General features: G+C 72.3%; 45 protein-coding genes and 1 pseudogene (1 of these 46 cut by a window edge). 21 read left to right on the top strand and 25 right to left on the bottom strand.

The genetic code is table 11. The features are described from left to right. Positions 1–64 precede the first annotated feature (64 nt). The 4 genes from ACFWZ2_RS35080 to ACFWZ2_RS35095 form a co-directional block, all read right to left on the bottom strand. Positions 65–439 carry an RNA polymerase-binding protein RbpA gene (locus ACFWZ2_RS35080; protein ID WP_030360404.1) on the bottom strand — a complete coding sequence of 125 codons (375 nt, stop codon included), beginning with the start codon at positions 437–439 and terminating at the stop codon, positions 65–67. 256 nt (positions 440–695) lie between these two features. Further along, a complete protein-coding gene (locus tag ACFWZ2_RS35085) occupies positions 696–2,045 on the bottom strand; it encodes an MFS transporter (protein WP_384552738.1) in 1,350 nt (449 codons plus the stop codon). 46 nt (positions 2,046–2,091) lie between these two features. Continuing rightward, positions 2,092–2,859, bottom strand: a complete 768-nt coding sequence (locus ACFWZ2_RS35090; protein WP_384552740.1) for a glycerophosphodiester phosphodiesterase — start codon at positions 2,857–2,859, stop codon at positions 2,092–2,094. Beyond that, positions 2,856–3,590, bottom strand: a complete 735-nt coding sequence (locus ACFWZ2_RS35095; RefSeq protein ID WP_384552742.1) for a YitT family protein — start codon at positions 3,588–3,590, stop codon at positions 2,856–2,858. Before ACFWZ2_RS35095 ends, ACFWZ2_RS35090 begins: the two co-directional genes overlap by 4 nt. A 64-nt stretch (positions 3,591–3,654) precedes the next feature. Between ACFWZ2_RS35095 and ACFWZ2_RS35100 the strand changes: the two genes are divergently transcribed. Beyond that, on the top strand, positions 3,655–5,154 hold the full coding sequence (locus tag ACFWZ2_RS35100; RefSeq protein WP_384552743.1) for a PLP-dependent aminotransferase family protein: 1,500 nt from the start codon (positions 3,655–3,657) through the stop codon (positions 5,152–5,154). Between the two features lie 18 nt (positions 5,155–5,172). On the opposite strand, the gene ACFWZ2_RS35105 is transcribed toward ACFWZ2_RS35100, so the two are convergent. Beyond that, positions 5,173–6,750 carry a hypothetical protein gene (locus ACFWZ2_RS35105; RefSeq protein WP_384552745.1) on the bottom strand — a complete coding sequence of 526 codons (1,578 nt, stop codon included), beginning with the start codon at positions 6,748–6,750 and terminating at the stop codon, positions 5,173–5,175. Positions 6,751–6,787: 37 nt separating this feature from the next. Then, the gene (locus ACFWZ2_RS35110; protein ID WP_018534760.1) at positions 6,788–6,982 is read right to left on the bottom strand and encodes a hypothetical protein; all 195 of its coding nucleotides are present in this window, start codon (positions 6,980–6,982) and stop codon (positions 6,788–6,790) included. 275 nt (positions 6,983–7,257) lie between these two features. Between ACFWZ2_RS35110 and ACFWZ2_RS35115 the strand changes: the two genes are divergently transcribed. The 5 genes from ACFWZ2_RS35115 to ACFWZ2_RS35135 all read left to right on the top strand — a co-directional run bounded on the left by ACFWZ2_RS35115 (position 7,258) and on the right by ACFWZ2_RS35135 (position 12,788). Beyond that, positions 7,258–7,650: an ankyrin repeat domain-containing protein gene (locus ACFWZ2_RS35115; protein ID WP_384552747.1), complete on the top strand. Its 393-nt coding sequence runs from the start codon at positions 7,258–7,260 to the stop codon at positions 7,648–7,650. Between the two features lie 301 nt (positions 7,651–7,951). Next, positions 7,952–9,370 carry a HEAT repeat domain-containing protein gene (locus ACFWZ2_RS35120; protein ID WP_384552749.1) on the top strand — a complete coding sequence of 473 codons (1,419 nt, stop codon included), beginning with the start codon at positions 7,952–7,954 and terminating at the stop codon, positions 9,368–9,370. Between the two features lie 157 nt (positions 9,371–9,527). Beyond that, on the top strand, positions 9,528–10,652 hold the full coding sequence (locus tag ACFWZ2_RS35125; RefSeq protein ID WP_384552815.1) for a glycosyltransferase family 4 protein: 1,125 nt from the start codon (positions 9,528–9,530) through the stop codon (positions 10,650–10,652). Continuing rightward, positions 10,649–11,878, top strand: coding sequence for a glycosyltransferase (locus tag ACFWZ2_RS35130; protein ID WP_384552751.1), 1,230 nt, complete (start codon positions 10,649–10,651; stop codon positions 11,876–11,878). The genes ACFWZ2_RS35125 and ACFWZ2_RS35130 overlap by 4 nt, the downstream gene beginning before the upstream one ends. After that, complete coding sequence (locus ACFWZ2_RS35135) at positions 11,865–12,788, top strand: SGNH/GDSL hydrolase family protein (RefSeq protein ID WP_384552753.1); 924 nt, start codon at positions 11,865–11,867, stop codon at positions 12,786–12,788. Before ACFWZ2_RS35130 ends, ACFWZ2_RS35135 begins: the two co-directional genes overlap by 14 nt. 25 nt (positions 12,789–12,813) lie before the next feature. On the opposite strand, the gene ACFWZ2_RS35140 is transcribed toward ACFWZ2_RS35135, so the two are convergent. Genes ACFWZ2_RS35140 through ACFWZ2_RS35160 form a run of 5 tightly spaced genes read right to left on the bottom strand, consistent with a single transcriptional unit; the run spans position 12,814 to position 17,188 of the window. After that, the gene (locus ACFWZ2_RS35140; RefSeq protein ID WP_384552755.1) at positions 12,814–13,683 is read right to left on the bottom strand and encodes a biotin-dependent carboxyltransferase family protein; all 870 of its coding nucleotides are present in this window, start codon (positions 13,681–13,683) and stop codon (positions 12,814–12,816) included. Beyond that, positions 13,680–14,294: an allophanate hydrolase subunit 1 gene (locus tag ACFWZ2_RS35145; protein WP_384552757.1), complete on the bottom strand. Its 615-nt coding sequence runs from the start codon at positions 14,292–14,294 to the stop codon at positions 13,680–13,682. Before ACFWZ2_RS35145 ends, ACFWZ2_RS35140 begins: the two co-directional genes overlap by 4 nt. Further along, the gene (locus ACFWZ2_RS35150; RefSeq protein WP_384552759.1) at positions 14,291–15,073 is read right to left on the bottom strand and encodes a LamB/YcsF family protein; all 783 of its coding nucleotides are present in this window, start codon (positions 15,071–15,073) and stop codon (positions 14,291–14,293) included. Before ACFWZ2_RS35150 ends, ACFWZ2_RS35145 begins: the two co-directional genes overlap by 4 nt. A 43-nt stretch (positions 15,074–15,116) precedes the next feature. After that, complete coding sequence (locus ACFWZ2_RS35155; RefSeq protein ID WP_384552761.1) at positions 15,117–15,890, bottom strand: putative hydro-lyase; 774 nt, start codon at positions 15,888–15,890, stop codon at positions 15,117–15,119. Then, entirely contained in the window at positions 15,887–17,188 is a 1,302-nt protein-coding gene (locus tag ACFWZ2_RS35160; RefSeq protein ID WP_384552763.1) for an MFS transporter, read from the bottom strand. The genes ACFWZ2_RS35155 and ACFWZ2_RS35160 overlap by 4 nt, the downstream gene beginning before the upstream one ends. A gap of 192 nt (positions 17,189–17,380) precedes the next feature. Between ACFWZ2_RS35160 and ACFWZ2_RS35165 the strand changes: the two genes are divergently transcribed. From ACFWZ2_RS35165 to ACFWZ2_RS35180, 4 genes are all read left to right on the top strand, one after another. Further along, positions 17,381–18,085, top strand: a complete 705-nt coding sequence (locus tag ACFWZ2_RS35165) for a GntR family transcriptional regulator (protein ID WP_384552765.1) — start codon at positions 17,381–17,383, stop codon at positions 18,083–18,085. Between the two features lie 58 nt (positions 18,086–18,143). Beyond that, positions 18,144–19,670: a hypothetical protein gene (locus ACFWZ2_RS35170; RefSeq protein WP_384552767.1), complete on the top strand. Its 1,527-nt coding sequence runs from the start codon at positions 18,144–18,146 to the stop codon at positions 19,668–19,670. 79 nt (positions 19,671–19,749) lie between these two features. Next, positions 19,750–20,643, top strand: coding sequence for a hypothetical protein (locus ACFWZ2_RS35175; protein ID WP_384552769.1), 894 nt, complete (start codon positions 19,750–19,752; stop codon positions 20,641–20,643). A gap of 59 nt (positions 20,644–20,702) precedes the next feature. Then, positions 20,703–25,325, top strand: coding sequence for a hypothetical protein (locus tag ACFWZ2_RS35180; protein WP_384552771.1), 4,623 nt, complete (start codon positions 20,703–20,705; stop codon positions 25,323–25,325). Here the strand turns inward: ACFWZ2_RS35180 and ACFWZ2_RS35185 are convergent. The 5 genes from ACFWZ2_RS35185 to ACFWZ2_RS35205 form a co-directional block, all read right to left on the bottom strand. Further along, positions 25,322–26,440, bottom strand: a complete 1,119-nt coding sequence (locus ACFWZ2_RS35185; protein WP_384552773.1) for an aromatic ring-hydroxylating dioxygenase subunit alpha — start codon at positions 26,438–26,440, stop codon at positions 25,322–25,324. The two genes, ACFWZ2_RS35180 and ACFWZ2_RS35185, sit on opposite strands and share 4 nt — an antisense overlap. Positions 26,441–26,451: 11 nt before the next feature. Further along, complete coding sequence (solA, locus tag ACFWZ2_RS35190) at positions 26,452–27,621, bottom strand: N-methyl-L-tryptophan oxidase (RefSeq protein WP_384552775.1); 1,170 nt, start codon at positions 27,619–27,621, stop codon at positions 26,452–26,454. A gap of 87 nt (positions 27,622–27,708) precedes the next feature. Further along, positions 27,709–30,162 carry an FAD-dependent oxidoreductase gene (locus ACFWZ2_RS35195; RefSeq protein ID WP_384552777.1) on the bottom strand — a complete coding sequence of 818 codons (2,454 nt, stop codon included), beginning with the start codon at positions 30,160–30,162 and terminating at the stop codon, positions 27,709–27,711. After that, positions 30,159–31,244, bottom strand: coding sequence for an S-(hydroxymethyl)mycothiol dehydrogenase (locus ACFWZ2_RS35200; protein WP_384552779.1), 1,086 nt, complete (start codon positions 31,242–31,244; stop codon positions 30,159–30,161). Before ACFWZ2_RS35200 ends, ACFWZ2_RS35195 begins: the two co-directional genes overlap by 4 nt. A gap of 257 nt (positions 31,245–31,501) precedes the next feature. Continuing rightward, complete coding sequence (locus tag ACFWZ2_RS35205; RefSeq protein ID WP_384552781.1) at positions 31,502–32,332, bottom strand: IclR family transcriptional regulator; 831 nt, start codon at positions 32,330–32,332, stop codon at positions 31,502–31,504. A 187-nt stretch (positions 32,333–32,519) separates the two neighbouring features. On the opposite strand from ACFWZ2_RS35205, the gene ACFWZ2_RS35210 reads away from it, so the two are divergent. Next, positions 32,520–32,855: a bifunctional 3-phenylpropionate/cinnamic acid dioxygenase ferredoxin subunit gene (locus ACFWZ2_RS35210; RefSeq protein WP_384552783.1), complete on the top strand. Its 336-nt coding sequence runs from the start codon at positions 32,520–32,522 to the stop codon at positions 32,853–32,855. After that, positions 32,852–34,063, top strand: a pseudogene (locus ACFWZ2_RS35215) (NAD(P)/FAD-dependent oxidoreductase); the annotation flags it as partial. The gene ACFWZ2_RS35210 and the pseudogene ACFWZ2_RS35215, both read left to right, overlap by 4 nt. 461 nt (positions 34,064–34,524) lie before the next feature. Here the strand turns inward: ACFWZ2_RS35215 and ACFWZ2_RS35220 are convergent. After that, the gene (locus ACFWZ2_RS35220) at positions 34,525–35,064 is read right to left on the bottom strand and encodes a hypothetical protein (protein WP_384552785.1); all 540 of its coding nucleotides are present in this window, start codon (positions 35,062–35,064) and stop codon (positions 34,525–34,527) included. A gap of 452 nt (positions 35,065–35,516) precedes the next feature. Between ACFWZ2_RS35220 and ACFWZ2_RS35225 the strand changes: the two genes are divergently transcribed. From ACFWZ2_RS35225 to ACFWZ2_RS35245, 5 genes are read left to right on the top strand one after another with little or no spacing between them, the layout of a single operon-like run. Continuing rightward, complete coding sequence (locus ACFWZ2_RS35225; RefSeq protein ID WP_384552786.1) at positions 35,517–38,588, top strand: nitrate- and nitrite sensing domain-containing protein; 3,072 nt, start codon at positions 35,517–35,519, stop codon at positions 38,586–38,588. Continuing rightward, on the top strand, positions 38,585–39,025 hold the full coding sequence (locus ACFWZ2_RS35230; protein WP_384552788.1) for a roadblock/LC7 domain-containing protein: 441 nt from the start codon (positions 38,585–38,587) through the stop codon (positions 39,023–39,025). The genes ACFWZ2_RS35225 and ACFWZ2_RS35230 overlap by 4 nt, the downstream gene beginning before the upstream one ends. 9 nt (positions 39,026–39,034) lie before the next feature. Next, complete coding sequence (locus ACFWZ2_RS35235) at positions 39,035–39,469, top strand: DUF742 domain-containing protein (protein WP_384552790.1); 435 nt, start codon at positions 39,035–39,037, stop codon at positions 39,467–39,469. A gap of 25 nt (positions 39,470–39,494) precedes the next feature. Further along, on the top strand, positions 39,495–43,157 hold the full coding sequence (locus tag ACFWZ2_RS35240) for a hydantoinase B/oxoprolinase family protein (protein WP_384552792.1): 3,663 nt from the start codon (positions 39,495–39,497) through the stop codon (positions 43,155–43,157). Beyond that, a complete protein-coding gene (locus ACFWZ2_RS35245) occupies positions 43,138–43,743 on the top strand; it encodes an ATP/GTP-binding protein (RefSeq protein WP_384552793.1) in 606 nt (201 codons plus the stop codon). Before ACFWZ2_RS35240 ends, ACFWZ2_RS35245 begins: the two co-directional genes overlap by 20 nt. Before the next feature lie 76 nt (positions 43,744–43,819). Here the strand turns inward: ACFWZ2_RS35245 and glpK are convergent, their stop codons facing one another. The 5 genes from glpK to ACFWZ2_RS35270 all read right to left on the bottom strand — a co-directional run bounded on the left by glpK (position 43,820) and on the right by ACFWZ2_RS35270 (position 48,542). Continuing rightward, positions 43,820–45,340, bottom strand: coding sequence for a glycerol kinase GlpK (gene glpK / locus ACFWZ2_RS35250; protein WP_384552795.1), 1,521 nt, complete (start codon positions 45,338–45,340; stop codon positions 43,820–43,822). Between the two features lie 22 nt (positions 45,341–45,362). After that, a complete protein-coding gene (locus ACFWZ2_RS35255; protein WP_384552797.1) occupies positions 45,363–46,118 on the bottom strand; it encodes an MIP/aquaporin family protein in 756 nt (251 codons plus the stop codon). Positions 46,119–46,514: 396 nt separating this feature from the next. Continuing rightward, positions 46,515–47,705, bottom strand: a complete 1,191-nt coding sequence (locus ACFWZ2_RS35260) for a lipid-transfer protein (protein ID WP_384552799.1) — start codon at positions 47,703–47,705, stop codon at positions 46,515–46,517. Next, positions 47,702–48,148 carry a Zn-ribbon domain-containing OB-fold protein gene (locus tag ACFWZ2_RS35265; RefSeq protein ID WP_384552800.1) on the bottom strand — a complete coding sequence of 149 codons (447 nt, stop codon included), beginning with the start codon at positions 48,146–48,148 and terminating at the stop codon, positions 47,702–47,704. Before ACFWZ2_RS35265 ends, ACFWZ2_RS35260 begins: the two co-directional genes overlap by 4 nt. Before the next feature lie 181 nt (positions 48,149–48,329). Then, entirely contained in the window at positions 48,330–48,542 is a 213-nt protein-coding gene (locus ACFWZ2_RS35270; RefSeq protein WP_384552802.1) for a hypothetical protein, read from the bottom strand. An 87-nt stretch (positions 48,543–48,629) separates the two neighbouring features. Between ACFWZ2_RS35270 and ACFWZ2_RS35275 the strand changes: the two genes are divergently transcribed. Further along, positions 48,630–49,472: a class I SAM-dependent methyltransferase gene (locus ACFWZ2_RS35275; RefSeq protein ID WP_384552817.1), complete on the top strand. Its 843-nt coding sequence runs from the start codon at positions 48,630–48,632 to the stop codon at positions 49,470–49,472. A gap of 5 nt (positions 49,473–49,477) precedes the next feature. On the opposite strand, the gene ACFWZ2_RS35280 is transcribed toward ACFWZ2_RS35275, so the two are convergent. Continuing rightward, positions 49,478–50,293: a M15 family metallopeptidase gene (locus tag ACFWZ2_RS35280; RefSeq protein ID WP_384552804.1), complete on the bottom strand. Its 816-nt coding sequence runs from the start codon at positions 50,291–50,293 to the stop codon at positions 49,478–49,480. A gap of 136 nt (positions 50,294–50,429) precedes the next feature. Between ACFWZ2_RS35280 and ACFWZ2_RS35285 the strand changes: the two genes are divergently transcribed. Further along, complete coding sequence (locus ACFWZ2_RS35285; RefSeq protein WP_384552806.1) at positions 50,430–50,960, top strand: NUDIX domain-containing protein; 531 nt, start codon at positions 50,430–50,432, stop codon at positions 50,958–50,960. A 52-nt stretch (positions 50,961–51,012) separates the two neighbouring features. Here the strand turns inward: ACFWZ2_RS35285 and ACFWZ2_RS35290 are convergent, their stop codons facing one another. Further along, a complete protein-coding gene (locus tag ACFWZ2_RS35290) occupies positions 51,013–53,376 on the bottom strand; it encodes a glycoside hydrolase family 31 protein (protein WP_384552808.1) in 2,364 nt (787 codons plus the stop codon). A 215-nt stretch (positions 53,377–53,591) separates the two neighbouring features. Here ACFWZ2_RS35290 and ACFWZ2_RS35295 point away from each other — a divergent pair, with 215 nt between their 5' ends. Both ACFWZ2_RS35295 and ACFWZ2_RS35300 read left to right on the top strand, forming a co-directional pair. Continuing rightward, positions 53,592–55,577, top strand: a complete 1,986-nt coding sequence (locus ACFWZ2_RS35295) for an acetoacetate--CoA ligase (RefSeq protein WP_384552810.1) — start codon at positions 53,592–53,594, stop codon at positions 55,575–55,577. 84 nt (positions 55,578–55,661) lie between these two features. Continuing rightward, positions 55,662–56,555, top strand: a complete 894-nt coding sequence (locus ACFWZ2_RS35300; RefSeq protein WP_384552811.1) for a hypothetical protein — start codon at positions 55,662–55,664, stop codon at positions 56,553–56,555. 84 nt (positions 56,556–56,639) lie between these two features. Here ACFWZ2_RS35300 and ptsP read toward each other — a convergent pair whose 3' ends face one another. After that, on the bottom strand, positions 56,640–57,355 hold the end of the coding sequence (gene ptsP, locus ACFWZ2_RS35305) for a phosphoenolpyruvate--protein phosphotransferase (protein WP_384552812.1). The gene runs 955 nt beyond the window's last position; the window shows 716 of its 1,671 coding nt (coding positions 956–1,671); its start codon lies off the right edge, out of view; the stop codon is at positions 56,640–56,642.

The following is a 57,355-nucleotide window of genomic DNA, read 5'->3' on the forward strand; positions in this document are numbered from 1 at the left end:
GGGGCCACTGCTCAGCAGTGGCCCCGGCCCTCGTAACTTGTGCGGTGGTGCGCCGTGTTCGCCGTCAGGCGGACTTGCGGCTGTCCCGCGGATGCACCGCGATGTTCATGGCACCGGACCGGAGAACCGCCAGGCGCTCCTCCAGGACCTCCTCGAGCTCTTCCCGAGTACGGCGCTCCATGAGCATGTCCCAGTGCGTACGCGCAGGCTTCCCCTTCTTCTCCTCAGGTCCGTCCCCGTCTACCAGGAGTGCCTGGGCCCCGCAGACCTTGCACTCCCACTCCGGCGGGATCTCCGCCTCGACCGAGAACGGCATCTCGAAACGATGTCCGTTCTGGCATGCGTACTCCACGGCCTGGCGCGGGGCCAGGTCGATGCCGCGGTCGGTCTCGTAGCTTGTCACCACGAGGCGCGTGCCGCGAAGAGCTCGCTCACTCATGAATCGTGCCTCCCGGGCTTGTCGCCCACAGGACAGGTGTCGCTGTCGTCGTCATCCGGTCAACGTCCGGTCGGCGGTAAAGATTCCCGTTCAGGGTCATGCGTCGCCGTCGTATGCCGCCCCTTGTTGTACCCACCAGCGCCCGGTTTGTCACATCTGGCAGCAGATGTCACCCAGCGTTTCTGAATCTCCAGCTCGCAGTAACGGTCCGCCTGGCAGGCCAAACGCGTACACTACCGGCCTTTGCCTTCAGTTGCTAAATCCGGTCGGGTACGGGATTGCCCGCGTCGCGCACCGCACGCCGCACCGGCACCCTCAAAAGCAGGACGAAACCGAGCAAAAAGAACGCCACGAGCGACACAATCGCGTCCCGGTAGCTCCCCGTGACCTGATAGGTGAGGCCGAAGATCAACGGTCCGAGCCAGGCCATCCCGCGGTCGCTGATCTCGTACGCGGAGAAGTACTCGGCCTCCTTGCCGCGCGGCACCAGATGCGAGAAGAGCGAACGCGACAGCGCCTGCGTGCCGCCGAGGACCAGGCCGATCCCCGCGGCGAGCACGAAGAACCACGCGGGCGCGCCCGCGGGCAGGAAGTAACCGGCCCCGATCGTCACCGTCCAGGCCACGAGCGAGCCGAGGATGGTGCGCTTGGCGCCGTACGTCCTGGCCAGCCTGCCCATGGCGAGCGCCCCCGCCACCGCGAGCAGCTGCACGAGCAGGACCGCGACGATCAGCGTGGACTGGCCGAGCCCCAGCTCTTCGGAGCCGTAGACGGACGCCTGCGAGATCACCGTCTGGACGCCGTCGTTGTAGACGAGGTACGCCAGCAGGAACGCGAGCGTGTGGGGGTGGCGGCGCATGTCGCGCACCGTCGACCTCAGCTGCTGCCAGCCGCCCCCTGCCGGGGCGTCGGACGGCGCCGTGCGGCGTTCGCGCAGCCGCTTCAGGGGGACGAGCGTGAAGGCGCCCCACCACACGCCCGCCGAAGCCAGACAGATGCGTACGGCGGTCGCCTCCGAGACGCCGAAGGTGTCGTGCGCGAGGAACAGCACCAGATTCGCCACCAGGACGAGGGCGCCCGACGCGTAGCCGAAGGCCCAGCCGCGCGAGGAGACCGTGTCGCGCTCCTCCGGAGGGGCGATCTGCGGGAGATAGGAGTTGTAGAGCACCATCGAGACGGCGAGCGAGGCATTGGCGACGATCAGCAGGAAGCCGCCGAGGAGATAGCGGTCGCCGGACAGGAAGAACATGCCCGCCGTCGCGGCGGCGCCCAGATAGGCGGCCACGGCGAGCAGCGGCTTCTTGCGGCCCGTACGGTCGGCCGCCGCGGCCGCCATCGGCATCACGAAGACCGACACGAGCACCGACGCGGACACGGTGTACGCGAAGAAGGAACCGGCGCGGACCGGGATGCCCAGCGGGTGCACATAGCCGTCGGGGTCGGCGGCGGCCTTGGCGACCTCCGTGAGGTAGGGCCCCAGGAATACGGTCAGGACGCTCGTCGAATAGACCGAGCACGCCCAGTCGTAGAAGTACCAGCCCCGTTGCTCGTACCGTCGTTCGGCTGCCTCGTCGGCCGCCCCTGCCCGCACGGTGTCGGTACTCACCCGTGACCTCGCTGTTCCCCGTGGTGCGTCGCCGCCCTCGGGCGGTTCAGACCCAGGTCCCCCGGTCCTTCAGCACCTCGCGCAGCGTCTCGATGTGATCGGAAACTATGCCATCCACACCGAGGTCGAGGAGAGTTCTCATCCGCTCGGCGTCGTTGACGGTCCACACATGGACCTGCAGCCCGCGCGCGTGGGCCGCACGGACGAAGCGGTGGTCGACGACCCGGATCCCCGCGTGCGTCTCGGGCACCTGTGCGCAGACCGCGGAGCGGCGCAGCGCGGCGGGCACGCCGTACGACAGCAGGCGCAGCGCCGCCACGCCCCGGGTGCCCAGGGAGGTGGCGAGCCGCGGGCCCGCGAGGCGCTGGGCCCTGGCCACGCGCGCCTCGGAGAACGAGCCCACACAGACGCGGTCCCAGGCGCCGGTGCGGCGGAGCAGGTCGAGCAGCGGCAGGAGCGCGGGCTCCGCCTTCACGTCCACGTTCCAGCGCACACCGGGGAACGACTCCAGGAGCTCTTCGAAGAGGGGCACCGGCTCGCTGCCCGCCACGCGCGCGTGGCGCACCTCGCTCCACGGCAGGTCGATGATGCGTCCCGCCTTGTCCGTGACGCGGTCGAGCGTCGCGTCGTGGAAGGCGACGAGCCGGCCGTCGGCCGTGGCGTGCACATCGGTCTCGATGTAGCGGTAGCCGAGGTCGACGGCGCGGCGGAAGGCCGCGGCGGTGTTCTCCAGGCCGTCCGCCGCGCCGCCGCGGTGGGCGAGGGCGAGGGGACCCGGGTGATCGAGGTAGGGGTGGCGTACGCGGGTGGTCACCGCTGAAGTATCGCCTGCTCCGATGGACCGCCGGAGGCCACGACGGATCGCGCGGTGGGCGCGGGGGCGGCGAAGCGGCGCAGGAAGAACTGGGCGAGCGGGCCGATCGACAGCGCGTACAGGACCGTGCCCACGCCGACCGTGCCGCCGAGCAGGAAGCCCGTGACGACGACCGCCACCTCGATCGAGGTCCTGATCAGCCGGATGGAGCGGCTGGTGCGGCGGTGCAGACCCGTCATCAGGCCGTCCCGGGGGCCGGGCCCGAAGGCGGCCGTGATGTAGAGGCCGGTCGCCGCTCCGTTGAGCAGGACTCCCGCCACGAGCAGCGGAACGCGGACGGCGAGGGAGTGGGCGTCGGGCAGGAACGCCAGGGTGGCGTCCATCGCGAGCCCGCAGACGAAGACGTTCGAGACGGTGCCGAGCCCGGGGCGCTGCCGGAGCGGGATCCACAGCAGGAGCACCGCGGCGCCCACCACGATCGACACGGTGCCGATGGACAGTCCGGTCAGCTCGGACAGGCCCTGGTTGAGCACGTTCCACGGCTCGGGCCCGAGACCGGCCGCGACCATCAGCGCGGAACTCGCGCCGTACAGGGCGAGACCCGCGTACAGCTGGAGCAGTCGGCGCGTGAGGCGCGGCTGTGACGTCAGACGTCCTCTGAGACGTGCCGTGAGACGTGGCTTCGTGACGGACAAGGAATGCTCCCCCGTAGTGCTGGTGGCCCGATACATGACACCCTGTGGCTTGGAAGCAGGCCGCAACCATGGCCAATTCGGGGAAGGTGGACTGGGGATCATGGCTCAGTGGACTTCGGCAATGGGCTCGACCCAGCTCGCTCGGCTGCTCGCCTCCCAACAGGCGCGCCCCGGCGGCTCGGGGACCCGCCGTCCCCCTGCGTATCGCGCGCTCGCCGACGGCATCCGGCTGCTCGTCCTCGAAGGGCGCGTGCCCGTCGCCGCCAGGCTCCCCGCCGAGCGCGAGCTGGCCGTCGCGCTGGCCGTCAGCCGGACCACGGTGGCCGCCGCCTACGAGGCGCTGCGCACCGAAGGGTTCCTGGAGTCCCGCAGGGGAGCGGGCAGTTGGACCGCCGTCCCGGCCGGAAACCCGCTCCCCGCGCGCGGGCTCGAACCGCTGCCGCCCGAGGCGCTCGGCTCCATGATCGACCTCGGCTGCGCCGCGCTGCCCGCGCCCGAGCCCTGGCTCACCCGCGCCGTCCAGGGCGCCCTCGAAGCGCTGCCGCCGTACGCCCACACGCACGGCGACTACCCCGCGGGCCTGCCCGCCCTGCGCGAGATGCTCGCCGAGCGCTACACCGCGCGCGGGATCCCCACGATGCCCGAGCAGATCATGGTGACGACCGGCGCGATGGGCGCCATCGACGCGATCTGCCACCTCTTCGCGGGCCGCGGTGAACGCATCGCCGTCGAGTCGCCTTCGTACGCGAACATCCTCCAGCTGATGCGCGAGGCCGGTGCCCGTCTCGTGCCCGTCGCCATGGCCGAAGGGCTGCAGGGCTGGGACCTGGACCGCTGGCGGCAGGTGCTGCGGGACGCGGCGCCCCGGCTCGCGTACCTCGTCGCGGACTTCCACAACCCCACCGGCGCGCTCGCGGACGAGGACCAGCGCAGGCAGCTGGTCGAGGCGGCCCGTTCGGCGGGCACGGTGCTCGTCGTCGACGAGACGATGAGCGAGCTGGGGCTCGACCAGGACCTCGACATGCCGCGCCCCGTCTGCGGGTTCGACCCCGCGGGCTCCACCGTCATCACCGTCGGCTCGGCGAGCAAGGCCTTCTGGGCGGGCATGCGCATCGGCTGGGTGCGGGCCGCGCCCGATGTGATCCGCAGTCTCGTCGCGGCGCGCGCGTACGCCGATCTGGGCACGCCCGTCCTTGAACAGCTCGCCGTGAACTGGCTGCTCAACACCGGCGGTTGGCAGGCGGCCGTGGACATGCGCAGGGAGCAGGCGCGGGAGAACCGCGACGCGCTGGTCGCCGCGGTCCGCCGTGAGCTGCCCGGCTGGGAGTTCGAGGTGCCGCGCGGCGGGCTGACGCTGTGGGTGCGCACCGGGGGTCTCTCGGGGTCGCGGCTCGCCGAGGTGGGCGAGCGCGTGGGGGTGCGGGTTCCCTCAGGGCCGCGCTTCGGCGTGGACGGGGCCTTCGAGGGGTATGTGCGGCTGCCGTTCACCGTGGGCGGTGCGGTGGCCGACGAGGCGGCGGTGCGGCTCGCCGCGGCGGCCCGGCTCGTGGAGACGGGCGCCGGCGCGGGCGCGGAAGTCGCGCATCCGTTCGTCGCCTGACGCCCGTCGGGTGCCGGTTCAGCCCTCGGCGGGCACCGGCTCCGCCTGCTCCTGTTCCTGCTCGTGGGGCTGCGCCTGGTCGGCAGGGGTGATCCGCTCGGGCAGCAGCTCCATGACCGCCTGACGGTGTGCCTCGCTGGTCGCCTCGTCGTACGGATCCGGGGTCGCGGGCACTTGGAGGCGGTGCACCGGGCCCGTGCCGAGCCGGGCGTAGCCGCGGCCGGGCGGGACGTCCGTGGTGGGCGTCGTGTGCGGCGGCGCACCGAGGACCTCCGCCAGCTGGTCGGGCGTGGCGGGCCCGAGCACCACACGCGCGCGCGTGTGCTGGCGTACCGGATCACTCAGTACGTCCAGGCTGTCGAGCTGATCGGCCACGACCACTGTCACATTGGCCGCCCTGCCGTGCCGCAGGGGGACCTGCAGCAGCGACTGGGGGTCCTTGCGGCCGTCCGCGGCGGCCAGATGACCCAGCGCGCCCGGGCGGTCCAGGAGGATCCACAGGGGGCGCTTGGTGTCCTCCGGCGGCGGGTGGCCCGCCTGCCGGGCACGGTTGGCGGAGATGAGCCTGCGCTCGGTCTCGTGCGCCGCCCATTCGAGGCTCGCGAGGGCTCCGGCGAGCCCGCACTCGACGGCCAGGACGCCGTCGCGGCCGGTCAGGCACGCGTAGTCGCCGGTGCCGCTCCCTTCGACGACGAGGACGTCGCCGTACTGAAGGGCCTGCAGCGCGATGGAGCGCAGCAGCGTCGTCGTGCCGCTGCCGGGCTGGCCCGCGACGAGCAGATGGGGCTCGGTGGAGCGGATGCCGGTGCGCCACACGACGGGGGGCACGTCGCGCTGCTCGTCGCCGTCGGCCACCGGCAGGGTGCGCTGTACGCCGGTCCCGTCGGTGAAGCCGAGAACGGTCTCTCCGGGGGCGGTGACGAACCGCTGGGCGGCGATGTCCGTGGGCAGCGGGGGCAGCACGGTGACGGTGAGCTGGTTGCCCTCCTCGTCCCACTCGAAGTGGTACTCCCTGCCGCGGCCCGACTTGGCGTGCAGCAACTGCTCGATCCGCGCGCGGGACTCGGCCTCGCCGTCCGTGAAGTACGCCGGGTAGTGCACCACGAGGCGCGAGATCCGCCCCGTGTCGTCGAAGTCGTACGAGGTGAAGGCCTTGTCCCAGTCGCCGCCGTGCGCGAAGAGCGGGGCGGGGTCCTCGGGGACGGAGAAGTACGGGACGAGCGCTTCGTAGAGGGACTGCAGCCGCTGTGTCTGCGCCTCGTCGGGGCCGGTCGGCGCGGGGGCGGTGCGCTCGCGGCCGGTCCACGCGGCGGCCGCCATCAGGGAGATGACGGCGAGCAGCGGCCCGTAGGGGACGAGCGCCACGACCAGGATCACGGAGGCCACCAGGAACAGCAGCGGTCCGCGACGGTCCTTGGGGGTGTCGGCCCACTTGCGCCGCCCGGCGGCTGCCAGCCGGCGCAGTCCACGAGTGATCGTGATCAGCGGGTGGAGAACATCGGTGGCGCTGTCGGCGGCCGACCGAGCCAGCTCCCGGCTCCGGGCGATGGGTGCGGTGCCGTTGCTCAGAATGCGGGGGAGTGGGCGCCTGGCCACGTCTGTCTCCTGAAGGTGCGTACGAAAGGCAGGGGCGTCAGAACTTGATCCCGCCGAGGAGGCTCGCCAGGCTCGCGCCGCCGGCCTTGATGCTCGGGGCGATGGCGGTGCCCGCGAGGTAGAAGCCGAAGAGCGCGCAGACCAGCGCGTGGGATGCCTTGAGTCCGTCTTTTCGGAAGAAGAGGAAGACGATGATTCCGAGCAGCACGACGCCTGAGATGGACAGGATCATGAGGATTCTCCTGGTTGATGGGGACAGTCACCATGAGTTCTTCCAGGCTCACAGCATGTATCCATACGATAAAAGGTGCAAATGGGCGAATTTTCCGGAATTTCGCCCGAATGGCAGACCTCTGCTGGGCCGCCCGGGCGCGGGTCCGGGCGGTCTCCCGCACCCTTCGTGATCTTTGCCGCGGGAGGGGCGGGTCATGTGCCCGCGAGGGCAGTACCCTGTCGATTCACTCGTACGGCTGCAAAGGCAGCGCATCCCAGAAAGGCGGACGCCCCATGAGCGAAGCCCCCGACCCCGAGGTCGTGGAGCTGGCGACCAAGATCTTCGATCTGGCGCGCCAGGGCGATGCGGCGGCGCTCGCGGCCTACGTGGACGCGGGAGTGCCCGCGAACCTCACCAACGACAGCGGCGACTCGCTCGTGATGCTGGCGGCCTACCACGGGCACGCCGACGCGGTCCGGGCCCTCCTGGAGCGCGGCGGCGACGCCAACAGCGCCAACGACCGGGGCCAGACCCCGCTCGCCGGCGCGGTCTTCAAGGGTGAGGACGCCGTGGTCAGGGCTCTTCTCGACGGCGGCGCCGATCCGGCCGCGGGAATGCCGTCGGCGGTCGACACCGCCCGGATGTTCGGAAAGGCGGAGCTGCTGAAGCTGTTCGGGACCGCCTGAGCGGGGTACCTGACCAGCAACAACGGGGGCGCTGGAAATGTGGTCGCGGCGGACCTGACCGCCGGGTCATCATGACGACGTGATTTACGGACGCGACGGCGGGGCAGATGTTGCCGCACCGCGTGGACCGTGAGCGGCCCGCCCCCGGACCTCCCGTCCGGGAACCCCTGGGCCACCGACGAGAGGCAGAGGAAGATGGTCTTCGACAAGCAAGAGACGGCGGGCGGCCCGACGTGTTGGCGCACGGCCAGGTAATGCGTGATTCCCGGTTGCGTCGACGCTTGATGTGAGGCTGTTTCCCATGTTCGATCCGGTCATAGCGCCCAGCGGTACGCTGCTCGGCCTGTTGCAGCGGGGCCGCGGCGACGGCACGCTGCACGCACTCACCGCACCACGCCCCGAGGCGTTGGCAGCCCTCGACCAGTGCGTGCTGAGCGACCCACGCCACGACTGGCAGGTGGAGAACCGCTCCCTGTACTACGCCAGGCTCTACCTCGACCTGGACGGCGGGCTCGGCGCGATCGAGCGGCACCTCTTCGATGCCGAGGACGTCCTGGACACGGACGACTCGCGCACCGGACTCGCCCTCGCGGTCCTCGGGCACCTCGCCTCCTACGGCAGGCACGACGCCCTCGAACTGCTCAGGCGGTACGCGGCCTACGGCACCAACTGGGCGTGGGCCCTCGACGAGCTGGCGCTGCGGGACGACGACGCGGGCCTGCGCGCCCTCGCCGCCCCCGTGCTCGCCCGATTCCCCGCGGACCCCGAGGGCGAGGCCGAACTGGCCACGGCCGTCCGCGACGCCTACGAACCCAGGCCCTGGCGGCTCTGGGAGGAGGATCCCCGGGCCGATATCGGCGCCCGCGTGCGCGCCGCGCGGGAACAGGGCTCCTTCGACCGCTGGCAGCGCCAGATGCGGCCGTCGGGACCGCGCCCCGGATGGAGCGTCCAGGCCGTCTTCGACTGGGCGCAGGAGGGGCTCGAACGCGGCGTCGTGCTGCATGTGCCCGCCGCCCGCTGCCTGACCGCGGTCGCCGGACCCGACGACCGCGCCGAGATCGTCGAAGCCGCCCGCAACGGCTCCGACGCGGCGCGCGGCACGGCCCTTCGCTACCTCGCCGACGCGCACGACCCCGACGTCCTCGACCTCATCGAGCACGCCGCGGAGAGCCCGTCACAGGTCGTCGTGGACGCCGCGACCGAAGCCTTCGAACGGATGCGGGGCACCGCCGCCGTCGAACGCGCGCGGCGCTGGGCCTACCGCCCCGACGCCCTTGGCGCGGCCGCCGGACGCGTGCTCGCCTGCCGGGGCGACGCCCAGGACGACAAGCTGGTCCTTGCCGCCCTGCGCGAAGCGGTCCGCGGCGAGGGCCCCGACGCGCCCACGCTGTGGACGCTCGTCGACGGCGCGGGGCGGCTCGGCATCGCCTGCGCGGCACCCGTGCTGCGGCACGTCTACCGCGAGACCGCCTCCTCCCACCTCCGTGGCCGCGCCGCCCGCGCGCTCGCCGCCACCGACCCCTCCTTCGCCGCCGGCTTCGCCGTCGAGTGCCTCTGGGACTGCGAGGAGACCACCCGCGAAGTCGCCGCACGGCACGCGGAGACCGGTGACGCCCGCGTCGTCACCCAGCTCAGAAGGCTCGCCGCCGACCCCGCCGAAGAGGACGAGGTACAGACCGCGGTGCGCAGCAGAATCGGGCCCGACGCGCCCGCGCTGTAGCCCGGCAGGGGCCCGGGACACCGCCCCCTCGTGCCGCGCCCGCCCCGCGACGGGCGCGGAGGGGAACGCTCATGGGACGTTCCCCGCCAGGAAAGATCCACGTTGACGCGGCCACGCCCCGCACGACGACAACACCGGTATGCGAGTCAACACCGGTATGCGTGTCGTCATCGTCACCGAATCCTTCCCTCCCGATGTCAACGGCGTGGCGCACTGCGCCCTGCAGACCGCGCGGCAGCTCGCCGCCCGCGGTCACCACCCGCTCGTCGTCGCCCCGGCCACCGCGGCCGGGGACCGGGCCGACGCCTGGGCGCCGTGCCCCGTCGTCTGGGTCCCCTCCGTTCCGCTGCCCGGCTATCCGCAGGTCAGGGTGGCCCTGCCGAGCCGCAGGGTGGCCGCGGCGCTGGTCGAACACCGGGCCCAAGTGGTCCATCTGGCCAGCCCGTTCGTCCTCGGCGCGCGCGGCATGGCGGCCGCGGGACGCCTCGGGATTCCCGCCGTCGCCGTCTACCAGACGGATCTGGGCGGCTACGCACGGGCGTACGTGGGCCTGGGCGAGTCCACCGCCTGGCGGCGCATCCGCGGTGTCCACACGGCCGCCGACCGCACCCTCGCCCCCTCCACCGCCGCGCTGCGCGCCCTGACGGCGCACGGCGTGCCACGGGTGCGGCTGTGGCCGCGGGGCGTCGACACCGTCCGCTTCCGGCCCGCCCTGCGCGACGAGGCGCTGCGGCGCGCGCTGGCCCCGGACGGCGAGCTGATCGTCGGATACGTGGGGCGCGTCGCTCCGGAGAAGCGGGTCGAACTCCTGGCCGGGGTGTGTGCCCTGGAAGGCGTACGCGTGGTCGTCGTCGGCGACGGGCCGAGCGAGGGCGCGGTACGGGCGGCGCTCCCCGGAGCCCGGCTCCTCGGGCGCCGCACCGGCGACGAACTCGCCCGGATCTTCGCCTCGTTGGACCTCTTCGTGCACACCGGACCCCTTGAGACGTTCTGCCAGACGGTCCAGGAGGCCATGGCGAGCGGCGTGCCGGTGATCGCGCCCGCGGCGGGCGGACCGCTGGACCTCGTCGTGCCCGGCAGGACCGGTGTCCTGGTGCCGCCGGGCGACGCGGCCGCGGTGCGCGACGCCGTATGGTCCCTGGCCGCCGACCCCGGCCTGCGGGCCGCGTACGGGGCGGCGGGACGGGCGGCCGTCGCGGGACGCACCTGGGAGGCGGTGGGGGAGCAGCTCGTCGGGCACTACGAAGAGGTGCTCGCGGCGCGGACGGTGGTGGCGGCGTGAGCGGGCTCGCGCGTGGCGGGGTGGGGGTACCGAGGGCGTCGGGGGTGTCGGCGGCGGCGCTGCGGATCGTGCGGATCGCGAACTTCGTGACGCCGTCGTCCGGTGGGCTGCGCACCGCTCTGCGGGAGCTGGGGCGCGGCTACCTCGCGGCCGGGCACGAGCCCGTGCTCATCGTGCCCGGTGAGCGGGGAGCGGTCCACGACAGCGAGCAGGGGCGGATCCTGACCGTGCCGGGCCCGCTGCTGCCCGGCACCGGCGGCTACCGCGTCCTGACCGACCGCCGCAGGGTGGCCCGGCTCCTGGAGCGCCTCGCCCCGGACCGCATCGAGGTCTCCGACCGGACCACGCTGCGCTGGACCGGGGCGTGGGCCAGGCGGGCCCGGATCCCGGCCGTGATGGTCTCCCACGAGACGGCGGACGGCGTCCTCGGCACCTGGGGCCTGCCGCCCGCCGCGGCCCGGCGCGCCGCCGACGCGCTCAACTCCCGTACCGCGCACGCGTACTCGCGGGTGGTGTGCACCACGCACTGGGCCGAGCGCGAGTTCCTGCGCATCGGGGCCCGCAACGTCGTACGCGCCCCGCTCGGTGTCGACCTCGCGGGCCGTCACCCCGGCCTGTACGACCCAGGGGTGCGGGCCCGGCACGCGCGCGTGGACGAGGTGCTGCTGGTGCTGTGCTCACGCCTGTCCGTGGAGAAGCGGCCGGGGGTGGCCCTCGACGCGCTGGAGGACCTGCGCGCGAGCGGGCTGCGGGCGGTGCTCGTCGTCGCGGGCGAAGGGCCGCTCCGGAGTCGCCTCGAACGGCGGGCGCGGGAGCGGCGGTTGCCGGTGACCTTCCTCGGTCATGTCGCGGACCGTGCGGAACTCGGTGCGCTGCAGGCCGCGGCGGACGTCTGCCTGGCCCCCGGTCCGTGCGAGACGTTCGGGCTCGCGGCCCTGGAGTCCCTGGCGTGCGGCACGCCCGTGGTGGCCAGTGCCTCGTCCGCGCTGCCGGAGATCGTCGGCGCGGCCGGAGCCGCGGCGCTCGACACGGGGGAGGGGTTCGCGCTCGCGGTCCGTGCGGTCCTCGCGCGGCAGGAGCGGGCGCGGCGCGCGGCGGCACGCGCGCGTGCGGAGCGTTTCGGCTGGGACGCGGCTGTCGCGGCGTTTCTCGCGGCGCACGAGGCGGGGGCGCTGGGTTCCGTACGGGGAGTGGTGTCCAGGAGGGGTTCCCATGTGGGGAGTTGACGACCTGCCCCGGCAGGAGCAGGAGCAGGAGCAGGAGCAGGAGCAAGGGCAGCGGCAGGGGCAGGGGCCGGGGGGCGTGTCCGGTGACGCGCTGCGGTTCGTCGCGCTGGGCGATTCGCTCACCGAAGGCGTGGGCGACCCCGTCGACGGGGTGTGGCGCGGATGGGCGGCCCTGCTCGCCGAGGGGATCGCGTCGGCCGAGCGGGACGTGGAACTCCACAACCTCGCCGTCAGCGGCGCCCAGACCGCGGACGTGCTGCTGCGGCAGACGCCCGCGGCACTCGCCCTGCGGCCCGACATCGTGTCCGTCGTGATCGGCGTCAACGACACACTGCGCCGTACGTTCGACATCCACGCCGTGGCCGCCCGCCTTGACGAGGTCTACGGGGCCTTTGCCGCCCACGACGCCGTCCTTCTCACGGCCTGTCTGCCCGACCCGGGCACGATGCTCGGCCTGCCCGGCGCCCTGGCCCGGCCGCTGGCCCGCAGACAGGGCGCGGTCAACGCCGTCGTGCACGCACTGTCCGAGCGGCACGGCGCCGTCCATCTGCACGCCGCAGAGGGCGACTTGGCCGCCGACAGGACCCTGTGGAGCGCGGACCGGCTGCACCCCGGCGAGCGCGGGCACCGCGTCTTCGCGGCGGGATTCCACGCGCTCCTCGCGGCCCGGGGGCTCACGCTGGGCAGGGAGCCCGCGCGCGAGGCCGAACTGCCTCCTCCTACGCGTTCCGCGAGCCTGTGGTGGCTGGCCACCGCGGGCACCGGATGGGTGGCGCGCCGGTGCACCGACCTGCTGCCCCAGCTGCTCGCCCTCGCGGCCGAGGAGGTGCGGCACCAGGCGCGGGGCACCAGCGTCCGGCTCGACCGGAGCGCCTCCCACGCGGTGGCGGCCGCGCTGGCCGCGCTGTGAGCCGTGCGGGGCGGCTGCCCGCCGGTCAGCGGCGTGCGGCCGTCACGAAACGCACGGGCGTGCCCGGTACCGCCTGGGCCGCGGCGGCGAGGTCCGTCTCCCGGACGACCGCCACCACCGGGTAGCCCCCGGTGGTCGGATGGTCGGCCAGGAACACCACGGGCCTGCCGTCCGGCGGCACCTGGACGGCGCCGAGCACCATGCCCTCGCTGGGCAGTTCACCCTGGAGCGCACGCTCCAGCGCGAGGCCTTCGGTGCGCAGCCCGATGCGGTTGCTCGCCGAGGACACCCGGTACGCGCGCGTGGTGAGCGTCCGTAGCGCCTCCGGGGTGAACCAGTCGGCGCGCGGTCCCGGCGCCACCCGCAGCACCAGCTCCCGGGGCGGCGCGGGGTGCGGGACGGTGTCCACGCGCGTGTGCGTGCCGCTCGGGCTGCCCAGGGGCAGTACGGTCCCGTCCGCGAGCGGGGGCGGGCCGAGGCCGGAGAGCAGATCGGTGGAGCGGCTGCCGAGCACCGGGTCGACCGCCACACCACCGTCGAACGCGACATAGCAACGTACTCCGGAGAGAGCGGTTCCGACGTCCAGGAGCGCGCCCGCGGGTATGCGCACCGGTGCTCCCCAGGGTGCGGGGCGGCCGTCCACGGTCACCGGGCAGGGCGCGCCGCCGACCGCCACGGTCACAGGACGACGCGGGCGCAGGGAGCAGCCGTTGAGGGTGGTCTCCAGGACGGCGGCGCCTGGCGGGTTGCCGACCAGGCGGTTGACGAGGCGCGCCGCGGGCTGGTCGAGGGCACCGGAACGGGGCACCCCGAGATGGGCGTGCCCGGGGCGCCCGCCGTCCTGCACGGTGGTCAGCGCCCCGGCCCGCACGACGGCGAAGGCACGGTCGGTCATCGCGCCTCCGCCACGAAGCGGACGCGGACACCGGGCGAGAGGAGCGCGGCGGGCACGCGCGCGTGGTCCCACAGCACGGCGTCCGTCGAGCCGATCAGCTGCCAGCCGCCGGGCGACGCACGCGGATAGACGCCCGTGTACGGACCGGCGAGCGCGACGCTGCCCGCGGGGACGGACGTGCGCGGCGTGGCCCGGCGCGGCACTTCGTGGCCGTCCGGCAGCCCGGTGAGATACCCGAAGCCGGGTGCGAACCCGCAGAAGGCGACGCGGTATTCGGCCGCCGAGTGGATCCGCGCGACCTCGGCCTCGGCGACGCCCCAGTGCGCGGCGACCTCGGCGAGGTCCGGGCCGTCGTAGCGCACCGCGATCTCCAGGGCGGCCTCCGCGCGCGCGGGCAGCGGCGGGATCTCCCAGCCGGGCAGCTGCGCGCCCACGCGTGCGGCGTCGTCGAGGCCGTCGAGGAGCACCGTGCGGGCCGCGGGGACGATCTCGCGTACGCGCAGGGAGCCCGTGGCGCGGCGGCGCAGCAGTTCGGCGTGGAGCGCCTGGGCCTCGGCGCCGTCGGCCAGTTCGACGAGCAGGGCCCGGTCGCCGACCGGCAGGGCCCTCATGCGAAGGCCGCCACGCGCACGCCCGCCGACTCCAGTTCGGCCCGCACCCGGCGGGCCAGATCCACCGCCCCCGGGGTGTCGCCGTGCAGGCACAGCGACCGCGCGCGGACCGCGATCTCGTGGCCGCCGTGCGAGGTGACGACGCCGGTGCGGGCCATGCCGACGGACCGTTCGACGACGGTGTCCGCCGCGGTGATGACGGCCCCTTCGGTGCCGCGCGGGACCAACGTGCCCTCTTCGGTGTAGGCGCGGTCCGCGAACGCCTCGGTGACGGAGGGGAGTCCGGCCTTGTCCGCGGCCTCCAGGAGGCGCGATCCCGGCAGCCCGAGGACGGGCAGTGAGGCGTCCGCGAGCAGTACGCCGTCGACGACCGCGCGGGCCTGGTCCTCGTCGTGGACGACGCGGTTGTAGAGCGCGCCGTGCGGCTTGACGTACGACACGCGCGTGCCCGCCGCGCGCGCGAAGACCTCCAAGGCGCCGATCTGGTAGGCCACTTCGGCCGCGAGTTCGGCGGCTGGCACGTCCATCGCCCGCCGCCCGAAGCCCGCCAGGTCGCGGTAGGAGACCTGTGCGCCGATCCGCACGCCGCGCTCGGCGGCGCGGTCGCACACCCGCCGCATGGTGACCGCGTCCCCGGCGTGGAATCCGCAGGCCACATTGGCGCTGGTGACGACGGAGAGCAGCTCCTCGTCGTCGGTGAGGCGCCAGCGGCCGAAGCCTTCGCCGAGGTCGGCATTGAGGTCGATCGAGGCTGTGGTGTCGGCAGAGGCCGTGCTCATCTACGTAGGTCTCCTGTGGTTCTTGTCGCTCGGCGCACTGGGGTCAGGCCACGCGGTACTGCTCGTCCCGGGCGTCGGTGACGAACATCCGGCCCGGCGCGTGCGTGATCGCGAAGGGCGGCCGGGAGGCCATGACGGCCGCCTGCGGGGTCACTCCGCACGCCCAGAACACCGGGATGTCGTCCGGTTCCGCGGTCACCGGGTCGCCGAAGTCGGGGCGGTCGAGATCCTCGATGCCGAGCGCCCCGGGATCGCCGCAGTGCACCGGGCTGCCGTGCACCGCGGGCATCAGGGAACTCTCCTTGATGGCCTCGGCGAGGTGCCGGGGCGGGACGGGGCGCATCGATACCACCATGGGGCCGCGCAGCCGCCCCGCAGGGCGGCACGGGCGGGCCGTCACGTACATCGAGACGTTGCGGTTCTGCTCGATGTGGCGCAGCGGGACACCGGACGACGCGAGCGCCGACTCGAAGGTGAAGCTGCAGCCGATGAGGAACGACACCAGGTCGTCGCGCCAGTGCTCGACGACGTCCGTGGGCTCGTCGGTCAGCTCGCCGTGCTCCCACACGCGGTAGCGCGGCAGATCCGTACGGAGATCGGCGTCCGGCGCGAGCGGGGTGCTCCAGGACCCCGCGTCCGTGACGTCGAGCACCGGGCAGGGCTTCGGGTTGCGCTGGCAGAACAGGAGCATCTCGTACGCCCAGTCGGCAGGGACGGCGATGAGATTGGCCTGGGCGAAGCCCCGCGCCCAGCCCGCGGTGGGGCTCGTCTCGCCCGAACGGAACGCCGCGCGGGCCTGTTTGGGGTCCTGGATCACAGCAGTTCCCTCCCGCGCGTCTCGGGCAGGCCGAACAGGGCGATGACGGCGAGGCCGTAACCGACCGCTCCGAAGACCAGCGCTCCGCCCACGCCCCAGCTGTCGGCCAGGAAGCCCACCATGGTCGGGAAGACGGCGCCGACCGCGCGGCCGGTGTTGTACGTGAAGCCCTGCCCCGTGCCGCGCACCGCGGCCGGATACAGCTCGCTGAGGAAGGAACCGAAGCCGCTGAAGATCGCCGACATGCAGAAGCCGAGCGGGAAACCGAGCACAAGGAGAAGGCTGTTGGCCCCGTCGGGGATGTTCGTGTAGGCGAGGATGCTGGCCGCGGAGAGGAACGCGAAGAGTGCGATGTTGCGCTTGCGGCCGAGCTTGTCGGTGAGATAGCCGCCGGTCAGATAGCCGAGGAAGGCACCGGAGATCAGGAAGGCGAGATAGCCGCCGGTCCCCACGACCGTCAGGCCGCGCTCGCTCTTGAGGTAGGTGGGCACCCAGGTGGCCAGCGTGTAGTAGCCGCCCTGCACACCGGTGGACAGGAGCACGGCGAAGAACGTGACGCGCAGCAGGCCGGGCCGGAAGATGGCCGTGAACGACCCCTTGTCCGCGCTCTTCTGCCGCTCGGCCGCCGCCTCCGGGGCGTCGTGGACGTTGCGGCGCACATAGATCACGAGGAGGGCGGGCAGCGCGCCGGTCCAGAACATCACGCGCCAGGCGATGTCGTCGTCCAGGAACTGGAACACCAGGGTGTAGACGACCGCCGCGAGACCCCAGCCGACGGCCCAGGAGCTCTGGATCGCACCGAGGGTGCGGCCGCGGTTCTTGGCGGTGGCGTACTCCGCGACGAGGATCGCGCCGACCGCCCACTCGCCGCCGAAACCGAGCCCCTGGAGGGCGCGGAAAACCAGCAGCGTCTCGTAGTTGGGCGCGAAGCCGCAGGCGACGGTGAAGACGGCGTACGTGACGACCGTGATCATCAGCGCCTTCACGCGGCCGATCCGGTCGGCGACCACTCCGGCGATGGCGCCGCCGACCGCGGAGACGACCAGGGTGACCGTGGTGAACAGGCCGGTCTGGCCGCTGTCGAGGCCGAAGTACGCGGCCAGCGCGACCATGCTCAGGGGCAGCGTGAAGTAGTCGTAGGAGTCGAGGGCATAGCCCCCGAAGGCGCCGGCGAAGGCGCGTCGGCCGCGCGGTCCGAGGGCGCGCAGCCAGCCGAACGCCCCGCTGTCGTCGGGGGGTTCGCCCTTGTCGAGGCGTATGTCGGCCGGTGCTGCCTGGGGCGGTGGGGTCGTGCTCATGGGCACCTCACAGGGAGGGGACGGAGGGTGCTGGAGCGTGCAGGGAGAGCGTTGGTACGCGGTGCGGAGGAGCACTGGTGCGTGGTGCGGGGAGTGCCGGCTGCGGAGCCGTGCCCGACAAGGTAGAGGATCGTTGAACGATCCTTCAATACCCATGTTGTTTCGTTCCCGTATCTGCGATTGAATCCGGGCATGGCTGACGGGATGGCTGCAGTGAGCGGACTGGCCGACGACCGTGCGCTTCTCGGGCGCACCAGCACTGCCGAGCGCGTCTCGGACATCCTCAGGACCCGCATCGCCGAGGGTTTCTTCCCACCCGGCACCCGGCTCTCCGAGGACAGCATCGGCGGGGCGCTCGGCGTCTCGCGCAACACACTGCGAGAGGCGTTCCGGCTGCTCACGCACGAGCGGCTCCTGGAGCACCAGCTCAATCGGGGCGTCTTCGTGCGGGTCCTCGCGATCGAGGACGTCGAGGACATCTACCGCACCCGGCGCCTCGTGGAGTGCGCGGTCGTCCGGGGTCTCGGTGAGCCGCCGTTCGCCCTCGACGGGGTGGCGGGCGCCGTCGCGGACGGCCTGCGCGCCGCAGGCGACAAGGAGTGGCGGGGCGTCTCCACCGCCAACATCCACTTCCACCGGGAACTCGTCGCGCTCGCCGGAAGCGCCCGCACGGATGAACTGATGCGCAGCGTCTTCGCCGAACTGCGCCTCGCCTTCCACGTGGTGGACGATCCGCGCAGCCTGCACGAGCCCTACCTCGAACGCAACCAGCAGGTCCTGGACACCCTGCGGGCGGGCGACGCCGCACGGGCCGAGCTGCTGCTCGCCGCCTATCTCGACGACTCGCTCGCGGGCCTGGTCGAGGTGTACGGACGGCGCGTCGGCGCGGGCGGCTGACCCGGTCGCTTCTGCGCCGTTTCGACCGTTGTCAGACCGAGGACCTAGTCTGTGCACCGTGACTTCGCCTGCCGTTACGGACACCGCTCCGCCCCAGCTCAGCGCGGGGCCGCGGCCCGCTCTGGGCCCGGCCGCCGACGAGGGCCTGGCGCGCCGCCTGCGCGCCCTCGCCTGCACGGCTCCGCTGCACGACCTCGACGTGCGCAAGGCCAACCTCGCCGGTGAGTACTCGGTGTACGCGATGGCCGAGGTGGCCCTGTCCGCCATCGACCTCGTCACGCTCAACATGGACTTCGACACCGGCGCCGATCATGAGCAGATCGTCGCCAGGCTGCTCCCGCGCGTCGCGGCCCAGGCCCCGCAGCGCCCCGCCGCCGAGCACGAGCGCGTGGCCCGCTGGGTCCTGGAGAACCTGATCAACGTCGGCAGCGTCGACCGCGGCTTCCGCGCGGTGTACGGCACGTTCGCCCCCGACGGCACCTATGTCCGCAGGGACTACGACTTCAAGCTCCTCGAAGAAGTCCCCGGGTACGGCGGCAGCGTCTACCTGCGGACCACCGACGAGGCGGTCAACGTCCTGGTGGGCGCCCTCGACACCGACGTCACCAGCGCCCAGATCGCCGCCGAGGTGAAGCTGGAGGTGCTGATCAGCCGCGGCAGGCTGGCCGACGCCCAGCTCGCCGCCGAGCAGGCGCGCTACCGCACCGTGCAGTACTCGGAGACCCTGCGCAAGGCCCTCGACGCCACCCGGCGCAACGTCCGCGCGGTGGACTGGCTCCAGGCCGTCCCCGACATGATCGCCGAGGCCCTCGACCACGTAGCCGACCGCTACCGCCACGAGAACGCGATCCTGACCAACATCCGCAAGGCGCGTGACGAGTCCGAGGACCCCGAGCAGAAGCGGCGCGCCGCCGAGCTGGTCGACATCGTCAAGGACTGCATCCGCCGCCACACACAGCTCCAGTCCCGCCTCCTGGAGGCGGGCCCCCTGTTCCGCGCCGAGCAGGACCGGCAGGCCTTCGCGGCGCCCACCGCGCGCACGGGCCTGGATCTGTACGGTCAGCTCGTCGCGCCGATCCTGCCGCTCCCCGCCGAGCAGGCGATCCGCGTGACGGATGCTTTCTTCGCGCGCGGCACCGGACTGCGCACCCCCGTGTCCGTACGGGTCGGCGACCTCGTCGACATACTGCTGACGCCGCCCATGGAGCGCGAGCACCTCGGCGCCGAGATGCCCGAGCCCGAGCTGATCGCCACGCCGGACGACAGCCGCTTCAGCGAGGAGCAGCTCGCGAGCGCCATGCAGCTGCTCGACCTGCCCGCCGACGCGCCGCGCCGTCTGTCCGGACTGCTCGCCGAAGCCCGCCTGCGCGACCCCGAACTGCCCTACCTCGTCGCCCTGTTGGCGGTGCACGCCGCAAGCCCGCCGGTCGGCACCGCCTACCGCCAGGGCGAGGAGAAGCTGCTCTTCGCCGTGGACGACGGCACCGACCTCGACGACCAGGAGTTCGGCGGCGCCGACCTCATCGTCGGCACGGCCCTCCTGGATGCCGCCGGAATGGCCGCCGACCGGACGGAGGCCGCCTGATGCCCACCGGACCGCACCCCAGGACGCCGGGCGCCCCCGGGGACGTACGACCGATTCACCGCCGCAAGGAGCACACGCCGTGACCGACCACCCCGCAGAGCACGCCGCGTGGGGCGAGCCGGAGTCCACGACGGCACCCGCCGCCACCGCGCCCGTCACCCCGGCCGACGCCGCCGACGCGGCCCGGCTCGTCGCCTTCGGCCTGCAGCCCAAGCTCCAGCCCGCCCGCGACCAGGAGTACGGCGAACTGCTCCGCCGCTACCGCGAGGACCCGCCCTTCGCGCGGCTCGCCGACGCCGTCGCCGCCGGGCTCGGGCTCGTCGTCCTGGAGGTGTCCCCGCGCGCGGGCATGGCCGTGACCGCCGCCGAGGACTCCGTCTTCGCCGTCCGCATGGGCGACTACGCCCGCCGCGCCGCGACCGACTCCACCGACCGCTTCCTGCACGGCCTCGCGCACCTCGCCGTCGCCGCCATGGCCTTCCCGCGCCCCGAGGACCTCGCCGACGACGGGTACATCGGCCGCGTCACGGTCAACGGGGTCGACGCGTTCGTGCGCCAGGCCTGCCACCGCCTGGAGGAGCGCGCCGAGGAGCAGGGCGAGAACACCGACCCGGCCACCGACGCACCCGGCCTCGAAGCCGCCTGGCGGATCTGGGCGCGGCGCAGCTCCACCGGCGCCACCAAGGACGCCCGCCGCCTCGCGGGATCGACCACCGGCATCGTCGGCAAGGCCGTCGCGTTCCTCACCGACTCCGGGTTCCTGCAGCGCACCGGGGACGACTCCGGGGGCACGTACCGCACCACGGCCCGCTATCAGCTCCAGGTCCGCGACATGGCGGGCGGCGCGGCCATGGCCGAGCTGCTCGAACTCGGCGTCGTGCCGGTCACGGACGGCTCGGCGACGCTGCTGCCCCCCGAAGACCCCGACGACCTGGAGCTGGCGGCCGACGCGGGCCTGCCCTTCCACTCCTGACGCCCCCACCGTCTGAACTTCCTGCCGTTCCGCCCGACTTACGACGAGAGTCCGCCGCCATGTACGAGCTGTCCCGGGTCCGCCTCTACTCCATCGGTCCGGCCGGTGCGCGCTACGCCGACACCGTGCTCGACCTGCGCGGCGTGGGCACGGAGGTGCCCGACCCCGCGCCCACCCAGGCGGAGTTCTTCGAGGACGAGCCGGTGGGGCCGCCGCGCCGCCCCGCACCCGCGGGCGTGCTCTTCCTGGAGAACGGCGGCGGCAAGTCCGTCCTCCTCAAGCTGATCTTCTCGGTGATGCTGCCGGGCCACCGCAACACCCTGGGCGGCGCGAGCTCCGGAGTGCTGCGCAAGTTCCTGCTCGCCGACGACTGCGGGCACGTCGCCCTGGAGTGGCAGCACACCCTCACCGGCGAGTGCGTGGTCGTCGGCAAGGTCAGTGAGTGGCGCGGGCGGCAGGTCTCCAACGACCCGCGGAAGTTCGCCGAGGCCTGGTACTCCTTCCGGCCCGGACCCGGTATGAGCCTGGACTCGCTGCCGGTTGCCGAGTCCACCGCCGTACGGCCCTCCGTGGAAGGCGCGTCGGGCGCGCAGGGGCGGCGGCGCACCATGAAGGGGTTCCGCGACGCCCTGACCGACGCGGTCAAGGCGTACCCCCACCTCGAAGTGCACTGGGAAGAGATCCACGACCGCTGGAACGAACACCTGGGCGACCTGGGCCTCGACCCCGAACTCTTCCGCTACCAGCGGGAGATGAACGCCGATGAAGGTGAAGCCGCCGGTCTCTTCGCGGTCAAGAAGGACTCCGACTTCACCGACCTGCTGCTGCGCGCCGTCACGGACACGCGCGACACGGACGGCCTCGCCGACCTCGTCCACGGCTTCGGCAACAAGCTGGGCCGCCGCGCCGAGCTCATCGCCGAGCGGGACTTCACCGCGGGCTCCGTCGATCTGCTCGGCCGGATCGTCGACGGCGCCGAGACCCGGGCACGCGCGCGTGACGTGCACGCGGGCGCCGAGCGGCGCACCCGCACCCTGGCCCGCAGACTCTCCGCCCGCGGCACCGAGGAGCGGGGCCGCGCCGCCGCACTCGCCGAGCAGGTCACCGCCGCCGCGCACACCGTCACCGCCGCCGAGCAGGCCCGCGGCACCAGCGCGCTGATCTCCGCCGAACTGGCCTACCGGCACGCCTCCTTGGCGCTCACCGTCGCTGAGAAGGCCGCCGCGGCCCAGCGCCGCGAACTCGTCGAGGCACGCACCCTGCACTCCGCCTGGCAGGCCGCCGAGGCCGTCCTGCGGCACCGCGCCGCCGCCGACCGCTCCGCGCGCGTGGCCGCCGCGATCCGCGAGGCCGAGCGAGACGCGGCCCCCGCGCTCGCCGCCCGCGCCAAGGCCGCCTCCGACCTGGTCCGCGCCCTGCACACTGCCGCCGAAGGCGCCGAGAACCTCGCCAACGAAGAGGAGGAGCGCTCCGCGGCCCTCCAGGAGACCGGCGAGGCCGCGCACCGCGACGCCACCGCCGCCGCCACCGAGGCCCAGCGCGCCCGCAGCGAGGCCGGCCACCTGCGCCAGCGCCTGACCGAGGTCGAGCAGGAGACCGCGGAAGCCGTGCGCGCGGGCTGGCTCGACGACACCGCTCCCGACGCCGACCCGGCCCGCGCCGCGCTCGCCGCGAGCGACGCGGAGAAGACCACGGTCGCCGCCTGGGACACCGCCCGCGAGGCCGCCCGCCGGGCCACCGAGCACGCCAAGGAGGCGGCAGGGGCCGAGGCGCGCGCCGAGCTGACCGCGGCCCGCGCGTCGGACGCGGCGACCGCAGCGGAAGCCGCGCACGACGCGGAGCACCGCGCCGCGGAGTCCATCGCCCAGGACGAGCGGCTCGCCGAACTGCTCGGCCTGCCGGGCGGCGAGCAGGACGGCGCGGTGCCCCAGCCCCGGCAGGGCGCGCCTGCGGCGCGTCAAGGCACCCTCTCCGTAGCGGAGTTGGAACGCTCCGCCGACGACCTGCGGGCCCTGCTCGACGACGGGGTCGCCGCCGCCGAGCGGAGCCTGTTCGACCTGCGCACCGCGGCCGCCGACGACTCCCGCATCCTGGGCGCACTCGGCGACGGCGGGCTCCTGCCGCCGGGCCCCGACGTCCTCGCCACCGTCGAGTTCCTCGGCGAGCACGGCATCCCCGCGCTGCCCGGCTGGCGCTATCTGGCCCAGGCCGTCGACCCCGCCGACCACGCGCGCGTACTCGCCGCCCGGCCCGAGCTCGTCGACGGCGTGGTCATCACCGACCCCGACACGCACGCCCGCGCCCGCGACGCCCTCGCCGACGCCGCCCTGCTGCCCCGCTCCGCCGTGGCCGTGGGCACCGCGGCCGCCCTGCTCGCCCCGACGCCGGGCGAACAGACGGCCGACAGCGGTACTTTCGGTGTATTCCTCGTACCGCCGAACCCGGCCATGCACGACGAGCACGCCGCCGACGAGGAGCGGCAGGCGCTGCGCGCGCGGGCCGCCCAGCGGGACGAGGAGATCCGGGCGCTCGCCGTCCGCCTCGCCAAGGACCGTGAGCTCGCCGCACGCCTCGCCTCCTGGCGCTCGGGCTGCCCGAGCGGCCGCCTCGCGGAGCTCGCCACCGCGGCCGAGGAGGCCCGCGCCTTCGCCGAAGAGGCCGAATCCGAGCTCGCCGAGTGCCGCACGGCACGCGCAGAGGCCGACGACGCCGCGGGCGAGGCGGTACGCGTGCGTGACGAGCGGCAGGAGGCCGCCCAGCGCGCCCGGCGCTCCGCCGACGCCCTCGCCGGACTCGCCTTCCGGCTCCGTGAGCGGGCCGGCTGGCAGGTCAAGCTGCGTGAACTGGCCGACGACGCCGTCGAGTCGGAGTCCCGCGCCCAGACCTGCCTGGACCGCGCCCGCGCCGCCGACGAGGACCGCCGCGCCGCCCAGCGCGCCGCTGACGACGCCCGCCGCACCGCGCGTGCGCTGCGCGCCGAGCGCGCCGAGATCGCGGGTGCCCCCGAGGACGTGCCGGAGGATGCGGCGGCGCCCAAGACGTCGCTGCCCGCCCTGCGCGAGGCCTATCGCGCGGCGTCGCAGCTCTACGAGAAGGTCGGCGTCGGCGCCGACCTCCGCGCCGAGCAGGCCCGCGCCGAGAGCGACGAGAGTGCCGCCCTCGCCGAACTGGACCGGCTCAGCAACAAGGTCCGTACCCGCGCGGCGCTGCTCCTCGAAGGCCCCGACGGCTCCGACGGCCCGTCCCGGCAGGCCGCCGCCGCGCGCGCGGAGGCCCAGGTCCAGCTGATCGAGGCCCGCTCCGCCACCGCGAGCGAGCAGCTCGGCCGGCTGCGCGGCGAGGCCGAGCGGCACGCCCCCGAGGACGGCGAGGCGCACACCGAACTCCCCGAGGACCTCGTCCCCACCGACGCCGAGCAGGCCCAGGCCCTGCTGCGCACCGCCACCGGTGAACTGGCCGCGCACACCGAGGCGTTGAGCCGCGCCAAGGAGGCGCACGCCGCGCTCCTGCACACCCACCGCGCCACCGAGGACGCGGCCGGTGGCTTCGACGAGACCGCGGCGCTGCTGCGGGACCTCCTGCGCGAGCACCAGGGCGAGGAGGCCGACGAGGCCGTCGAGCCGTTCCCCGGCACCCTCGAAGAGGCCCGTCAGTCCGCCGCGGAGGCCCGCCGCTCCCTGCGCGGCTGCGCCGCCGACCTGTCCGCCGCCGAGTCCGCGGTCCGCGAGGCCAGCGACATCCTCGTACGCCATGCGAACGCGACCCGGTACGAGCAGGTGCGCACCCCCGCCCGCCAGCAGATCCGCGAGCTGCCCGCGTCCGCGCTGCCCGAGCACGCCAAGAAGTGGGCGGATGCCTTCGCGCCCCGGCTCCGGGTCCTGACCGACGAGTTGGAGCAGCTGGAGCGCAACCGCGACAGCATCGTCGACCGGCTGCGCGGCCTCGTCGAGTCCGCGCTCGCCACCCTGCGCTCCGCCCAGCGCCTGTCCCGGCTGCCGGAGGGCCTGGGGGAGTGGTCGGGCCAGGAGTTCCTGCGCGTCCGCTTCGAGGAGCCCGATCAGGCGACGCTCGTCGAGCGGCTCGGCGAGGTCGTCGACGAGGCCACCCGCGCGGCCGTCAAGAAGAACTCCGACATGCGCAGGGACGGAATGTCCCTGCTGCTGCGCGGCGTTCAGGCCGCCCTCGAGCCGCGCGGCATCGCCGTGGAGATCCTCAAGCCGGACGCCGTGCTGCGCGCCGAGCGCGTCCCCGTCGGACAGATGGGCGACGTGTTCTCGGGTGGTCAGCTGCTCACCGCGGCCATCGCCCTGTACTGCACGATGGCCGCGCTGCGCAGCAACGACCGCGGCAGGGACAAGCACCGGCACGCGGGCACGCTCTTCCTGGACAATCCCATCGGCCGCGCCAACGCGACGTACCTCCTGGAGCTCCAGCGGGCCGTCTCGGACGCGCTCGGTGTGCAGCTGCTCTACACGACCGGCCTGTTCGACACGACGGCACTCGCGGAGTTCCCGCTCGTCATCCGGTTGCGCAATGACGCGGACCTGCGCGCGGGACTGAAGTACATCAGCGTCGAGGAGCACCTGCGCCCCGGCCTGCCGCAGCAGGACCCGGACGGCGAGACGGTGCACGGGGAGATCACGGCGACACGGATGTACAAGCGGCCCGCGCCCACCGCCTAGGCCAGCCGTTTGGTGAGCCAGTCGTGGAAGAGACCGATGTGGTGCTCGGTCGGCACCAGCACCCCGCCCGCGCGGTAGGCGCGTGACGCCATCGCGGGCTGGGTGCGCTCGCAGGCCGCGAAGTCCTGGGCGTTGACCCGGTGGAAGAGCTCCACGGACTTCGACAGATCGGTCCCGGACGCCACGACGTCGCGCGCGTACAGCCAGTCGCACTCGACGACCGTGCGGTCCTCGGCCAGCGGGAACATGCGGTGCAGGATCACATGGTCGGGGACGAGGTTGATGAACACGGTCGGCTTGACGGTGATCGCGTAGTAGCGGCGGTCCTGGTCCTCCGTGACCTCGGGCAGGCGGTCGAATCCGGTGCTGCCGTCGACGGTGAAGCCGCCGACCTCGTCGCCGAACGCGGCGCCGTGCCCGACGTAGTACTGCGCGGCGAAGCCGTCCGCGAACTCCGGCAGGACATCGGTCAGTTCGGGGTGGATGGTCGCGCAGTGGTAACACTCCATGAAGTTCTCGACGATCAGCTTCCAGTTGGCGTGTACGTCGTAGGTGACGCGCTTGCCGAGTGCGAGCCGCTCGGTGCCGTACCGCTCGATGGACGCCGCGTCCCCGAGACGTTCGACCGCTGCGCCGACGACGGTCTCCTCGAAGGAGGGCGGTTCGTCGGCCAGGCACACCCAGGCGTAGCCGAGCCACTCCCGCAGGGCGACCTTCACCAGGCCGTACGCGGTGCGGTCCACGTCCGGCATCTTCACCAGGTTCGGCGCGGCGATCAGCTTGCCGTCCAGGTCGTACGTCCAGGCGTGGTAAGGGCATTGGAGGGCGCGGCGGACCTGCCCCGACTCCTCGGTGCACAGACGGGCGCCGCGATGGCGGCAGACGTTCAGGAAGGCGTGCAACCCGCCGGTGCGCGAGCGGGTGATGAGGACGCTCTCCCTGCCGATCGTCACGGTGCGGAACGCGCCGGGCCCCGCCAGGTCGGCGGAGCGCACCGCGCAGCACCACAGCGCTTCGAAGACGTGCTCCTGCTCCTGCCGGAAGATCTCGGGGTCGGTGTAGTAGCGGCCGGGCAGAGTCGCGATGAGACTCGTCGGGACCGGGGTCGTCGTCACGGTCGTACTCCTCAAGCAGGTGCGGCGGCAGCGGGTGCGGCGGCGAGGCGGCTGGGGTCGAAGAGCCCGATGGGGTGATCCGTGCGGCCGTGCAGTGCCAGGTCGGCGACGATCTCGCCGACCACCGGCACGAACTTGAAGCCGTGCCCCGAGAATCCGGCCGCGACGGTGACCGAACCGGGGTGGGCCGGATGCCGCGCGATGACGAAGTGCTCGTCGGGGCTGTTGGAGTACATGCAGGTGGCGGCCTTGAGGAAGCGGCCGGGGAGCGCCGGGATCAGCCGGCCCACCTGGTCGGCCATCGCGGTCACCTCGTGGTCGTGGACCGTTCGTTCGATGGTCTCCGGCGTGCAGGGGGTGCCCTTGCGGAAGAAGGCGACCTTCGCGCCGAGCCCGGGGCCGTCGATGGCGGGGAAGCCATATACCTGGATGGCGTCGGCGTCCTCCCAGATGTAGATCGGGTGGTTCTCCGGCACGAAGGGGCGCACCCCGCCGGTCGGCTCGAACCAGTACATGACCTGCCGCTCGATGGTGAACGGCACCCCGAGGTCGGTGAGCAGGTCCGGCGCCCAGGCGCCCGGACAGATCACCAACTGACCGGCCGTGTAGGTGTCTTCGGCGGTGTGCACACGCACTCCGTCGCGGTAGGGCTCCCAGCGCGTCATGGGCTCCTCGAAGTGCAGGTCGGCGCCCCGCTGGGTGGCCAGCTGGAGGTGTGCGGCCACGGTGTTCTCCGGCCGGACCAGGCCCGCCCGCGCCTCGTACAGCGCCACCTCGTCGTCGCGCGGCGTCAGCGTGGGGAAGCGGCGCCGGATCTCCTGCGCGTCGAGCATCTCGTGGGGCAGGTCCCAGCGCTCGGCGGAGAGCCGCGAGCCGGACACCGTGCGGCTCTCGGGGCGGCCGAGCATCACGCCGCCGCAGAGCGTGGCGACATCGCGCCCGGTGTCGCGTTCGAGCCGGTCGTACAGCTCGTAGGCGCGCAGCAGCAGCGGTACGTACGCGGGGTCCTCGAAGTAGGACTGCCGGGTGATGCGCGAACCGCCGTGACTGGAGCCGCGGTTGTGCACCGGACCGAACTTCTCCAGGCCGAGCACCCGGGCGCCGCGCGCGGACAGATGGTGGGCGGCGGCGCTCCCCATGCCGCCGAGACCGATGACGATGACGTCGTACGTGGGTGACACGGGGCTCCTCCGGAGGGGCGAACGGCGGACGGAGTACGGCAGTTGGCGGCGGCTAGCGGCTAGCGGCTAGCGGCTAGCGGCTAGCGGCTAGCGGCGGATGCGGGTCATCTTCGGGTCGAACAAGGGCTCGTCGGCGACCGTCGCGGACACCTTCTCCCCGAAGTACTCGATGTGCACGCCCGTTCCGCTGTCCAGGACGGGCAGCCAGGCGTACGCGACACAGCGCCCCAGGGTGTAGCCGTACGCGGCGCTGGTGACGTGTCCGGCGGGGGCGCCGTCCACGTAGACGGGCTCCTTGCCGAGGACGACGGCGGACGGGTCGTCCAGGAGCAGGGGAGTGAGCCGCCGCGTGGGAGCGCCGAGCGCCTCCAGTGCGGCGCGGCCCACGAAATCACCCTTCTCCATGCGGACGGCGAAGCCGACACCCGCTTCGTAGGGGTCGTGTTCGGTGGTCATGTCGTGGCCCCAGGCGCGGTAACCCTTCTCCAGGCGCAGGCTGTTGAACGCGGAGCGCCCGGCCGCGACCGCGCCGTGCTCGCGCCCCGCCTCCCACAACGTGTCCCAGAGCCGCAGCCCCAGGTCGGCACTGGTGTACAGCTCCCAGCCCAGTTCACCGACGTACGACAGCCGCATCGCCGTCACCGGGACATGCCCGATGGCGGTCTCCTTGGCCTTGAAGTAGCCGAACGCCTCGTGCGAGAAGTCGTCACGGGTGAGCGGCTGTACGAGCGCGCGGGCCAGCGGGCCCCAGACGCCGACGCAGCAGGTGCCCGGGGTGATGTCGGCGATGTGCACGTCGCGGGGTGCGTGCCGAAGGAGCCAGTCCAGGTCGGCGGGGGAGTTGGCGCCCACCTGGAAGCGGTCGGGCGCGAGCCGGGCCACGGTCAGGTCGGAGCGGATGCCGCCCGCCTCGTCGAGAAGCAGGGTGTAGGTGACCGAACCGGGCCGCTTGGCGAGGTTGTTGGTGGTCATGCGCTGCAGGAAGGCGAGGGACCCGGGGCCGGTGACTGCGAGGCGGCGCAGCGGCGTCATGTCGTAGAGCGCGACCCTTTCGCGTGTCGCACGGGCCTCGGCCGCCGCGATCGGCGACCAGTGGCGAGCTGCCCAGGCGTCGCGCCCGGGCAGCTCGATGCCCTCGGCCAGCGGGGCGTTGGCCTCGTACCAGTGCGGCCGCTCCCAGCCGCCGCCCTCCAGGAAGACGGCGCCCAGCTCCTGTTGACGGGCGTGGAAGGGACTGACCCGCAGCGGCCTCGGCGACTCCAGGGGCTGCAGCGGATGGATGACGTCGTACACCTCGACGAACTGCCGCGCACCGCGCTCGGCGACGTACGCCGGAGTGCGCTGCGCGTCCTCGAAGCGCGTCAGGTCGCAGTCGTGCACGTCGAGCGAGGGCCGCCCCTCGACCATCCACTCGGCGACCGCCTTGGCGACACCCGCGGAGTGCGTGACCCACACGGCCTCGGCCAGCCAGAAGCCGCGCAGCGCACGGGACTCGCCGAGCACCGGCATCCCGTCGGGCGTGAACGAGAAGACGCCGTTGAACCCCTCGTCGATCTCCGTGCCCTGCAGGGCGGGGATCAGCCAGCGGCAGTCCGCCCAGCTCGGCGCGAAGTCCTCCTCGGTGAAGGGGTACGAGGACGGCATCTCCTCGGCGTCGTCGAACGCCGGGACCTCGAACGGGTCGACGGGCAGCGGGCGATGGGCGTACGAACCGATGCCGATGCGGTCGACGTGCTCGCGGAAGTACAGGTCCCTGTCCTGGAAGCGGAGGATCGGCATCGATGCCTCCGCGCGCGGGTCGCCGGGGCGTGCGAGTGCGGGCAGGGGCCGGGTCTTCGCGTACTGGTGGGCGAGCGGCTGCAGGGGCACGTCGACGCCGGCCATCCGCCCGATCACCGGCCCCCAGAAGCCCGCCGCCGAGACCACGTGATCGGCGGGGAAGGTGCCGCGGTCGGTGACGACGGCGGTGACGCGGCCGGGGTTCTCGCCGTCCCGCTCGATGCCCGTCACGGTGTGCCGGTCGAGAAATCGTGCTCCACGCGTGCGTGCCCGTTCCATCTGCGCGCGACAGGCAGGGACGGCGCGGGCCAGGCCGTCCTCGGGGGTGTACAGACCGCCGTACAGCTTGGTCTCGTCGATGAGCGGCCACAGCTCCTTGCACCGCTCGGGCCCGACCAGTTCGGCGTCGCGCACGCCCCAGGACGCGGCGAAGCCCGCCTTGCGGTGCAGATCGGCCCAGCGCTCGGGCGTCGTGGCGACCTCCAGGCCGCCGACGGCGTCGAAGCAGGAGCGACCGTCCGCCGCAAGGGCGTTGAACTTCTCGACGGTGTACGACGCGAACGCGGTGAGCGTCTTCGAGGGTCCCGTACGGAACACCAGACCCGGCGCGTGCGACGTGGAGCCGCCCGGCGCGGGCAGCGGCCCCTGCTCCAGTACGGTCACGTCGGTCCAGCCGCGGGCGGTCAGCTCGTCGGCGAGGGAGCAGCCGACGATGCCCGCGCCGATGACGACCACCCGCGGCCCGCCCGCGGCGCGGCTCACAGGACCACCACCGATCGCAGCACCTCGCCCCGCTGCATCCTGGCGAACGCCTCCTCGACCTGCTCAAGGGAGATCGTCTCGGAGACGAAACCGCCCAGGTCCAGACGGCGCGAGAGGTACTGGTCGACGAGGATCGGGAAGTCCCGTGTCGGCAGGCAGTCGCCGTACCAGGACGATTTGAGGGCGCCGCCGCGCGAGAACAGGTCGATCAGCGGCAGCTCGATCGCCGTCTCCGGGTCGGGCACTCCCACCTGGACGAGCACGCCCGCGTGGTCACGCATGTAGAAGGCTTGTTTGTACGTCGCGGGGACGCCGACCGCGTCGATGGCGACGTCGACCCCGAAACCGCCGGTGAGTTCGCGGACCGCCTCGACCGGGTCCGTGCCGTGCGAGTTGACGGTGTGGGTGGCGCCGAACCGGGTGGCCCCGTCGAGCTTCGCGTCGTCGATGTCGACGGCGATGACGCGGCGGGCCCCGGCCAGCGAGGCCCCGGCGATCGCGGCGTTGCCGACGCCGCCGCAGCCGATGACGGCCACCGTGTCGCCGCGGCCCACGCCGCCGGTGTGCACCGCGGCCCCGTACCCCGCCATCACGCCGCAGCCGATCAGGCCCGCGGCCTCCGGCCTGGCCGCCGGGTCGACCTTCACCGCCTGCCCCGCGGCGACCAGCGTCTTCTCGGCGAACGCGCCGATGCCGAGGGCCGGGCTCAGCGGCGTGCCGTCGAGCAGCGTCATGGTGCGCTCGGCGTTGCGCGAGTCGAAGCAGTACCAGGGGCGGCCGCGCAGACAGGAACGGCAGGCCCCGCAGGGCGCCCGCCAGGCGAGGATCACATAGTCGCCGGGGGAGAGATCGGCGACGTCCGCGCCGACCGCGTCGACGGTGCCCGCCGCCTCGTGGCCGAGCAGGAACGGGAAGTCGTCGTTGACCGCGCCCTCCCGATAGTGCAGATCCGTGTGGCAGACCCCGCAGGCCTGCACGGATACCAGTACCTCTCCCGGTCCGGGATCTGGCACGACGATCGTCTGCACCTCGACGGGTGCGCCCCTCTTCAGGGCCACGACGGCACGGACCTCGTGTGGCACGGCCAGGCTCCTCTGCTGTTGCGCACGGCACGATGGCGTGGTGCGTACGGCGCGTTGGCGTTGTTGCGTACTGCACGATCGGTTGCGCTATGAGAGACATAGTGGGAACGCCATCAAGAAGCCGTCAAGGGGGTGGAGTTAACCCTTCGCAAAACCACGGGGGCGCACGGAAACGCGGCCGACACGAACGAGGGCGGGGCCGGGAAATCCCGGCCCCGCCCTCGTTCACGTCACGCGTCCCGCCCGTCGGCGCCCGGTCAGAAGCCGTACCCCATCCGCCGGGAGAGCTCGACGGCGGCCGCGACCGTGCGCTTGGCGAGCTCGGTGAGCCGGTCCTCCGTCAGCCGGTACACCGGACCCGAGGCGCTGAGCGCCCCGATCACCTTGCCGTCGTGCGCCCGCACGGGGGCGGCGACGGCGGCGAGGCCCACCTCCAACTCCTCGACGGCGATGGCGAAGCCGTGCTCCACGACGCTCTCGAGCTCGGCGCGGAGCGCCACCGTGCCGGTCACCGTGTGCTCGGTCAGGCGCGGCAGGGTGCGGGCCAGCAGGCCCTCGCGCAGCGTGGTCGGCAGATGCGCGAGCAGCACCTTGCCGCTGGAGGTGGCGTGCAGCGGGGTGCGCCGGCCGAGCCAGTTCTGCGCGGTCACCGAGGCAGGCCCGCGCGCCTGCATGATGTTGACCGCGGCGTCGTCGTCCAGGACCGCGATGTTGACCGTCTCGCCCAGCTCGTCGGCGAGTTCGCGGCAGACCGGGCCGCCCTCCTGGGAGATGTCCATGCGCACTGCCGCCGCCCCCGCGAGGCGGAGTACGCCCGCACCCAGGAAGTACTTGCCGCGGTCCTTGGCCTGCCCGACGAGGCCGCGGTTCTCGAGCACCCCGAGGAGCCGGAACGCGGTCGACTTGTGCACGCCCAACTCGTCGGCGATGTCGGTGACTCCGGCCTCCCCGAGCCGCGCGAGGATCTCCAGGACGCTCACCGCGCGGTCCACGGACTGGACGGATCCGGCGGCTCCCTTCGCCTGCCTCTCCCGTGCTCCGCCACCCGGCGCACTGTTCTGATCAGCCTGTTTCGGCGTGCCGGTCATATCTCGACTCTCACCACCTGGCGGCCCGTCGGGCCGCGTCTTCGGGAAGCCCTTGACGCGACGGCTTCCCGACCGGATTCTGTTGCGCATAGCGCTCCCTCATGCGCCATGTGAAACATCATGTTACCGAAGGGTCTTGACCCCTAGGGGGCCAGGACCGGGCCGATTGACATCAAGAGGGGGGCCCATGATTCCCGTCTGCCGCCTTGCCGACCTCCCCGCGGGCGAGTCCGTCCGTCTCGACACCACGCCGCCCGTCGCGGTGTTCAACGCCGACGGCGAGCTCTTCGCCATCGACGACACATGCAGCCACCAGGACGCGTCCCTGTCGGAGGGATGGCTGGAGGGCTGTCTGGTCGAATGCCCGCTCCACGCCGCCTCATTCGATCTCCGTACCGGACAGCCGACCTGTCTGCCCGCCCGCCGGGCCGTCCGCACCCACCAGGTGTACGTGGAGGACGGCATGATCCACGTCCGCCTCGCCGTCGACGCGGGCAGCGCCGGGGAGGGATCCGCCGCATGAGGGCCGTCACCGTGGTGGGCGCCTCGCTCGCCGGTCTGTACACGGCGCGCGAGCTGCGCGCCCAGGGGTTCGACGGGCGCCTGACCGTCGTCGGGGCCGAGCCGCACCAGCCGTACGACAGGCCGCCCCTGTCCAAGGACTTCCTCACCGGCAGGTCCGACGAGGCCCAACTCGCCCTCACCGACCCGGAAGAGACCGCCGAACTCTCCGCCGAGTGGATCATCGGGACACGCGCGCGGGCGCTCGACGTACGCAGTCGTGCCGTCGTCCTTGAGGACGGACGCACCCTGGCGAGCGACGGCGTGGTCGTCGCCACCGGGGCATCGGCGCGACGGCTTCCCGGGCCCCCGCTCGCGGGCGTCCACACCCTGCGAGGCCTCGACGACGCCCGTGCGCTGCGCGCCGAACTGACCCTGGGGCCGCGCCGCGTCGTGGTGATCGGCGGTGGCTTCATCGGCGCCGAGACCGCGTCCTCGTGCGTGACGCTCGGGCACGACGTCACGGTCGTCGAGGCCGCGCTGCTCCCGCTCGCCGCCCAACTCGGTCCCGAGCTGGCGTCGGTGTGCGCGGGGCTCCATGAGCGGGGCGGGGCACGGCTGTTGACCGGCGTGGGCGTGGCCGGGCTGCGGGGCGGGGGCGCCGGATTCGGTCGGCCCGGTGGTCCCACCGGCCAGGCGACGCTGCCCGCAGTCACCGCCGTGGAGCTCGCCGACGGCCGTACGCTGCCCGCCGACGTGGTCGTCGTCGGCATCGGCGCCACCCCTAACACCGCGTGGCTCGCGGGCTCTTCCCTCGCCGTGGACGACGGCGTCCGGTGCGACGACGGCTGTGTCACCGCGCTGCCCCAGGTGGTCGCGGTCGGCGACGTCGCCCGCGTCGGCGGCGTCCGCGCCGAACACTGGACGAGCGCGACGGAACAACCCCGCGTGGCCGTACGGAACTTGCTGGCCGGACGCACGGTCGAGGCGGCGCGCCCGCTGCCGTACTTCTGGTCGGACCAGTACGGCTCCCGCATCCAGTTCGCGGGCCGCCGACAGGACGGCGACACCGTCCGCATCGTCGAAGGCTCCCCGGAGGCCCTCGGCGAGGGCGGCTTCCTCGCGGTCTGCGAGCGGGCGGGCCGCACGACGGCGACCCTCGCGGTGGACCGGGCCCGGCCGTTCATGAAGCTGCGGAGGGAACTTTCGGCACGGGAGCGGGAGGCGAGCTGCGTCGAGGGTGCGGGTCGCGTCGGGTATGCGAGCTGCGTCGAGGGTGCGGGGCGCGTCGGGTATGCGAGCTGCGTCGAGGGTGCGGGCCGCGTCGAGGGTGCGGGTCGCGTTGAGCATGTGGGCTGTGCCGATCCTCTGGCGCGTGTCGAGTCTCCGGCATACGCCGAACCTCCGGCCCGCGTTGAACCTCTGGCCCGCACCAATTCCCTGGCCCGCGTTGAACCTCCGGCCCGTACCGAGTCCCTGGCCCGCACCGACTCCCTGGCCCGTACCGAGTCTCCGGCCCGCACCGACTCCCTGGCCCGCGCCGACTCCCTGGCCCGCGCCGAGTCTCCGACCCTCACCGACTCCCCGGCCCGCACCAACTCCCCGGCCCCCACCGCCCCCGCGGCCGCGCCGACAGGTGCCTGACCCGGGCGCACCGCACCCCCGCACCCCCCGCACCCCCGCGTCCCACCTCAGGAGTGCGACAACTGGCCTGCTCCGCCCCGCCTGCGTATGCGCACCTTGCCGCGTCCCTCGACCCGGGCCTGTCGACGGGCCCGGCGCCGCTCGCGCCGCAGGTGGCGCGCCGTGCTGCTCGGCATCGACACGACTCCATGCCGCTGGTTCCACACCTGGCGGGTCACCCACACGTCGAGGACGCCCCATGTGGCGACGACCGTACTGGCCACGCTGCTCAGCACCATGGGGAAGGACAGCCACGAACCGGCGAGCGCCGCAAGGAAGGCGATCATCGCCTGCACCAGGGTGAGCGCCACTATGATCACCGCCCGCACGGCGGCCGTCCGTACGGGGTCGGGCAGCCGTCTCCTGCGCGCGGGCTCCTCGACCCACAACGGCGGCCGGTACGCCGGGATCTCACGCTCCCGCGAAGCCGCTCCTTGCCGCTCCCGTGAAGCCGCCCCCCGCCGCTCCCGTGAAGCCGCCCCCCGCGCCACCGCGACCTCTTCCGCCGCACCGCCCCCGGACGCCGTGTGGTGCTCTGCCATGCCCATGGATTCGTCACTCCCCCCGCTGCCTCGCGGCCTTTCACCGGGCGCGTTCTGGTCCAACTCACCAGTGGTTGCCCGTTTTGCTGCGCTTTATGTCGCTCGCTCATGGTCCATGACTGGTCCATGCCCCGTCCGCGACAGATCCACGACTCTCTTCATCTTCGACGAACGGGAGATCGGAAAGATTCCCGCTCCGCTTCCGTGAAGCGAAGAATTCCGGCCAACTGGCGTGCGGGGAAGGGGGGATGAGGCCGGGTGGCATGCCGCACATGCTGGGACGCAATCTCCCGTAATGGAGGGACAACTAGGGACGTCCCTTTCGCGTCACGGCTGAAAAGCGCTCGGATGCGCCTTCGAGTTGCCCGTGGGTCAGTAGTAGGCTCGCGCCGTTTGTTGACGCACATGTGTGCCCCTGGCCCATGATCCGGCCGCAGGGGGCCGATCTGGGGGAGGCCATGCGCTTTCGCGGGAAGTCCATCCGCCGGAAGATCGTGGCACTGCTGCTCGTGCCGCTGGTTTCCCTGACCGCCATCTGGGGTTTCGCCACCGTCATCACCGGTCGCGAGGCGAACCGTGTGCTCGGCGCGTCGTACGTCGTCGACAAGCTCGGCTATCCCATCGAGGACACGATCCGCGTGGTCCAGGAGGAGCGCCGCCAGACCCTCGTCTACCTCGCCGACCCGCGCGCGTCCGACGCCCTCGCCGCGCTGCGCCGCAGCCGCACCGCGACCGACGACCTGATCGCCACGGTCCGGGACAAGGCCGAGGACCCGGACGTCCGCGACGACGTCGAGGGCGACTCCGACAAGCAACTCACCGCGCTCGTCGAGGCCTTCGACGGCATCGACTCGCTGCGTCGTACCGTCGAAGAGGGCACGATCACGCGCGCGGGCGCCCTGAAGATGTACTCGAAGCTGGTCGACCCCTGCTTCGGCTTCCTGACCACGCTCAACGGCTTCGCCGGCCTCGACGACGTGGGCCTCGACCAGCAGGGCCGCGCTCTCGTCGGTGTCTCACGCGCGCGTGAACTGCTGTCCCGCGAGGACGCGTTGCTCGGCTCCGCCCTCGTCGCGCGGCGGGTCACCAAGCCCGAGATCCAGCAGATCGCCGAGCTGCGGGCACAGCGCGAACTCCTCAACGAAGTGAACCTCGCGCAACTGCCCGAGGACGACAGGGACCGCTACGAGCGCTTCTGGAACGGCGCCGAGACCACCCAGCTGAGGAAGGCCGAGGAGGACGTCATCGCGTCCGCCCCCGGCACCCCGCGCGCGGTGACGTCGGCGCACTGGGACGAGTCGGCGAGCCGTGTCCTCAAGGAGCTCGCGGAACGCAACATCGAGGCGGCCGACCGCTTCCAGGACCGGGTCGAACCGGCCACCGTCGGCGTCATCGTCCGTGCGGTCATCGCCGGTGTCCTCGGCCTGCTCGCCCTGCTGGTCTCGCTCTTCATGTCCGTACGCATCGGACGCAGCCTCATCCGCGACCTGCGCCGCCTGCGCCTGGAGGCCCACGAGGCGTCCGGCGTCCGACTGCCCGGCGTGCTGCGCCGCCTGGCGGCCGGCGAGCAGGTGGACGTGGAGACGGAGGCGCCGCGGCTGACGTACGACAAGGACGAGATCGGGCAGGTCGGCCAGGCGCTCAACACCCTGCAGCGCGCCGCCGTCGAAGCCACCGTCAAACAGGCCGACCTGCGCCGCGGCGTCTCCGAGGTGTTCGTCAACCTCGCCCGGCGCAGCCAGGTCCTGCTGCACAAGCAGCTCACGCTCCTCGACACCATGGAGCGCCGCACGGAGGACACCGACGAGCTCGCCGACCTCTTCCGCATCGACCACCTGACCACCCGCATGCGACGGCACGCCGAGGGCCTGGTGATCCTCTCCGGAGCCGCCCCCTCCCGGCAGTGGCGCAAGCCCGTCCAGCTCATGGACGTCGTCCGCGCCGCCGTGGCCGAGGTCGAGGACTACGAGCGCATCGAGGTGCGCCGTCTGCCCCGCATCGCGGTCACCGGGCCCGCCGTCGCCGACCTCACGCACCTGATGGCCGAACTCCTGGAGAACGCCACGGTGTTCTCGCCCCCGCACACCGCCGTGCAGGTCCTGGGCGAGCACGTCGCCAACGGCTTCACCCTGGAGATCCACGACCGCGGCCTCGGCATGGCCGCCGACGCGCTTCTCGACGCCAACCTGCGGCTCGCCGAGACGCCCGAGTTCGAACTGTCCGACACGGACCGGCTCGGCCTGTTCGTGGTCAGCAGGCTCGCGCAGCGCCAGCGCGTCCGCGTCTCGCTGCAGCCCTCTCCGTACGGCGGTACGACCGCCGTGGTGTTCATCCCCGAGAACCTGCTCACCGATGACGTGCCCGACACCAACGGCGTCGGCTTCCGGCTCGACCGGCCGCAGCCCAAGGACCCCGCCGTCGGTGCCGACAAGGCGGCCGACCGCACGGCGGCGCTCTCCCAGGTGCCCGTGCAGCTCCCCGGCCTCCCCGCCTCCGTCCTCGACGGCCCTGTCGAGCTGGAGGCCCCCGTCGGCATGGCGGACCTCGACTCCTTCCCGGGCGCGCTCGGCGACGAGGACAGCGAGATCGGCGGGCTCTTCCGGCCGCGACGCCGGGTGGCGGGCACACCGGGGGAGCAGCACCAACAGGCCCGCGACGACCGGGAGGCGGGCCGCACCGAGCCCACCCGCCCCGACGCGTCGGCGGGCCCCGCCACCGAAGAGACCGCCGACGGCGCTTACTCCGACGGTCCCGTGCCGCTGCCGCGCCGCAGGACCCCCAAGCTGGTCAGCTCGCACGGCCGCCCCGTGACGCACAGCCGTCCCACGGACAACAGGCCGCCGGACAGCAGGCCGCAGGACGCCCGACGGCAGGATGGCCGACCGCAGGACGGCGGACCGTTCGGCGACAGGCCGCTCGACCCGGCGGCCGAGGACGAGACACCCGGGCGCACCCGGCGTCCGGAGAGCCCGGAGGGCACGGCGGGCGGACGCCAGGCGCACCGCACCGCGTCCGGCGGCCTCGACCTGCCGCGCCGCCCGGAGCCGCAGTCCGCCTGGCCCGACCTGTCCCCGCCGCACCGGGACGTCACGGCCACCGACGGCGCCGACACGTCGCCGGAGCTGCCGAGGCGCGGCCGCCGCACCGGACTCCAGGGCCGCGGCACCCAGGACCGCACCGACGTCCGGCCGCCCGTCACCGCGGTGGACCCGGGCCGGACCACCGACCGCACGGACCGGACCACCGATCACCGCGACGTGCACACCGACCAGGACAGGAACGACACGACCACCCTGGGCGGACTGCCCCGCCGAGTCCGGCAGGCCAGCCTCGCCCCGCAGTTGAAGGACAGTCCCGACCGCCGCTCCGACCGCGCCGAGACCAGGCCGGAGGAGCGCGACGCGGACGAGGTACGCAGCCGCATGGCCTCGCTCCAGCGGGGCTGGCAGCGCGGCCGGGACGAGAACGCCGCGGGCGACACCGCCACGGACGGCTCAGCACCAGGAACCACAGAGGGGGACGGTCGATGACCGCACCGAAGGCCGACGCACGCACCGCCACGACCGGGGGGCCGGGTGAGCTGAACTGGCTCCTCGACGACCTGGTGCAGCGCGTCGCCAGCATCCGCAAGGCGCTCGTCCTCTCCGGCGACGGTCTGCCCACCGGCGTGTCCAAGAACCTGACCAGAGAGGACAGCGAGCATCTCGCCGCCGTCGCCTCCGGGTTCCACAGCCTCGCCAAGGGCGTGGGCCGGCACTTCGAGGCGGGCCGGGTCCGGCAGACCGTCGTCGAGCTGGACGACGCGTTCCTCTTCGTCACGGCGGCGGGCGACGGCAGCTGCCTCGCCGTCCTCTCGGACGCGGACTCCGACGTCGGCCTGGTGGCGTACGAAATGACGCTGCTGGTCAAGAGAGTGGGCGTGCATTTGGGGTCGGCGCCGCGCACGGACCTGCCCGCCGGGGGGTAGTGGGAGGTCATGAGCGACGACGGTCGAGGGACGCAGAGAACACAGAGATCACAGGGGTCACAGGAGACCCCCCGCTGGTTCGACGACGACGCCGGTCCCGTGGTGCGTCCTTACGCCATGACCCGCGGCCGCACGACGAGCCCCGGCCAGCACCGCCTCGACCTGATCGCGGTCGTCATCGCGGAGACCCGTCTCACCGACGACCCGGAGGCCGACCAGACGCTCTCTCCGGAGCATGTGGACATCGTCGAACTCTGCCGCGACAGCCCTCAGTCGGTCGCCGAACTGGCGGCCGAACTCGATCTGCCGATCGGCGTCGTCCGCGTCCTCATCGGGGACCTCGTCGACGACGAACTGGTGCACGTGACCCGCCCCGTACCCCCCGCCGAGCTACCGGACGAGAGTATTCTGCGCGACGTGATCGACGGCCTCCGGGCGCTCTGAACAGCGCGGAAGCGGGAGTGGGAACGTGACTGGCTGGCAGTTCTGGGTCGACAGGGGCGGCACCTTCACCGACATCGTCGCGCGGCATCCGGACGGCCGCCTGCTCACGCACAAACTCCTCTCGGACAACCCCGCGCGCTACCGGGACGCGGCCGTCGCGGGGATCCGCGAACTCCTCGCCGAGGCAGCCGACACACCCGAAGAACCGCACGCAGCGCCGCCCGTCGACACCGTCCGCATGGGCACCACCGTCGCCACCAACGCCCTCCTGGAGCGCAAGGGCGAGCGCACGGCCCTGGTCATCACCCGCGGCTTCCGCGACGCCCTGCGCATCGCCTATCAGAACCGCCCGCAGATCTTCGCCCGCGAGATCGTCCTGCCCGAACTCCTCTACGACCGGGTCATCGAGGTCGACGAACGGGTCGCCGCGGACGGCGCCGTGCTGCGTGAACCCGACCTCGACCGGCTCGCCGGGCCCCTGAAGGAGGCCTTCGACGACGGGATCCGGTCCGTGGCCGTCGTCTGCATGCACAGTCATCTGTATCCCGCCCACGAACAGGCGATCGGCAAGCTCGCCGTCCGCACCGGCTTCCCGCAGGTCTCGCTCTCCAGCGAGGTCAGCCCGCTGATGAAGCTCGTCCCGCGCGGCGACACCGCGGTCGTCGACGCGTATCTCTCGCCGGTCCTGCGCCGCTACGTCCAGCACGTCGCCGATGAACTCCACGGCGTACGGCTGATGTTCATGCAGTCGAACGGCGGTCTCGCCGAGGCGGGCCAGTTCCGCGGCAAGGACGCGATCCTGTCCGGGCCCGCGGGCGGCATCGTGGGCATGGCCCGCATGTCGCGCCTGGCCGGCTTCGACCGCGTCATCGGCTTCGACATGGGAGGCACGTCCACGGACGTGTCGCACTACGCGGGCGAATACGAAAGGGTCTTCACGACGCAGCTCGCGGGGGTGCGCCTGCGCGCCCCGATGCTGGACATCCACACCGTCGCGGCGGGCGGCGGCTCCGTCCTCCACTTCGATGGCAGCCGCTACCGCGTGGGCCCCGACTCCGCGGGCGCGGACCCCGGCCCCGCGAGCTACCGGGGCGGCGGCCCGCTCACCGTCACCGACGCCAACGTCGCCCTCGGCCGCGTCCAACCCGCCCACTTCCCCGAGGTGTTCGGCCCGGACGGCGACCAGCCCCTGGACGCCGCGCTCGTCCACGACCGCTTCACCGCCCTCGCCCGCGAGATCCGCGACGCGACCGGCGACGACCGCACGCCCGAGCAGGTCGCCGAGGGCTATCTGCGGATCGCGGTCGCCAACATCGCGGGTGCCGTCAAGCGCATCTCGGTCCAGAAGGGCCACGACGTCACCCGCTACGCCCTCACCACGTTCGGCGGCGCGGGCGGCCAGCACGCGTGCATGGTCGCCGACTCGCTCGGCATCCGCACCGTCCTGGTGCCGCCGATGGCCGGTGTGCTCTCCGCCCTCGGCATCGGACTCGCCGACACGACGGCGATGCGCGAGCAGTCCGTGGAGGCGCCCCTGGAGGCGTCGTCCATGCCCCAGGTCCACAAGACCGCCGCCGACCTGGAGAGCGCCGCCCGCGATGAACTCCTCGCCGAGGACGTGCCCGCGGAGCGCATCCGCGTCACCCGCCGCGCCCAACTGCGCTACGACGGCACGGACACCGCCCTCACCGTGGAACTCACGGAGCCGGACGCCATGCTCCGCGCCTTCGAGGAACGCCACCGCGCCACCTACTCCTTCACCCTGGACCGGCCCGTCGTCGTGGAAGCACTCTCCGTGGAGGCCACCGGGCTCACCGAACCCCCCGACCTGTCCGCGCTCGCGGGCGGCCCGGGCCAGGGCGGGACCGCGCGGACCGTGCGGCTGCACACGGGCGGCACCTGGCGCGACGTACTCCTGCACCGCCGCGAGGAACTGCCGCCCGGCGAGACCGTCACGGGGCCCGCCATCATCACCGAGGCCAGCGCCACGACGGTCGTGGACGAGGGCTGGCAGGCGGCCATGACGGACGCCGGACACCTGATCATGGAACGCGTGGCGGAGCCCGCGGGTTCCACCGCGAGCACCGCGGCCGACCCGGTCCTCCTGGAGGTCTTCAACAACCTCTTCATGTCCATCGCCGAACAGATGGGCGCCCGCCTGGAGTCCACGGCCCAGTCGGTGAACATCAAGGAGCGGCTCGACTTCTCCTGCGCGCTCTTCGACCCCGACGGCAACCTCGTCGCCAACGCCCCGCACATTCCCGTGCACCTCGGCTCGATGGGCACCAGCGTCAAGGAGGTCATCGAGCGCCGGGGCTCCAGCATGCGCCCGGGGGACAGCTACGCGGTCAACGACCCGTACCACGGCGGCACCCACCTCCCCGACGTCACCGTCATCACCCCGGTCTTCGACAGGCCCGGGGGGCACGGCAGTCCGGAGCGGCGGATCCTGTTCTACGTGGCCTCACGGGGCCATCACGCGGAGATCGGAGGCATCGCCCCCGGCTCCATGCCCGCGGGCAGCCGCACCATCGACGAGGAGGGCATCCTCTTCGACAACTGGCTTCTTGTAGAAGGCGGCCGTTTCCGCGAGTCCGAGACCCGCGACCTGCTCACCGGCGCCCCCTACCCCTCGCGCAACCCGGACACCAACCTCGCGGACCTGCGCGCCCAGATCGCCGCCAACCAGAAGGGCGTAGACGAAGTCGCCCGCATGATCGACAACTTCGGCCTCGACGTCGTCCAGGCGTATATGAAGCACGTCCAGGACAACGCCGAAGAAGCCGTACGCCGCGTCATCGACGTCCTTGAAGAGGGCGAGTTCGGCTATCAAACCGACTCGGGGGCCACGATCCGCGTCCGGGTCACCGTGGACCGCGAGGAACGCACCGCCACCGTCGACTTCACCGGCACGTCGGCCCAGCTCGCCACCAACTTCAACGCACCCTTCGCGGTGGTCAACGCCGCGGTCCTGTACGTCTTCCGCACACTCGTCGCCGACGACATCCCGCTCAACGACGGCTGCCTGCGCCCCCTGCGCATCATCGTGCCGCCCGGCTCCCTGCTCGCGCCCGAACCGCCCGCGGCCGTCGTCGCGGGCAACGTGGAGACCTCACAGGCGATCACCGGCGCCCTCTACGCCGCTCTCGGCGTCCAGGCGGAGGGCTCCGGCACGATGAACAACGTCACCTTCGGCAACGAACGCCACCAGTACTACGAGACGGTGGCATCGGGCTCCGGAGCGGGCGACGGCTTCGACGGCGCACCCGTCGTACAGACCCACATGACCAACTCGCGGCTCACCGACCCCGAAGTCCTGGAGTGGCGGCTGCCCGTCCTCCTGGAGGAGTTCGCGGTCAGGACGGGCAGCGGCGGCGGCGGGAGGTGGCGCGGCGGGGACGGGGCCGTGCGCCGCATCCGCTTCCGTGAGCCGGTGACGGTGTCCACCCTGTCGCAGCACCGCAGGGTCGCGCCGTACGGCATGGTGGGCGGCGCCGACGGCGCGCTCGGAGCCAATCGCGTGGAGCGCGCGGACGGCAGCGTCCTGGAGCTGGGGGGCAGCGACTCGGCCGACCTGCGCCCCGGCGACGTACTCGTGATCGAAACCCCCGGCGGCGGCGGATACGGACCGGCCCCGCGCGACACCACTGATCCAGGAGAAGTGAGCGATGATCTTCAGGCGTTCTGAGCGCGGCAAGGCCCCCGTCGAGCCGGTGACGCTGAAGATCCTGGTGGCGGGCGGCTTCGGCGTCGGCAAGACGACCCTGGTCGGCGCGGTCAGCGAGATCAAGCCGCTGCGCACCGAGGAGAACCTCAGCGAGGCGGGCCGTCCCATCGACGACACGCGGGGCGTGGCAGGCAAGCACACCACCACCGTGGCCATGGACTTCGGCCGCATCACGCTCCGCGAGGACCTGGTCCTGTACCTCTTCGGCACCCCGGGCCAGGACCGCTTCTGGTTCCTCTGGGACGAGCTGGCGACCGGGGCGCTCGGCGCCGTGGTCCTCGCCGACACACGCCGCCTGGAGGACTGCTTCGCGGCCGTCGACTACTTCGAGCGGCGCTCCATACCCTTCGTCGTCGGCGTCAACTGCTTCGAGGGCGCCACCCGTTACCCCGCCGACGCCGTGCGCCAGGCCCTCGACCTCGACTCCGGAGTGCCCGTCGTCCTGTGCGACGCGCGGGACCGCGAGTCCGTCAAGGACGTCCTCATCGGCGTCGTCGAACACGCGATGGCGGCGGCCGCGGCGGCCAGGGCGCCCGCGACCACCTAGCAGCAGGCCCCTGGTGGGCGGGCCCACGGGCCCGTACCCCCGCCGACCGGGGTACGGGCCGCAGTTCGTGCCCGGCTCAGCCCTCTCCGTCCTCCAGCCAGCCGAAGCTCCGCTCCACCGCCTTGTGCCAGTTGTGGTACTCGCGCTCCCGCGACTCGGCGTCCATCTGCGGTGTCCACTCGACGTCCTGCTGCCAGTGCGCCTTGAGCTCGTCGAGGTCGTTCCACACGCCGGTCGCGAGCCCGGCCGCGTACGCGGCGCCCAGACAGGTGGTCTCGGAGACCTTGGGCCGGATCACCGGCACACCGAGAACGTCCGCCTGGTGCTGCATCAGGAGGTTGTTCTTGGTCATCCCGCCGTCCACCTTCAGGGTGGTGATGCGCACCCCGGAGTCCTGGTACATGGCGTCGACGACCTCACGCGTCTGCCAGCTGGTCGCCTCCAGGACCGCGCGGGCCAGATGCCCCTTGGTGACGTACCGGGTGAGACCGGTGACGACGCCCCGCGCGTCGGAGCGCCAGTAGGGGGCGAAGAGACCGGAGAACGCGGGCACGATGTACGCGCCGCCGTTGTCGTCCACACTCGCCGCGAGGGTCTCGATCTCGTCCGCGCTGCGGATGATGCCGAGCTGATCGCGGAACCACTGCACCAGGGCGCCGGTGATCGCGATCGACCCCTCCAGGCAGTACACGGGCGCCTCGGAGCCGATCTTGTAGCCCATGGTGGTCAGCAGGCCGCTCTTCGAAGGCACGGGCCGGTTACCGGTGTTGAGCAGCAGGAAGCTGCCCGTGCCATAGGTGTTCTTCGCCGTCCCCGTGTCGTAGCAGGCCTGCCCGAAGACGGCCGCCTGCTGGTCGCCGAGCGCGGACGCGACGGGCACTCCGGAGAGCTGCCCCACCGCATCGCCGTACACCTCGGCCGACGACCTGATCTCCGGCAGGACCGCCTCGGGGACGTTCATCGCCGACAGGATTGACTGGTCCCACTGGAGCGTCTCCAGGTTCATCAGCATGGTGCGGCCCGCGTTGGTGACGTCGGTGACGTGCCTGCCGCCGTCGACGCCGCCCGTGAGGTTCCAGATCAGCCAGGAGTCGATGGTGCCGAAGGCGATCTCGCCGCGCTCGGCACGAGCCCTGAGCCCCGGCACGTTGTCGAGCAGCCAGGCCGCCTTGGGCCCGGAGAAGTAGCTCGCGAGCGGCAGCCCCGTCCGCTCCCGGAAGCGGTCCTGGCCGTCCGCGCCGCCAAGGTCGTTGCAGAGCGCCGAGGTGCGGGTGTCCTGCCAGACGATGGCGTTGTGCACGGGTTTGCCCGTGGCGCGGTCCCACAGGACGGTCGTCTCGCGCTGGTTGGTGATGCCGAGCGCGCTCACCTGGTCGGCGCGGAGCCCGGCCTTGGCGATCGCCCCCGCGACCACCGCCTGCACCTTGGACCAGATCTCGGTGGCGTCGTGCTCCACCCAGCCCGGCTTGGGGAAGATCTGGCGGTGCTCGCGCTGGTCCACGGCGACGATCGCGCCGTCCTGGTTGAAGATGATGCAGCGGCTCGATGTGGTGCCCTGATCGATCGCGGCGACGAATTTCTCGGAGCTGTCCGGCATGGCTACCCCTTGACGAGAAGACTCAGAAGGCTGCGTTGTAGATGAGACCCGCGAGGGCTCCGCCGATCAACGGTCCGGCCACCGGGATCCAGGCGTAACTCCAGTCGGACGTCCCCTTGTTGGGGATCGGCAGGAAGGTGTGCACGATGCGCGGACCGAGGTCGCGCGCCGGGTTGATCGCGTACCCCGTGGGGCCACCGAGGGAGAGGCCGATGCCGACGACCAGGAAGGCCACGATCAGCGTCTGCGTGCCGGACTCGCCGAGGCCCTTGGTGAGACCGAAGGCGAGGATCGGCAGCACCAGCGCGACGGTCGCGATGACCTCGGTGATGAGGTTGGCGACCGGGTTACGGATCTCCGGGATGGTGGAGAAGATGCCGAGCGTCGGTGTCGGTTCGTGCACGCCCTCCGAGTCGCCCTTCGCGCCCCGCGTGACATTGGCGTTGAACTGCGCCAGATACACGAGGTACGCGAGTACGGCGCCGAGCATCGCGCCGACCATCTGCCCGAGCAGATAGATCCAGACCTTGTCCCATTTGTCGGTGTCGATGGCGATGCCGAGTGTGACGGCGGGGTTGAGGTGACCGCCGGACAGCGGGCCCGCGGTGTACGCGCCGGCGAGCACGCCGAAGCCCCATCCGAAGGCGATGACGACCCATCCGGAGGCCTTCGCCTTCGAGTGGCTGAGTGTGACGGCGGCGCACACGCCGGCGCCGAGCAGAATCAGGATCGCGGTGCCGATGACCTCACCGACGAAGATGTCCCCATTCGAGTACATGGCGGCTCCTAGGCCCTCGCCCGGGGCCGTACGCCCCGGTACTCCGTGCAGGGTGCGTTTCCCACGACTACTGCCTGGATACGCCCGGCTGATGCAGCCCAAGGCAGGGAGTCTCCCGCGCCCCGCCCGGCGTCCATGACGAGCGTGCCGTCGCAGTCGAATCGCCCATGGGGGATGACCCGTTGAGCAGGCCCTTCGTGCAGACCCTTCGCACGCGCAGAGGCTCTGGCAGAGGCCCTGAGCGCCGCGGAGCCGAGGTGCGGCGACGCCGACTGACACCCGGAAGTGTTCACCGGTGGTGATGGAGCGTCAAGGTCGCGGACGGCAACGGTTAACCGGTGCGACGTCTTCCTGTGGCGCAACCGTGGTGAGCGGTCCGCGACCTTGCGAACGGGCTCAGCGCACCGCTATGACGGACGACCCGTGCCCGAAGAGACCTTGGTTCGCACTGATCCCCACGCGCGCCCCTTCGACCTGACGCGCCCCTGCCGTACCCCTCAACTGCCAGGTCAGCTCGCACACCTGGGCGATCGCCTGGGCCGGCACGGCCTCCCCGAAGGACGCGAGCCCTCCGCTGGGGTTGACCGGGGTCCGCCCGCCCGGCGAGGTCGCCCCCTCCCGGAGCAGCTTGGCCCCCTCGCCCTCGCCGCAGAGCCCCAGGTCCTCGTACCACTGCAACTCCAGCGCGGTGGACAGGTCGTACACCTCCGCCACGGATATGTCCTCGGGGCCGATGCCCGCCTCTTCGTACGCGGCCCGCGCGATGGAGGCACGGAACGCCTCACCGCCCGGCTCCACGGCGGCCGCGGAGTCCGTGGCGATGTCGGGCAGGTCGAGCACGGTCCGTGGATACGTCGGGGTGACCGTGGACACGGCACGCACGCGTACCGGATCGGTGGCCCCGTGCCGCCGGGCGAACTCCATGCTGGAAAGCACCAGGGCCGCGGCCCCGTCCGAGGTGGCACAGATGTCGAGCAGCCGCAGCGGGTCGGCCACGACGGCCGACGCGGCGACCTCGTCGGCGGTGACCTCCTTGCGGTAGCGCGCGTTCGGATTGAGTGCGCCCGCGGCCGCGTTCTTCACCTTGACCAGGGCGAAGTCCTCCAGCGTGTCCCCGTGCACGGCCATCCGGCGGCGCGCGTAGAGCCCGAAGTACGCGGGGTTGGTCGCGCCCAGGACGCGGAACCGCAGCCAGTCCGGATCATCGGGCCGGTCGCCGCCCGCGGGCCGGAAGAACCCCTTGGGTGCCGCGTCGGCCCCGACCACCAGGACGACGTCGGCGAGGCCCGAAAGGATCTGCGCACGCGCCGTGTTGATGGCCTGCGCCCCGGACGCGCACGCCGCGTACACACTCGCCACGCGCGCTCCCTGCCAGCCGAGCGCCTTGGCGAAGGTGGCCCCGGCGACGTACCCGGGATATCCGCCCCGCACCGTGTCCGCGCCGACGATCGAGTCCACGCTGCGCCAGTCCACCCCGGCGTCGGCCAGCGCGGCCCTGGCCGCCGCCGTGCCGTACTCGACGAAGGACCGCCCCCACTTGCCCCAGGGGTGCATCCCCGCCCCGAGGACCGCCACCTCGCCGCTCATGCGCCCACCCCCACAGGTCGCCAGTGCCACGTCGTCCAGGTCGTCTCGTCGTCCTCGCTGAGCACGCCGGGGACGACCTCCACCTCCATGCCGACCTCCAGATCGGCGACGGAGAGCCCGGGCACCCCCTGCCCCAGCACCACCATGCGCTCCGTCTCGAGCTCCACAGCGATCAACGCGTAGGGCTGCCACGGAAGTTCCGGGTCGGAGACATAAGGTGCGGGCGGGCGATAGCGGCCGTCCGTGTACGACCAGATCCGACCGCGCCGGGACAGCGGCACCTCCACCAGCTCCCCGCCCGCACAGCCGGGATTGCGGCAGAAGCCGTCCTCGCGGGGGAAGAAGACGGCCGTGCACGCCGAGCAGCGCGTGCCCAGCAGACGGAAGTCCGCACCCTCCCCGGTGAACCAGTTGGCCACTACGGGTGTGTTCGTACGCGACAAGGTTCCTCCACGGCTGGATCTGACGGAACGTCAGAAGTGTGCCACGGGCAACCGGATTCCGTCAGGGGTGCGAAGCCGGACGTACGGAGCGGAAGCGCGAACCGGGGGGTGAGAACCAAATGCGCCACTTTTGCGTCCGAGTATCGGAGAGGGTGTCCGGGACCGACGGGGGTGGCCCCGGTCACCCTCTCGTCGCGCCGAAACGCCATCCGCGATGCGGCGGCCGCTTCAGGCCGTGATTCATCGCGCTGATGAGTCGATCCAGGCCGCAAACGGCGAGGTTGGCCAAGGTGCGGCGATCCAGTTCGGCGCAGATCCTTTCGGCCGGATTTAAATTCCATTCCGAATGACGCATTCGCAATGTCGATGTTCCTGAATGGGTCATCGGCCACATGAGATGCACCATATTGCGATCACGCTCTGCATCCACCACGGTTGGCGGCGGGGGGACAAAAGTCGGGCGCTGAAGGGGGCCGTGATGATGTCTTCCAGGATTGCGTGGAAGAGCCGTGATGCCCGAAGTCCGGCACGTGACGCAGCCATTGCCGCGCAGTACCTGACCCCTGACGACGCGACTCGTTGTGCCGCGGGATACGAGGGCTGGCGGCCCGCGGCACGGTATTTCCGCTCCCGGCTGCACGTGGTCGACGCAACACTGCGCGCCGGTCCACGCGGTCGTCTGCTGGACGTGGGGTGCGGTCCCGGCATGCTGGTGCGGTACCTTCTCGACACCCGCCCCGGGGAATTCCAGATCACCGGATGCGACCGGTTCCAGGCAATGATTGACGCCGCGACCGCTCGAACGAAGGGCTACGACGACGTCGAGCTGATCACGGCACGTATCGAGGAGATGCCCTTTCCCAGCAAGCACTTCGATGTCGTCGTCGCGATGGGCGTCCTGGAGTACGCCGACGCCGACCACGGACTGCGTGAGATCGCCCGCGTGCTGCGACCCGGTGGCCTGGCCGTGGTGACGATGCTCAACCCGCTCAGCCCGTACCGCCTGGTCGAATGGTTCGTCTACTGGCCGTTGCTGCGTGTGCTCGGCCGCGTCGAACGACGGCTCGGCGTGCCCCGGCACGCCGCGGCCATATCCGGCATCAGGGCGATCCGCCTCGCCCGGCTCCGCCGCATGATGCGTGAGAACGGACTGACGCCGCAGGACGCGGTCTACTACGACGTGACCCCCCTGGTGCCGCCGCTGGACCGGCTGGTCCGCCGTTGGAGCAGGCAGTGGCGTGACCATCCCGAACGAACGGTGAGCAGGGGTGCCATCCGCTGGCTGGGCACCGCCTACCTGGTGACGGCGCGGCGCGAGGACTGAGCCGGTCAGCGGTTCGTCAGCGACCTCCGCGAGACGGGGAAGTCGAAGTAGGTGTCGGGGAACAGCTCGGGCTTGTGCGTGAAGTGCCACCACTCCTCAGGGAGATTGGTGAAGCCCACCTTGGCCAAGGTGCTCCGCAGCAGGTCGCGGTTGGCGCGCTGCTGGCCCGTGATGCGGGGGTCGTCCGTGTGCGACAGGGTGTCGAAGCAGTCGAAGCCCGTGCCCATGTCGACGGAGTTGTCGGGGAAACGCTGCTCCTTGGGGCCGTAGCACGGCGTGAGCGGCTCCCCGGGGACGTACGGACGCGTCGGCTTGGCCGGCAGCCGTACGACCGTCAGATCCAGCGTCGAACCGCGGCTGTGCCCGGACTTCTTCGCGATGTAGCCGTCCTCGAACAGCCTCGACTTGTCGACGTGGGGATAGAACTCCGCCTTCATGCGCTCGTCGCCCAAGTCCTCGGCCCAGCGCACGAAGTGATCGACGGCCCGCTGCGGCCGGTAGCAGTCGTACACCTTCAGGGTGTAGCCCTTGCGCAGCAGCGACCGCTGGGCCTTGTGCAGCGCCTTCGCCGCGGGCTCGGTGAGGATGCACATCGGCTTCTTGTAGCCGTCGATGGGCTCGCCCACGAAGTTGTGCGGAGTGAAGTAGCGCATTTCCTGGATGATCGTCGGGTCGACGTCGCGCAGCGCGACGAACTCCTTGGGAGCCTTCGGCTCCGGCTTCGCCTGAGTCTGGGCGTGCGCGGGGGAGGCGGCGGCCACGGCCAGCACGGCGGTGGCGGCGACGGCGATTCTCCGCAGGGCGGGGACGAGTGCTGTCATGACCCCTGCATCTATCAGGATTGCGGCCCTCCGCGAAAGACCGGTGCGCTGGAGAACCGTTGCGCCGGGGACCGGAGCATCGGCGAACCGGGGCACCGGGGAATCGGCGCATCGCGGATCCGATACAGTCCGCGGCGTGTCCGCATCCCCACACCCCGCCAACTCCGTTTCCGGCTCCCACTGTTCGAGCTGCGGAGCGCCCTACGGAGGCGAGCTGTCCGGCTGGCCCCGCACCTGCGTCACCTGTGGCGCGGTGGCCTATCGCAATCCGCTGCCCGTGGCGGTGGCCCTCCAGCCCGTGTACGACACCCAGGGCACCGCCCTGGTCGTCGTGACCCGCACCATCGCCCCCGCGCGCGGGGGCATCGCGCTGCCCGGAGGGTTCATCGACGACAGAGAGGACTGGCGGCACGCGGTCGTCCGTGAGCTCAAGGAAGAGACCGGCATCGGCGCGGAGAGCCACGACGTGCGCCTCGTCGACGTGATGAGCGCCCCCGACGGATACCTCCTGCTGTTCGGCCTCCTGCCCGAGCGCCCCGCCGCCGATCTGCCGCCCACCGCACCGACGGACGAGACCGAAGGCTGGCACCTCCTGCGCCGCCCCACCGAACTCGCCTTCCCCTTGCACACGTTGGCTGCACAAGCGTGGTTCGAGGGCCGGTACTGAGCCCTCCGATGCCCCCGGCGGCCTCGCCCGCCGCCGGGACCCGGAAAGAAGCTCAGCCCGCCAGCCCACGCACCCCGACGGGACGCTCCGGCGCACCCGAGCCCTCGTCGCCCTCCCTCTCGACGACCACACGCCCCTCGTTCCACCGCGTCGTGTAGCGCTCGAGCTCCGGCTGCGCCCACCCGTCACCCGCGTCGGCGACCACCAGACCACCGCCCGTACGCCCCTGGGCGGGCGCCCACGCCTCCAGTTCGAGACCGCCGTCGCACCCCCGCACCGGCAGCACGGTGCCCGCCCGCGCCAGCACCGGAACACGCGACAACGGAGCGTCGACCCAGACCTGCCCCGGCCCCTCGTACGCCTTCCCGGTGGCCGTGTCGTACCAACGCCCCCTCGGCAGCCGCACCGAACGCCGCTCCACACCGCTTTCCAGGGCGGGCGCGACCAACAAGGAGTCACCGAGCAGAAACGCGTCCTCGCAGTCCCGCAACGCGCGGTCCTCCGGACTGCCCCACCACAGGGGCCGCACATAAGGGGCACCCGTGCGCCGCGCGAGATGGGCGAGCGTCATGAAGTACGGCAGCAGCCTCCTGCGCTCGGTGAGCGCCACCCGCGCGTGCTCGAGCACGTCCGCACCGAACTCCCACGGCTCCCGCCGCCCGGCACCCATCGCCGCATGCGTACGGAACAGCGGCAGATACGAGCCGAGTTGGAACCACCGCAGATACAGCTCCGGGGAAGGACTGCCGTCGAACCCGCCCACATCCGGGCCCGAGTACGGCACTCCGCACAGCCCGAGCCCCAACACCAGCGACAGCGAAGCCCGCAGCCCCGGCCAGCCCGTGGACACATCGCCGGACCACGTCCCTCCGTAGCGCTGCATTCCCGCCCACCCGGAACGCGAGAACAAGAAGGGCCGCTCTTCGGGATGCAGCTCGCGCAGCCCCTCGTACCCGGCGCGGGCCATCGCCAGGCCGTACACGTTGTGCGCCTCCCGATGATCTCCTCCGCCGCCCTCCAAGGAGTGCCGCGCCGAACGGGGCAGCGTCGCCTCACCGAACGCGGCGAACGACACCGGCTCGTTCATGTCGTGCCAGAACCCCGAGAACCCCTGCTCCAGCCGCTCCTCGTAGAGCCCGCCCCACCACTCACGCGCGCGTGGGTCGGTGAAATCCGGATACACCGCCTCACCCGGCCACACGACACCCCGCACGGTCCGGCCCGCGGCGTCCCGCACGAACGCGTCGGCGCTCACCCCGCTGTCGTACACCGGAACCCCCGACGCGGCCTTCACCGCCGGGTCGACGATCGAGACGAGCCGGATCCCGTCCCTGCGCAACTCGTCGGCGAACTGCGGCAACTTGGGAAACCGCTCCTTGTCGACGGTGAACACCTGATGCGCGTCGTAGTGGTCGATGTCCAGATGGACGGCGTCCAAGGGCAGCCCGCGCTCCTGATAGCCCGCGACGATCCGTCGCACCTCCTGCTCACTGCCGAAGCCCCACCGCGCGTGATGGTGCCCGAGCGCCCAGGAAGGCGGCAGCGCCGGAGGACCCGTCAGCGACGCCCAGGTGTGCAGCACGCGCGCGGGAGTGCCGACCATCGCCCAGCACCGCAGCGGCCCCCCGTCCATCCGCACCTCGCACGACCCGGTCCTGTCATGACCGGACCCCGCCCCCTCCTTGCCCTCGTGCACCGACACCTCGCCCTCCCACGTGTTGTCGTGGAAGACCAGATGCGTACCGGCGTCGGCCACCACCATCTGCACCGGCATGGTGATGTACAGCGGATCGTCCCCGGGCCCGAACGCCCCACCAGGATCGGTGTTCCACAGCCGGTACGTCCCGTTCCGCAGCCGCGGCCCGCCGGCCCGCCCGCCGAGGCCGAAGAACCGCGCATCCGCCGTCACCTCCGAGCGCTGCACCCACCGCGCCGCGCCCCCGTCGACCGGCTCCCACCAGCGGGGCGGCAGATCACGCCGCAGCATCATGCCGCCGGGTGTGCGCAGTTCGACGGCCCCGTGCCGCGAGACCACCACCGTCGCCCGCTCCGACACGACGCGCCAGCCCCCCTCCTTGTCGGGCTCCAGGACGGCACGGGGATCGGGCTCAGGACTCCCGCAGGCCAGCGCGTACGACGGGTCGGGCCCCGTACCGTCCCAGCCCCAGAAGACCGCCCCGCCCGCGGTCACCCGAACCCGCAGCTCGGACCGGGCGAACCGCACCACACCACCACCGGGCTCAGGCTCCACGCCCGTCACAGGGCCCGGCACCCGCGCGCGCTCGGGCCCCCGGGGGGTGAGCCCCGCCGCGTCCGTACGCCATCTGCGCCACGAGGAGCGCACCGTGCGCAACCCTTGCGCCGTGCCGACCATGCCGACCGCCTTCACCGAACGCACCAGGTCACGACCGTTCATGCTGCTCACCCTGCCACCGAAATCGCCGCAGGTGTGCTGCGTTCAACTGCCGTTCACCTGGGGTGACGACACATGCCCGGGATACCGACGGTGTGGGGTACACCCTGGTGTGGAAGTCGATCACGTGGCAGGCTCCGAGGCAGCCGTGCCACGCGCACACCCAGCCCGTGCGCACCTCGCACGCATACGACGCGTAACAGTCCGGGAGCCGCCCCATGACGTCCTCAGCGAACCTCTCACCGCTCTGGGAGCCGAGCCAGGAAAGGATCGCCGACGCACAGGTCACGCGGTTCCAGGCATGGGCGGCTGAGCACTACGGAGCCCCCGCCGACGGCGGTTACGCCGCGTTGCACCGGTGGTCGGTGACCGACCTCGAGACGTTCTGGAAGGCCGTCACCGACTGGTTCGACGTCCGGTTCTCGACCCCCTGCACGCGCGTGCTCGCCGATCGGTCCATGCCGGGCGCCGAGTGGTTCCCGGGCTCGACCCTCAACTACGCCGAGCACGCGCTGCGTGCCGCCGACGACCCCGCGCGCGCGGACACCCCCGCCCTCCTCCACGTCGACGAGACCCAGGAGCCGCACCCCGTCACCTGGGCCGAGCTGCGCCGCCAAGTCGGCTCCCTGACCGCGGAACTGCGTTCCTTGGGCGTACGTCCCGGTGACCGGGTCAGCGGCTACCTGCCGAACATCCCGCAGGCCGTCGTCGCCCTCCTGGCCACGGCCGCCGTCGGCGCCGTATGGACGTCCTGCGCACCCGACTTCGGCGCCCGCAGCGTCCTTGACCGCTTCCAACAGGTCGAACCGGTGGTGCTCTTCACCGTCGACGGCTACCGCTACGGCGGCAAGGAGCACGACCGCCGCGACACCGTCGCCGAACTCCGCTCCGAACTGCCCAGCCTCCGCGCGGTCGTCCACATCCCGCTGCTCGGCACCGAGGCCCCCGAAGGCGCCCTCGAATGGTCGGCCCTGACCTCGGCGGACGTGGCACCCACCTTCGAACCGGTGCCCTTCGACCACCCCTTGTGGGTGCTTTACTCCTCCGGCACCACCGGCCTGCCCAAGGCGATCGTCCAGTCCCAGGGCGGCATCCTCGTCGAGCACCTCAAGCAACTCGGCCTGCACTGCGACCTCGGCCCCGACGACCGCTTCTTCTGGTACACCTCCACCGGCTGGATGATGTGGAACTTCCTCGTCTCCGGCCTCCTGACGGGCACCACGATCGTCCTGTACGACGGCAGCCCCGGCTACCCCGACACCGGCGCCCAGTGGCGCATCGCCGAACGCACCGGAGCCACCCTCTTCGGAACCTCGGCCGCCTACGTCATGGCCTGCCGCAAGGCGGACGTCCACCCGGCCCGCGACTTCGACCTCTCCAAGGTCAAGTGCGTCGCCACGACCGGCTCCCCGCTGCCCCCCGACGGCTTCCGCTGGCTGCACGACGAGTTCGCGGACACGCCGGGCGGCCTGTGGATGGCCTCCGTCAGCGGCGGCACGGACGTCTGCTCCTGCTTCGCGGGAGCCGTCCCGACGCTCCCCGTCCACATCGGCGAACTCCAGGCCCCCTGCCTGGGCACGGACCTGCAGGCCTGGGACCCCCAGGGCAAGCCGCTCACCGACGAGGTCGGCGAACTGGTCGTCACCAACCCCATGCCGTCCATGCCCATCCACTTCTGGAACGACCCGGACGGCACCCGCTACCACGACAGCTACTTCGACACCTACCCCGGCGTCTGGCGCCACGGCGACTGGATCACCCTCACCGCACGAGGCTCGGTGATCATCCACGGCCGCTCCGACTCCACGCTCAACCGCCAGGGCGTCCGGATGGGCTCGGCCGACATCTACGAAGCCGTCGAGCGCCTCCCGGAAATCCGCGAGTCCCTCGTCATCGGCGTCGAACAGCCCGACGGCGGCTACTGGATGCCGCTCTTCGTCCACCTCGCCCCCGGCGCCGCCCTCGACGACACGCTGCGCGACCGCATCAAGCGGACCATCCGCGAGCAGCTCTCCCCGCGCCACGTCCCCGACGAGATCATCGAGGTCCCCGGCGTCCCGCACACCCTCACCGGCAAGCGCATCGAGGTCCCCGTCAAGCGACTCCTGCAAGGAACCCCGCTGGACAAGGCGGTCAACCCCGGCTCGGTCGACGACCTCGACCTCCTGCGCCACTACGAGGAGATCGCCCGCAAGCGCTCCTGACCCCCGTCCCCGCAGCTCAGCGGCCGTTGTCAGTGCCTCTCGTTACTGTGAGTGAGCATTGATCGACCGAGTGCAGGGGGAATCATGGCGCACACCCGACACGACACGATGCGACGCGCACTGCGCCGCGAAGTCGCCGGAACCATCGGCTTGTTGGCCGATGAGGAGGACTTCGCGGCGATGCGTCGCTACCGCACCTTCACCTTCGACGACCACAAGACCTACCTCAAGCAGATCGAAGGCCTGCTCAGAACCCTCGCCGCCCAGGGCGGACACACCTCGGTCGCCCTGTTCGACCCCGCGGAGTACGAGGAGTACTGCGCGGAGACGGGCCTCGACCCCGACACCCCAGGCAGCCGCACCCGCTTCACCGCCGCCCTGGCATCGGACGGCGCCACCCTTCCCTATGAGGGACAGCCGCTGACCGACCTGGTCCCCGAACTCGTCGACGAGGCGGTCCGACAGGCCACCTGGGAGTACGCGACAGTGGTGCTCGCCCGCGCCGGCACGTGCGCCACCTGCGGCGAAGACATCGGACGCGCCGCGTTCGTCCGCGCATCGGAGCTCATCACCCGGGCCCTCGCGACAGCAGGACCCGGCACCCGACACCTGGTGTGCAGCGTGCCCACCGAGCCCGAGACCCTCCTCGCCGCCCTGCACGTCGACAGCGACCCTGACGGCGACACCCGGCTCGACGAGACCGAGGCCCTGGAGTTCACCACCGTCCTCGCCGTCGGCATCGCCACCCAGCGCCCGGCCGGCATGGTGCTGCGCTGCAGCGCCGACGGCAACCGCGACCGCGTCCACGGCTGGCGCATGAGCGGCGGACGACTCCAACCCCTCACCGCGGCAGAAGTCTTCGACGCGTACTGCACCGACGCCATCTCGGGGGAGCTCGTCTCCCCGGAATCCGGCGTCGACTACTGCGCGGCACCCGATCTGGAAGGCGACGCACCGGAAGGGGGACACACGCACTGAACGCCCGAGGGGCGTCCCACCGAAACCGGTGGAACGCCCCTCGGAGCAACTCCCGGACGCACGGCGCCCGGACAGCGAGCCCGACTACTCGCCGGACAGCACCGCCTGAGCGGCCTTGCGGGCCTCCTCGGCGGTGTCGGCGGCACGGGCCGCGGACGCCGCACGCTCGCACTGCGCCAGCGTGTACTTGCCGAGCGTCGCGCGCACGTAAGGAATGGACGCGGCACCCATGGAAAGCGAGGTGACACCCAGACCGGTCAGCACACAGGCCAGCAGCGGGTCGGACGCGGCCTCACCACACACGCCACAGCTCTTGCCCTCGGCCTTCGCCGCCTCGGCGGACAGCGCGACCAGGTCGAGCAGCGCGGGCTGCCACGGGTCCTGCAGCCGGGACACGGCACCCACCTGACGGTCGGCCGCGAAGGCGTACTGCGCGAGGTCGTTGGTGCCAAGCGACAGGAACTCGACCTCCTGGAGGATCGAGCGCGCCCGCAGAGCGGCGGACGGAATCTCCACCATCGCGCCGAACTTCGCCTGCAGCCCCGCCTCACGGCACGCGTCGGCGAACGCCTTGGCGTCGGTGCGGTCCGCGACCATCGGCGCCATGACCTCGAGGTAGACCGGCAGCCCCTCGGCGGCCTTGGCCAGCGCGGTCAGCTGGGTACGCAGCACCTCGGGGTGCTCCAGCAGCGACCGCAGACCCCGCACGCCCAGCGCCGGGTTCGGCTCGTCGCCCGGAGTCAGGAAGTCCAGCGGCTTGTCCGCACCCGCGTCGAGCACACGCACGACGACACGGCCCT

The sequence above is a fragment of the Streptomyces sp. NPDC059002 genome (assembly GCF_042740435.1).
Lineage (GTDB): Bacteria > Actinomycetota > Actinomycetes > Streptomycetales > Streptomycetaceae > Streptomyces.

What these genes read in the sequence shown, in the direction of transcription:
- ACFWZ2_RS35165 (WP_384552765.1), top strand. Translation starts at nt 17,381, where the DNA reads ATGGCTGACGGGATGGCTGCAGTGAGCGGACTGGCCGACGACCGTGCG.
- ACFWZ2_RS35160 (WP_384552763.1), bottom strand. Translation starts at nt 17,188, where the DNA reads ATGAGCACGACCCCACCGCCCCAGGCAGCACCGGCCGACATACGCCTC.
- ACFWZ2_RS35295 (WP_384552810.1), top strand. Translation starts at nt 53,592, where the DNA reads ATGACGTCCTCAGCGAACCTCTCACCGCTCTGGGAGCCGAGCCAGGAA.
- ACFWZ2_RS35225 (WP_384552786.1), top strand. Translation starts at nt 35,517, where the DNA reads ATGCGCTTTCGCGGGAAGTCCATCCGCCGGAAGATCGTGGCACTGCTG.
- ACFWZ2_RS35275 (WP_384552817.1), top strand. Translation starts at nt 48,630, where the DNA reads ATGTCTTCCAGGATTGCGTGGAAGAGCCGTGATGCCCGAAGTCCGGCA.
- ACFWZ2_RS35100 (WP_384552743.1), top strand. Translation starts at nt 3,655, where the DNA reads ATGGCTCAGTGGACTTCGGCAATGGGCTCGACCCAGCTCGCTCGGCTG.
- ACFWZ2_RS35230 (WP_384552788.1), top strand. Translation starts at nt 38,585, where the DNA reads ATGACCGCACCGAAGGCCGACGCACGCACCGCCACGACCGGGGGGCCG.
- ACFWZ2_RS35260 (WP_384552799.1), bottom strand. Translation starts at nt 47,705, where the DNA reads ATGAGCGGCGAGGTGGCGGTCCTCGGGGCGGGGATGCACCCCTGGGGC.
- ACFWZ2_RS35290 (WP_384552808.1), bottom strand. Translation starts at nt 53,376, where the DNA reads ATGAACGGTCGTGACCTGGTGCGTTCGGTGAAGGCGGTCGGCATGGTC.
- ACFWZ2_RS35210 (WP_384552783.1), top strand. Translation starts at nt 32,520, where the DNA reads ATGATTCCCGTCTGCCGCCTTGCCGACCTCCCCGCGGGCGAGTCCGTC.
- ACFWZ2_RS35255 (WP_384552797.1), bottom strand. Translation starts at nt 46,118, where the DNA reads ATGTACTCGAATGGGGACATCTTCGTCGGTGAGGTCATCGGCACCGCG.
- ACFWZ2_RS35120 (WP_384552749.1), top strand. Translation starts at nt 7,952, where the DNA reads ATGTTCGATCCGGTCATAGCGCCCAGCGGTACGCTGCTCGGCCTGTTG.
- ACFWZ2_RS35115 (WP_384552747.1), top strand. Translation starts at nt 7,258, where the DNA reads ATGAGCGAAGCCCCCGACCCCGAGGTCGTGGAGCTGGCGACCAAGATC.
- ACFWZ2_RS35110 (WP_018534760.1), bottom strand. Translation starts at nt 6,982, where the DNA reads ATGATCCTGTCCATCTCAGGCGTCGTGCTGCTCGGAATCATCGTCTTC.
- ACFWZ2_RS35220 (WP_384552785.1), bottom strand. Translation starts at nt 35,064, where the DNA reads ATGGGCATGGCAGAGCACCACACGGCGTCCGGGGGCGGTGCGGCGGAA.
- ACFWZ2_RS35245 (WP_384552793.1), top strand. Translation starts at nt 43,138, where the DNA reads ATGATCTTCAGGCGTTCTGAGCGCGGCAAGGCCCCCGTCGAGCCGGTG.
- ACFWZ2_RS35140 (WP_384552755.1), bottom strand. Translation starts at nt 13,683, where the DNA reads ATGACCGACCGTGCCTTCGCCGTCGTGCGGGCCGGGGCGCTGACCACC.
- ACFWZ2_RS35125 (WP_384552815.1), top strand. Translation starts at nt 9,528, where the DNA reads ATGCGTGTCGTCATCGTCACCGAATCCTTCCCTCCCGATGTCAACGGC.
- ACFWZ2_RS35270 (WP_384552802.1), bottom strand. Translation starts at nt 48,542, where the DNA reads ATGTGGCCGATGACCCATTCAGGAACATCGACATTGCGAATGCGTCAT.
- ACFWZ2_RS35080 (WP_030360404.1), bottom strand. Translation starts at nt 439, where the DNA reads ATGAGTGAGCGAGCTCTTCGCGGCACGCGCCTCGTGGTGACAAGCTAC.
- ACFWZ2_RS35135 (WP_384552753.1), top strand. Translation starts at nt 11,865, where the DNA reads ATGTGGGGAGTTGACGACCTGCCCCGGCAGGAGCAGGAGCAGGAGCAG.
- ACFWZ2_RS35145 (WP_384552757.1), bottom strand. Translation starts at nt 14,294, where the DNA reads ATGAGGGCCCTGCCGGTCGGCGACCGGGCCCTGCTCGTCGAACTGGCC.
- ACFWZ2_RS35095 (WP_384552742.1), bottom strand. Translation starts at nt 3,590, where the DNA reads ATGTATCGGGCCACCAGCACTACGGGGGAGCATTCCTTGTCCGTCACG.
- ACFWZ2_RS35300 (WP_384552811.1), top strand. Translation starts at nt 55,662, where the DNA reads ATGGCGCACACCCGACACGACACGATGCGACGCGCACTGCGCCGCGAA.
- ACFWZ2_RS35280 (WP_384552804.1), bottom strand. Translation starts at nt 50,293, where the DNA reads ATGACAGCACTCGTCCCCGCCCTGCGGAGAATCGCCGTCGCCGCCACC.
- ACFWZ2_RS35180 (WP_384552771.1), top strand. Translation starts at nt 20,703, where the DNA reads ATGTACGAGCTGTCCCGGGTCCGCCTCTACTCCATCGGTCCGGCCGGT.
- glpK (WP_384552795.1), bottom strand. Translation starts at nt 45,340, where the DNA reads ATGCCGGACAGCTCCGAGAAATTCGTCGCCGCGATCGATCAGGGCACC.
- ACFWZ2_RS35235 (WP_384552790.1), top strand. Translation starts at nt 39,035, where the DNA reads ATGAGCGACGACGGTCGAGGGACGCAGAGAACACAGAGATCACAGGGG.
- ACFWZ2_RS35150 (WP_384552759.1), bottom strand. Translation starts at nt 15,073, where the DNA reads ATGAGCACGGCCTCTGCCGACACCACAGCCTCGATCGACCTCAATGCC.
- ACFWZ2_RS35205 (WP_384552781.1), bottom strand. Translation starts at nt 32,332, where the DNA reads ATGACCGGCACGCCGAAACAGGCTGATCAGAACAGTGCGCCGGGTGGC.